The sequence below is a fragment of the Methanobrevibacter sp. genome (assembly GCF_017539065.1).
GTDB lineage: Archaea > Methanobacteriota > Methanobacteria > Methanobacteriales > Methanobacteriaceae > Methanocatella.
Genome location: NZ_JAFYHP010000016.1, coordinates 57,672 through 115,342, shown reverse-complemented (window position 1 = coordinate 115,342; position 57,671 = coordinate 57,672). Strand labels below are relative to the sequence as shown.

The 57,671-nt window shown below is 31.5% G+C and carries 52 protein-coding genes and 1 tRNA gene (2 of these 53 cut by a window edge); 31 read left to right on the top strand and 22 right to left on the bottom strand.

The window, feature by feature from the left end:
• On the top strand, window positions 1-945 hold the 3' portion of the coding sequence (gene glp / locus IKS50_RS04645; protein WP_292846090.1) for a gephyrin-like molybdotransferase Glp. It extends 273 nt beyond the left edge of the window; 945 of the gene's 1,218 nt are visible here — the last part of the coding sequence; its start codon lies off the left edge, out of view; it ends in the stop codon at window positions 943-945.
• A gap of 16 nt (window positions 946-961) precedes the next feature.
• Window positions 962-2,092 (top strand): site-2 protease family protein, encoded by a 1,131-nt coding sequence (locus tag IKS50_RS04640; RefSeq protein WP_292846087.1) that lies wholly within the window; start codon window positions 962-964, stop codon window positions 2,090-2,092.
• A gap of 47 nt (window positions 2,093-2,139) precedes the next feature.
• On the opposite strand, the gene IKS50_RS04635 is transcribed toward IKS50_RS04640, so the two are convergent.
• Together IKS50_RS04635 and IKS50_RS04630 are read right to left on the bottom strand one after the other, a co-directional pair.
• Window positions 2,140-2,553: a ferritin family protein gene (locus IKS50_RS04635; protein WP_292846084.1), complete on the bottom strand. Its 414-nt coding sequence runs from the start codon at window positions 2,551-2,553 to the stop codon at window positions 2,140-2,142.
• Between the two features lie 10 nt (window positions 2,554-2,563).
• Window positions 2,564-3,790: an FprA family A-type flavoprotein gene (locus tag IKS50_RS04630; RefSeq protein WP_292846081.1), complete on the bottom strand. Its 1,227-nt coding sequence runs from the start codon at window positions 3,788-3,790 to the stop codon at window positions 2,564-2,566.
• A gap of 290 nt (window positions 3,791-4,080) precedes the next feature.
• Here IKS50_RS04630 and IKS50_RS04625 point away from each other — a divergent pair, with 290 nt between their 5' ends.
• The 5 genes from IKS50_RS04625 (at window position 4,081) to IKS50_RS04605 (ending at window position 10,482) form a co-directional block, all read left to right on the top strand.
• Window positions 4,081-5,112 carry a tyrosine-type recombinase/integrase gene (locus IKS50_RS04625; protein ID WP_394357523.1) on the top strand — a complete coding sequence of 344 codons (1,032 nt, stop codon included), beginning with the start codon at window positions 4,081-4,083 and terminating at the stop codon, window positions 5,110-5,112.
• Window positions 5,113-5,495: 383 nt separating this feature from the next.
• A complete protein-coding gene (locus tag IKS50_RS04620) occupies window positions 5,496-5,999 on the top strand; it encodes a hypothetical protein (RefSeq protein ID WP_292846075.1) in 504 nt (167 codons plus the stop codon).
• A 54-nt stretch (window positions 6,000-6,053) separates the two neighbouring features.
• Complete coding sequence (locus IKS50_RS04615; protein WP_292846072.1) at window positions 6,054-6,293, top strand: hypothetical protein; 240 nt, start codon at window positions 6,054-6,056, stop codon at window positions 6,291-6,293.
• 293 nt (window positions 6,294-6,586) lie between these two features.
• Window positions 6,587-8,041, top strand: a complete 1,455-nt coding sequence (locus IKS50_RS04610) for an ATP-binding protein (protein WP_292846069.1) — start codon at window positions 6,587-6,589, stop codon at window positions 8,039-8,041.
• A 218-nt stretch (window positions 8,042-8,259) separates the two neighbouring features.
• Window positions 8,260-10,482 (top strand): P-loop NTPase fold protein, encoded by a 2,223-nt coding sequence (locus IKS50_RS04605; RefSeq protein ID WP_292846066.1) that lies wholly within the window; start codon window positions 8,260-8,262, stop codon window positions 10,480-10,482.
• 31 nt (window positions 10,483-10,513) lie between these two features.
• On the opposite strand, the gene IKS50_RS04600 is transcribed toward IKS50_RS04605, so the two are convergent.
• From IKS50_RS04600 to IKS50_RS04590, 3 genes are all read right to left on the bottom strand, one after another.
• Window positions 10,514-14,725 carry a DUF4062 domain-containing protein gene (locus IKS50_RS04600; RefSeq protein WP_292846063.1) on the bottom strand — a complete coding sequence of 1,404 codons (4,212 nt, stop codon included), beginning with the start codon at window positions 14,723-14,725 and terminating at the stop codon, window positions 10,514-10,516.
• Between the two features lie 136 nt (window positions 14,726-14,861).
• Window positions 14,862-15,299, bottom strand: a complete 438-nt coding sequence (locus tag IKS50_RS04595; RefSeq protein ID WP_292846060.1) for a type II toxin-antitoxin system VapC family toxin — start codon at window positions 15,297-15,299, stop codon at window positions 14,862-14,864.
• Window positions 15,296-15,529: an AbrB/MazE/SpoVT family DNA-binding domain-containing protein gene (locus tag IKS50_RS04590; protein WP_292846057.1), complete on the bottom strand. Its 234-nt coding sequence runs from the start codon at window positions 15,527-15,529 to the stop codon at window positions 15,296-15,298. Before IKS50_RS04590 ends, IKS50_RS04595 begins: the two co-directional genes overlap by 4 nt.
• Window positions 15,530-15,955: 426 nt before the next feature.
• On the opposite strand from IKS50_RS04590, the gene IKS50_RS04585 reads away from it, so the two are divergent.
• The 4 genes from IKS50_RS04585 to rhuM all read left to right on the top strand — a co-directional run bounded on the left by IKS50_RS04585 (window position 15,956) and on the right by rhuM (window position 18,265).
• Window positions 15,956-16,534: a hypothetical protein gene (locus IKS50_RS04585; RefSeq protein ID WP_292846054.1), complete on the top strand. Its 579-nt coding sequence runs from the start codon at window positions 15,956-15,958 to the stop codon at window positions 16,532-16,534.
• A gap of 113 nt (window positions 16,535-16,647) precedes the next feature.
• Window positions 16,648-16,977 (top strand): hypothetical protein, encoded by a 330-nt coding sequence (locus tag IKS50_RS04580; RefSeq protein ID WP_292846051.1) that lies wholly within the window; start codon window positions 16,648-16,650, stop codon window positions 16,975-16,977.
• Between the two features lie 66 nt (window positions 16,978-17,043).
• A complete protein-coding gene (locus tag IKS50_RS04575; protein WP_292846048.1) occupies window positions 17,044-17,202 on the top strand; it encodes a hypothetical protein in 159 nt (52 codons plus the stop codon).
• Between the two features lie 16 nt (window positions 17,203-17,218).
• Entirely contained in the window at window positions 17,219-18,265 is a 1,047-nt protein-coding gene (gene rhuM / locus IKS50_RS04570) for a RhuM family protein (protein ID WP_292846045.1), read from the top strand.
• 43 nt (window positions 18,266-18,308) lie between these two features.
• Here rhuM and IKS50_RS04565 read toward each other — a convergent pair whose 3' ends face one another.
• Both IKS50_RS04565 and IKS50_RS04560 read right to left on the bottom strand, forming a co-directional pair.
• Window positions 18,309-18,434: a hypothetical protein gene (locus tag IKS50_RS04565; protein WP_292846042.1), complete on the bottom strand. Its 126-nt coding sequence runs from the start codon at window positions 18,432-18,434 to the stop codon at window positions 18,309-18,311.
• Between the two features lie 251 nt (window positions 18,435-18,685).
• Complete coding sequence (locus IKS50_RS04560) at window positions 18,686-20,704, bottom strand: right-handed parallel beta-helix repeat-containing protein (RefSeq protein WP_292846039.1); 2,019 nt, start codon at window positions 20,702-20,704, stop codon at window positions 18,686-18,688.
• A gap of 684 nt (window positions 20,705-21,388) precedes the next feature.
• Between IKS50_RS04560 and IKS50_RS04555 the strand changes: the two genes are divergently transcribed.
• The 9 genes from IKS50_RS04555 (at window position 21,389) to IKS50_RS04515 (ending at window position 35,909) form a co-directional block, all read left to right on the top strand.
• Window positions 21,389-22,495: a hypothetical protein gene (locus IKS50_RS04555; RefSeq protein ID WP_292846036.1), complete on the top strand. Its 1,107-nt coding sequence runs from the start codon at window positions 21,389-21,391 to the stop codon at window positions 22,493-22,495.
• A gap of 26 nt (window positions 22,496-22,521) precedes the next feature.
• The gene (locus tag IKS50_RS04550; protein ID WP_292846033.1) at window positions 22,522-25,479 is read left to right on the top strand and encodes a PKD domain-containing protein; all 2,958 of its coding nucleotides are present in this window, start codon (window positions 22,522-22,524) and stop codon (window positions 25,477-25,479) included.
• Between the two features lie 171 nt (window positions 25,480-25,650).
• Complete coding sequence (locus IKS50_RS04545; RefSeq protein ID WP_292846030.1) at window positions 25,651-31,710, top strand: PQQ-binding-like beta-propeller repeat protein; 6,060 nt, start codon at window positions 25,651-25,653, stop codon at window positions 31,708-31,710.
• A 179-nt stretch (window positions 31,711-31,889) separates the two neighbouring features.
• Complete coding sequence (locus tag IKS50_RS04540; protein ID WP_394357521.1) at window positions 31,890-32,528, top strand: MotA/TolQ/ExbB proton channel family protein; 639 nt, start codon at window positions 31,890-31,892, stop codon at window positions 32,526-32,528.
• Between the two features lie 6 nt (window positions 32,529-32,534).
• Window positions 32,535-32,849: a DUF2149 domain-containing protein gene (locus IKS50_RS04535; protein ID WP_292846027.1), complete on the top strand. Its 315-nt coding sequence runs from the start codon at window positions 32,535-32,537 to the stop codon at window positions 32,847-32,849.
• Window positions 32,850-33,268: 419 nt separating this feature from the next.
• The gene (locus IKS50_RS04530) at window positions 33,269-33,595 is read left to right on the top strand and encodes a helix-turn-helix domain-containing protein (protein WP_292846024.1); all 327 of its coding nucleotides are present in this window, start codon (window positions 33,269-33,271) and stop codon (window positions 33,593-33,595) included.
• Between the two features lie 2 nt (window positions 33,596-33,597).
• Window positions 33,598-34,323: an ImmA/IrrE family metallo-endopeptidase gene (locus tag IKS50_RS04525; protein ID WP_292846021.1), complete on the top strand. Its 726-nt coding sequence runs from the start codon at window positions 33,598-33,600 to the stop codon at window positions 34,321-34,323.
• On the top strand, window positions 34,316-34,882 hold the full coding sequence (locus tag IKS50_RS04520) for a hypothetical protein (protein ID WP_366664922.1): 567 nt from the start codon (window positions 34,316-34,318) through the stop codon (window positions 34,880-34,882). Before IKS50_RS04525 ends, IKS50_RS04520 begins: the two co-directional genes overlap by 8 nt.
• 76 nt (window positions 34,883-34,958) lie before the next feature.
• Entirely contained in the window at window positions 34,959-35,909 is a 951-nt protein-coding gene (locus tag IKS50_RS04515) for a hypothetical protein (protein WP_292846015.1), read from the top strand.
• Between the two features lie 590 nt (window positions 35,910-36,499).
• Here IKS50_RS04515 and IKS50_RS04510 read toward each other — a convergent pair.
• The 3 genes from IKS50_RS04510 to IKS50_RS04500 all read right to left on the bottom strand — a co-directional run bounded on the left by IKS50_RS04510 (window position 36,500) and on the right by IKS50_RS04500 (window position 40,581).
• Complete coding sequence (locus tag IKS50_RS04510) at window positions 36,500-36,814, bottom strand: hypothetical protein (protein ID WP_292846012.1); 315 nt, start codon at window positions 36,812-36,814, stop codon at window positions 36,500-36,502.
• Window positions 36,815-37,117: 303 nt separating this feature from the next.
• Window positions 37,118-38,800, bottom strand: coding sequence for a hypothetical protein (locus IKS50_RS04505; protein ID WP_292846009.1), 1,683 nt, complete (start codon window positions 38,798-38,800; stop codon window positions 37,118-37,120).
• A gap of 1,061 nt (window positions 38,801-39,861) precedes the next feature.
• Complete coding sequence (locus tag IKS50_RS04500; RefSeq protein ID WP_292846006.1) at window positions 39,862-40,581, bottom strand: tRNA threonylcarbamoyladenosine dehydratase; 720 nt, start codon at window positions 40,579-40,581, stop codon at window positions 39,862-39,864.
• Window positions 40,582-40,655: 74 nt separating this feature from the next.
• On the opposite strand from IKS50_RS04500, the gene IKS50_RS04495 reads away from it, so the two are divergent.
• Both IKS50_RS04495 and IKS50_RS04490 read left to right on the top strand, forming a co-directional pair.
• Window positions 40,656-41,405, top strand: a complete 750-nt coding sequence (locus tag IKS50_RS04495) for a TatD family hydrolase (RefSeq protein WP_292846003.1) — start codon at window positions 40,656-40,658, stop codon at window positions 41,403-41,405.
• Window positions 41,406-41,619: 214 nt separating this feature from the next.
• Window positions 41,620-42,390 (top strand): V4R domain-containing protein, encoded by a 771-nt coding sequence (locus IKS50_RS04490; RefSeq protein ID WP_292846000.1) that lies wholly within the window; start codon window positions 41,620-41,622, stop codon window positions 42,388-42,390.
• Here the strand turns inward: IKS50_RS04490 and cobI are convergent.
• The gene (gene cobI / locus IKS50_RS04485) at window positions 42,387-43,091 is read right to left on the bottom strand and encodes a precorrin-2 C(20)-methyltransferase (protein ID WP_292845997.1); all 705 of its coding nucleotides are present in this window, start codon (window positions 43,089-43,091) and stop codon (window positions 42,387-42,389) included. The genes IKS50_RS04490 and cobI overlap by 4 nt on opposite strands.
• A gap of 84 nt (window positions 43,092-43,175) precedes the next feature.
• Here cobI and IKS50_RS04480 point away from each other — a divergent pair, with 84 nt between their 5' ends.
• Window positions 43,176-45,005 carry a helicase C-terminal domain-containing protein gene (locus IKS50_RS04480; RefSeq protein WP_292845994.1) on the top strand — a complete coding sequence of 610 codons (1,830 nt, stop codon included), beginning with the start codon at window positions 43,176-43,178 and terminating at the stop codon, window positions 45,003-45,005.
• A 1-nt stretch (window position 45,006) separates the two neighbouring features.
• Here IKS50_RS04480 and IKS50_RS04475 read toward each other — a convergent pair.
• The 8 genes from IKS50_RS04475 to hpt all read right to left on the bottom strand — a co-directional run bounded on the left by IKS50_RS04475 (window position 45,007) and on the right by hpt (window position 49,428).
• Window positions 45,007-45,080 (bottom strand) — tRNA-Arg (locus IKS50_RS04475).
• A gap of 21 nt (window positions 45,081-45,101) precedes the next feature.
• Window positions 45,102-46,103, bottom strand: coding sequence for a topoisomerase IV (locus tag IKS50_RS04470; protein WP_292845992.1), 1,002 nt, complete (start codon window positions 46,101-46,103; stop codon window positions 45,102-45,104).
• 11 nt (window positions 46,104-46,114) lie between these two features.
• On the bottom strand, window positions 46,115-46,426 hold the full coding sequence (locus tag IKS50_RS04465; protein ID WP_292845989.1) for a transcription factor S: 312 nt from the start codon (window positions 46,424-46,426) through the stop codon (window positions 46,115-46,117).
• 51 nt (window positions 46,427-46,477) lie between these two features.
• Window positions 46,478-46,894, bottom strand: a complete 417-nt coding sequence (locus IKS50_RS04460; protein WP_292845986.1) for an NUDIX hydrolase — start codon at window positions 46,892-46,894, stop codon at window positions 46,478-46,480.
• A 29-nt stretch (window positions 46,895-46,923) separates the two neighbouring features.
• Complete coding sequence (locus IKS50_RS04455) at window positions 46,924-47,202, bottom strand: DNA-directed RNA polymerase subunit L (protein ID WP_292845983.1); 279 nt, start codon at window positions 47,200-47,202, stop codon at window positions 46,924-46,926.
• A gap of 14 nt (window positions 47,203-47,216) precedes the next feature.
• Complete coding sequence (locus IKS50_RS04450; RefSeq protein WP_292845980.1) at window positions 47,217-47,786, bottom strand: exosome complex RNA-binding protein Csl4; 570 nt, start codon at window positions 47,784-47,786, stop codon at window positions 47,217-47,219.
• Window positions 47,787-47,852: 66 nt separating this feature from the next.
• Window positions 47,853-48,857 (bottom strand): diphthamide biosynthesis enzyme Dph2, encoded by a 1,005-nt coding sequence (dph2, locus tag IKS50_RS04445; RefSeq protein ID WP_292845977.1) that lies wholly within the window; start codon window positions 48,855-48,857, stop codon window positions 47,853-47,855.
• Window position 48,858: 1 nt separating this feature from the next.
• Window positions 48,859-49,428 (bottom strand): hypoxanthine/guanine phosphoribosyltransferase, encoded by a 570-nt coding sequence (gene hpt / locus IKS50_RS04440; RefSeq protein WP_292845974.1) that lies wholly within the window; start codon window positions 49,426-49,428, stop codon window positions 48,859-48,861.
• A 78-nt stretch (window positions 49,429-49,506) separates the two neighbouring features.
• On the opposite strand from hpt, the gene IKS50_RS04435 reads away from it, so the two are divergent.
• The 7 genes from IKS50_RS04435 to IKS50_RS04405 all read left to right on the top strand — a co-directional run bounded on the left by IKS50_RS04435 (window position 49,507) and on the right by IKS50_RS04405 (window position 55,941).
• Window positions 49,507-50,856, top strand: a complete 1,350-nt coding sequence (locus IKS50_RS04435) for a signal recognition particle protein Srp54 (protein ID WP_292846303.1) — start codon at window positions 49,507-49,509, stop codon at window positions 50,854-50,856.
• A gap of 1 nt (window position 50,857) precedes the next feature.
• Window positions 50,858-52,063 carry a tRNA pseudouridine(54/55) synthase Pus10 gene (locus IKS50_RS04430; protein ID WP_292845971.1) on the top strand — a complete coding sequence of 402 codons (1,206 nt, stop codon included), beginning with the start codon at window positions 50,858-50,860 and terminating at the stop codon, window positions 52,061-52,063.
• A 4-nt stretch (window positions 52,064-52,067) separates the two neighbouring features.
• Window positions 52,068-52,535 (top strand): cyclic pyranopterin monophosphate synthase MoaC, encoded by a 468-nt coding sequence (gene moaC, locus IKS50_RS04425; RefSeq protein WP_292845968.1) that lies wholly within the window; start codon window positions 52,068-52,070, stop codon window positions 52,533-52,535.
• 68 nt (window positions 52,536-52,603) lie between these two features.
• The gene (locus tag IKS50_RS04420; protein WP_116592850.1) at window positions 52,604-52,765 is read left to right on the top strand and encodes a preprotein translocase subunit Sec61beta; all 162 of its coding nucleotides are present in this window, start codon (window positions 52,604-52,606) and stop codon (window positions 52,763-52,765) included.
• 48 nt (window positions 52,766-52,813) lie between these two features.
• Entirely contained in the window at window positions 52,814-53,638 is an 825-nt protein-coding gene (gene hisF, locus IKS50_RS04415; protein ID WP_292845963.1) for an imidazole glycerol phosphate synthase subunit HisF, read from the top strand.
• Complete coding sequence (locus IKS50_RS04410; RefSeq protein WP_292845960.1) at window positions 53,635-54,552, top strand: DNA glycosylase; 918 nt, start codon at window positions 53,635-53,637, stop codon at window positions 54,550-54,552. Before hisF ends, IKS50_RS04410 begins: the two co-directional genes overlap by 4 nt.
• 30 nt (window positions 54,553-54,582) lie before the next feature.
• Window positions 54,583-55,941: an MFS transporter gene (locus IKS50_RS04405; RefSeq protein WP_292845957.1), complete on the top strand. Its 1,359-nt coding sequence runs from the start codon at window positions 54,583-54,585 to the stop codon at window positions 55,939-55,941.
• An 18-nt stretch (window positions 55,942-55,959) separates the two neighbouring features.
• On the opposite strand, the gene IKS50_RS04400 is transcribed toward IKS50_RS04405, so the two are convergent.
• The 3 genes from IKS50_RS04400 to IKS50_RS04390 all read right to left on the bottom strand — a co-directional run bounded on the left by IKS50_RS04400 (window position 55,960) and on the right by IKS50_RS04390 (window position 57,423).
• On the bottom strand, window positions 55,960-56,355 hold the full coding sequence (locus IKS50_RS04400) for a hypothetical protein (RefSeq protein WP_292845954.1): 396 nt from the start codon (window positions 56,353-56,355) through the stop codon (window positions 55,960-55,962).
• Window positions 56,348-56,764, bottom strand: coding sequence for a hypothetical protein (locus IKS50_RS04395; protein WP_292845952.1), 417 nt, complete (start codon window positions 56,762-56,764; stop codon window positions 56,348-56,350). Before IKS50_RS04395 ends, IKS50_RS04400 begins: the two co-directional genes overlap by 8 nt.
• Before the next feature lie 227 nt (window positions 56,765-56,991).
• Window positions 56,992-57,423 (bottom strand): peptidylprolyl isomerase, encoded by a 432-nt coding sequence (locus IKS50_RS04390; protein WP_292845950.1) that lies wholly within the window; start codon window positions 57,421-57,423, stop codon window positions 56,992-56,994.
• A gap of 71 nt (window positions 57,424-57,494) precedes the next feature.
• On the opposite strand from IKS50_RS04390, the gene IKS50_RS04385 reads away from it, so the two are divergent.
• Window positions 57,495-57,671, top strand: the 5' end (the start) of a protein-coding gene (locus IKS50_RS04385; RefSeq protein WP_292845947.1) for an acetylornithine transaminase. The gene runs 984 nt beyond the window's last position; only the first 177 of its 1,161 coding nucleotides appear in the window; its start codon is at window positions 57,495-57,497; its stop codon lies beyond the right edge, outside the window.

The following is a 57,671-nucleotide window of genomic DNA, read 5'->3' as shown; positions in this document are numbered from 1 at the left end:
AAAGTTAATCATAATGAAGCTATTGTAATAGCTACTGGAGCACCTATTCCCGATGGGGCTAATGCAGTTTTAATGAAAGAATATACTACAACTGATGGTGATGATTTAACAATTTACTCTCAGGTAACTCCTGGCGAAAATATTTCACCTAAATCTGAGGATATCGAAAAAGGCCAAAAAATCTTAGATAAGAATACCTTCATCAGATATCAGGAATTGGGGTTAATTGCTTCAGCGGGCTATGACACTGTTAAGGTGTTCAAAAAACCTAGAGTCAAAATAATTATTACAGGCAACGAGTTAGTTGAGCCTACTAAAGATGAAATCGATAAAGCAAAAATTATTAATTCTAATCAGTTTACTATAAAAGCAATGGTTGAAGATTCCGGAGCTATTGCGGATATTGGCCGTGCTGGGGATACTTTTGATGAGGTAAAGCAAGCCATATTGGATGCTAGCAAAGATTATGATGTTATCATGACCACCGGCGGAACAGCTATTAGTAAAGGTGATGTCGTACTTGATGTAGTTGATGATATCGGTGAGATATTGTTCCATGGGGTTGCAATTAGGCCGGGCAAACCTGCAGGTGCGGGAGTTATAAATGGTAAAATGATTTTTACATTTTCAGGCCAACCTGTTGCGGCAATGTCTCAGTTTGACATGTTTGCTAGAAAATACTTATTTGAAATGCAAGGAAGGTCTTTTGATTTTCATATTCATAAGAGAACATCACAGCTTAAAATACCTTCACAATTAGGTAGGACTGATTTTATACGTGCGGTTGCAGATGATGAACATGTGAAGCATGTGTTGAATAGAGGTTCCGGCATAATTAGGTCGATGGTTGAGGCTAACAGCTATATCATCATTAATGAAAATGATGAAGGATACCAGAAGAATGATATAGTTGACGTTATCTTATTCGATTCACTACTTTGGTAGCTGAAGAGGTATTTTAATGAATGGGATTTATTATTATTTGATAGCTTTTGTTATCATCTGGATATTGGTTGCAATATTCCATGAAAAATTATCAAATCATGGTGTTGAGCTTAACTTTCCAGTAATAATGTGGAAGACACAAAGGTTAAGAGGACTAATATCCAAAATTTCCAACATTTCACCAAAATTTTGGCGATGGTACATGAATATCGGAATCATTGTAGCTTTTGGAGCCATGATATTCATTACATGGATGATAATTTCCACATTGCCATCTATTTTTGAAACGCCTTCTGTTTCTATTGTTATTCCGGGGGTGGATATTCCAGGATCTCCAATTTATATTCCATTTGTTTACGGTTTAATTGCTCTTGCAACAGTTTTGGTTGTACATGAATTTTCACATGGTGTACAGGCAGTTGGGGAAAACATATCAATTAAATCAATAGGTCTGTTATTATTTGCAATTATTCCTGGTGCCTTTGTCGAACCTGATGAAGAAGAATTAAAACGGGCAAAAAGAACTTCAAGACTAAGAGTTTATGCGGCGGGGTCAATAGCGAATATAACACTAGCATTAATAGCATTACTACTTTTATCATTAGTATCTGCTGGAATACCACATTATTTTGAAGAGGACGGAATTGTAATCGATAGAATTGTTTCAGATTCACCTTCCGAGGGGATATTGAAAGAAGGTATGATTTTAGAAGCCATTGATAATCATAAAGTTAATGATTCCCAGGCTTATAGCAATATAATATCTTCATTTTCTCCAGGAGATAATGTAACGGTCCAGACAGATCAGGGTACATATCATGTAACTCTTGGAAAGAATCCAAATAACGAGTCCAGAGGATTTTTTGGAATCCAGGCAAATAAACATTTCGAGTTAATTGATGATAGTTTAGGTCCAATACCTTGGATTTTATTTGAGCTCGCCGAGCTGTTTGAATGGATTTCAATGTTAAACTTGGGAATTGGTTTATTCAATTTACTTCCGCTCAAACCACTGGACGGCGGGTACATGCTTGAAATATTGCTTAGCTATAGATTATCCGAAGAACAGTATAAGCCACTTGTAAATGCTATTTCCGGAGTTATGGCAATGATAATCGTTGTCAGTATACTGGCAGGGTTCATGTAATTTTTTAAAAAAAGAAAAAATTGAAAGAATAATTAAATTCTTTCGATTTAGAAGTATCTTTCTAAAATTCCTTCTAATATTTTGTAGTGGCGGCCTTCGTCTTTGGAACTTTCACGGAAAAAGTCGGCTGCAGTTTCAATGCCTGCTTCTTCAGCTTTGTCAGCAGCTTCCCTTTTTTCAGCGTTAGCCATTTTTTCTCCGCCCATCATCCATTCGATGTTTTCTTTGAGGGTAGGTTTAATGATTCCGTTCATTTCACAGAATCTTGCTGCATGTTCAGCTTCTTCCCATGCTAATCTTTTAAATACTTCAGCTAATTCTCCATAACCTTCTCTGGAAGCTTGTCTGGACATAGCTAAGTAAATTCCAACTTCGTTTGTTTCTCCTTCGAAATTTCCTGCCACATAGTTTTCTACAGGAGTGTCTTTTGTGATTCCGATTTCATGTTCGTATTTTACCATAGCATCACCATTATAATTCTTTACATGCTTGTGCTAATTTTTTACCTAATTCATAGCTTGCTTCTTCTTCTTCAGCATTTGGTACAAAAACAATTTCTTGGGTGTCAATTACATCAAATCCGCAGTTTCCTAATTCTTCAGCGAGTTTTGCAGGGGATCCGCCTCTTCCACCCATTGAACCAAAGGTAACTGCTTTTCTTTCAATACCTGTTCTGTTGAACAATAATCCTTTCAAGTAGTACATGATGTCACCAATACTAGGATATGGCACATCATTAATTGTTGGGTCACCAACAGCTATTCCTTTACTTGTCAAGATACTTTTAACGATTTCTGATCTTTCATCTTCGTGTAAGAAGAAGATTTCCACATCATATCCTTCTGACATTGCACCTTCTGCAATTTCATGAGCCATTTGTTGGGTTGAGTAATGCATTGTGTCGTAGATAATTGTGATTTTGTCTTCACATACACCTGTTGCCCAGTTTTGGTAAGCTCCAATGATTTGCATTGGGTCGGTCCAGATTTGACCGTGTGATGGTGCAATCATTTTAATTGAATCAAGCAATCCTAATTCAACTACTTCATTTAATTTTTTAAGAACTAATTTTGAAAGTGGGGTGATTAAGTTTGCATAGAATTTTTGTGCCGCATCCATTAGGATGTTTTCAGGGATTTCATCTGAGAATCTTTTGGTGAAACATAAGTGTTGGCCAAACGCATCATTAGGGAATAAAATTCCTGTTTCATCGGCAAGTAATGTGAACATGCTGTCAGGCCAGTGTAGCAAGAATGCATCAAGGAATGCTAATGTTCTTCCGCCAACATCCAGGCTGTCACCGGTTCCTACAGTGATAAATTCTGCTCCTTCAAGTGCAGGGTAGTGTTTTAACAAACCGTTTACTGCAATTTTAGAACAGTAAATAGGTGCTTCCGGGAATCTTTTGTGCAAGTCCACTAAGACACCGGAGTGGTCTTTTTCCACGTGGTTTTGGATAATGTAGTCGACTTTGACTTCTCTTCCTTCTTGAGCAAATGCATCATCGATACGTGCCATCATTTCTTTGGTTTTACCAGGATATGCATTATCAATGACTGCTACTTCGTCTTCACCGAATACAATGTACGCATTGTAGGTGGTTCCGTCTAATGTGTAACCGTGGTAGGTTCTTAAATCCCAATCGAGTACACCAACCCAGTATACTCCATCAGCTATTTTTTGTGCATTAGCTTTCATTTTTAAATCTCCATTTTGCTTTAATTCATATATAAAATCAACTATGAATTTAATAATTATTTTGAAATTGTTATTATATATAATTTTGTTTTATACGAACAGTTTCAAAAGTTCAGATACTTATTACTTTTCAACCGCTCTCTCTCAAGATTTTTTATAAATAAGCAATAAAAGTGATTAGTATGATAAATGACGAGTTATTAAGAAATTTTTCAATAAGCTGTAACCATTCACAGGGCACATTCTTAAGCTATGAACTTTCGCTTAGAAAGTACTGTGAGTATTTCGGTATGAGCTTAAAAGAGCTTCTTGATGAAGCTGAAGAAGATGAGATGAATGGTGTGAAATGGAAACACAGTCGCTTGAAAGCAAAATTGGTTGAATACAGGCATTACATGTATCAGCATTATGCTCCGGGAACTGTGAGAAAAGAGATGAACTGCATCAAATATTTCTATAAATTCTATGACATAGAGATATTGTCACTGCCTAAGATTAATGAAAAAAGCATTCAAAAGCCGGCTCCGATATATTTCAAGGACTTGCCGGATAAGGAAGTAATTAGAGAAGCTTTTCTAATTGCTTCTCCTCTAATGAAAGCTATAATATTGTTTTCCTGTTCCAGCGGATGTGCCAGAACGGAAACACTGAGCCTGACAATCGGAGATTATATTGAGGCATTGTCTGAATATCTTCCCTACAGGAATATGGACATCTTTAATGTAATCGATTATCTAAATAATGTCGATGATGTGGTTCCGACATTTAGCATTTTAAGGAAAAAAACAAACAAGTATTACATCACATACTGCAGTCCTGAAGCTGTAAAGGCCATTAATGCATATCTGTTGCTTCGTGATAAACCTTTAACTGATGAAAGTCCACTGTTTAGGATTAGCAGGACATATATGGTGCAGTCATTTGAAATGATCAATGACACTTTAGGCCTAGGTAGGGTTGGAAAGTATCGAAGGCTTAGAAGCCATATGCTCAGGAAGTTTCATGCATCCGCATTGTATAATAGTGGTATGAGTTTGGACAAGGTCAATGATTTGCAGGGCAAGGCCAAAAACAAAACGGACGCAGCATATTTCATGACAAATCCTGACGATTTGAAATTTGAATATATCAAGCATCTTCCTGCAGTAACAATCAATACCGATGTTGAAAAGCTATCTATTAAATCACCTCAGTTCATTCAAATGGAAAAGGAAAATGAATCCTTAAGGTCAGAAGTAGGCAGCATGAGAAATGAAATTGAGGAGATGAGAGGTTTGAAGAAAGAACTTTTGGGCATCATAAACATGATTGGTGAAGGGTAATGTTATAGATATGATAAAGTAGGGTGATAGCATTTGGCATGTTTTTGCTGAATGCTGCCATGATAATATTAAAAAAATAATGATGTTAAAACGATTGACATGACTTAACTTAAGAAAAGATTTATTTAAATATTATAGATTTATAATATCTGTCTTCTTTTTTTATATGAATCAATCGTTAATATCTCTTATTTTTCTCATTACGCTTTGATTCTAAGATATTTTAAATTCAAATATTTTTGTTAAAATCAAAGTTTTATTTGGTAAGAGTGTGTAGTGAGTAGTATAATCTTACATAAATTCATGAATAATGTAATTGGCGGTAAATTTTATGCTAAAAAATCTTCAAAGAAAGATTTTCAAAAAAATTAGAAGTGAATAATATGGTTCAAGTAAATAATAAACATCGTTGTTCTGTTTGTAATTCAGAAATAAATGCATATGAATTTTATATGAGTGAAGATAAAAAGCAATATTTTTGCTCTGTCGATTGTGCTGAACAAAGACTAGAGGAATCTAATTTTATGGAAACTATTACAGGTTACGGATTTTGTCCTGCTTATAGATATTGTAAACAATTAGATAATATTCGGGGAAAATGCACATTTAAACATGAACTCACTAAAAGCCAGTTTAGTGCATCTCATATTCCAAGATCCTATGAATCTCCAAATTACTGTTCTCCTGCAGAGACTTCACAAATAATAAGCAATGTTAAATTATTTAATTATGTTAAAAGATCTGAAGAGGAATCTGCAGAGTTGAATAAGTCTAGTTTTGAGTTAAATAAATCAACATATTCATTGACTAGGGTAATGTTGTTTGTAAGTATTGCAAATCTTATTTTAATAGTTGTGCAAATTTATTTGCAAGTATCTTCAGCATAACTTTTTGAATAAATGGTTTTATAAATACAAAAAGACAGTATTTATTGTGATAATATGGTAGAAATAACAATTATTAATAGAATCCAAGAATTAAATTCTGTATACAGTACATTTGAAAGTCTTAAATTACATCCAGTACATATCAAAGAAATAAGAATTTTATTTAAAAATTTTAGAAGCATCACGATTAGTAAAAATGCTAAAATTCTAATTGATGGGTATGAATGTTGTATTGCTGGAGAATATTTTGATTTAAGAAATGATGTTCTTGCAGAAATACATTATATTGGATAATATTTAGAAGTAGTTACTTTAATTACTTTCCAATTTTATTCAATTTTTGGATAATTTCATCATTAAATTTATCATCTTAAAATTTCAATAGATGTGGTGATATTATTATATTGGATGTTATGGATTAAACTTATTTAAGCTATTTTTTTATTTTAATATTCGATTTAAACTTCAATATTGTTATTAATATAAAAAATTATTTTTAAATTTCTTTTTTTCAACTGTTAAGTTTATATTTGATGAAAACGATAGTTATATTTGAGATAATATTTTAAAACTCATGGAGAAGTATTATGTTTAAGGTTTTCATCAGTAGTAATCAAACAGAATTTGCTAATGAGAGACAATTTATCAAAAAACAATTTGAGGAAGATTTTTTCTTAAAATCTTTTTTTGAAGTGTTTATATTTGAAAATTCTCCATCATATGGTTCATCGCCTGAAGCCACTTATTTTGAAGAGATACGGCAATCTGATATTTACATTGGGCTCATTGGTTCTCATTATGGTAATATTAAAGAATCAGGATTATCTGCAACTGAAGAAGAATATGATGCATTCCATTCTTCAAATGAACACTCATTTTTTTATATTAAAGAAGTCGAAGAAATGGATGCTGAAAATAAGAAATTTTTATCAAAAATAGAACCTAATAATAAACATTCTTCTTTTAAGGATGAAAATGAGTTAATTAGTGAAATTAGAAAAAGTTTGGTCAAATTTTTATCAGATAGTCAAAAAGATAATGAAAACTATGATAAAAAAATTATTTATGAATCCACAATTGATGATGTTGATGATGAGGCATATAATTTATTTTTTGATTTGTTAAAAGATGATGATTCTTATAAAAAATTAAGAAATGTAGATAATAAATCTTATTCATTGCAACGTATTGGTGCTGGTGAAGAGATTAATGGTATTTTTCATTTAAATGTTGCAGGAGCATTATTTTTTGCTAGGGATGTTACTAAATTTTTAGCACATGAAATTAAAATGGTCAGATTTAAAGGTATAAGTAAATTTGATGCTATTGATCGTGTTGATTCAAGTAGTACTCTTTTAATTTTATTGAATGAATTTGAAAGATTTTATAAAAGAAATACTCGTTCTGGTTTTTTCATTGATGAGGTTAGTCGTGTGAATGTTGATGAGTATCCAATTAGAGCGATTCGTGAAGCTATCATTAATGCACTTGCTCATAGAAATTATGAAATTTCATCTAGTTTCATTGAATTTTATATATATGATAATCGTATCGAAGTTATTAGCCCTGGGAAGCTTATAAATAATTTGTCAATTGAAGATATTAAAAATGATGAAGGCATAGGTCATAGAAATGAAAGAATTTGTGAAATGTTTTACATGACTAATTATATGGAACATATTGGTAGAGGCATTCCACAAATGATTGATGAAATGAAAAGTTTTGGTCTTGAAGAACCTCAGTTTAGCGAGGGGAAAGATTCATTTAAAGTAGTATTTAAAGGAACTGATGATGATTTGTCCCGAGCTGTTGGTGGAACAAATATAATTAATCTTAAAGATTTGGGATTAAACTCACGTCAAATTGAAATTTTAACCATAATTACTAATGATAATGTTTCAATGTCTTATGAAGACCATATTAAAATGTTTGGTAAATCTAAACCTACTGCTGAGAGAGATTTTTCAAAATTATTAAAACTTAATTTAGTTAAAAGAAATAAAAAGGGTAAAAATGTTTATTTCTCATCTCCAGATTATTAAAATGATGGACATCATGAATTTTTGATGGGTATTTTGATGGGTATTTTAATTGATTTTTCTTTTTATAATTTAGCATAATATTTATCAAACTATTATTTTAATTAGTCATTTTTTTAATATTTTTGATTATTAAATGTGTTTGATGGATATGATTTTAATTAAATTTATATAATTATAATTTTATAATTATTTATTAATATGGTTTAATTTGGTGTTTCATGTTCATTGAGGAAAATCCTATTTCTTTGTTAGATGATGATAAATTAAATAGAAGGGAATTTGCAGAATCATTAGCTCAAGCTATTTCAAATTATAAAAAGGAAAGTTGTTTAACAATTTCTTTAATGGGAAAATGGGGTTCTGGAAAAACTTCAATTATTAAGATGGTTGAGGATTACTGGAGGAATAATAATAGTAAAAATATTGTTATTCATTTTAATCCATGGTATTTTTCAAATAATAATAACTTATTATTCCAATTTTTTGATATTTTAGTTAATAGTTCTGGAAAAGATTTTACAGATTATGTAAACACAGATAATCTTAAAAAATTAGGCAAATCTTTAATTAACATGACTTCATTTAGCCTTAATTTTGGTTTAGGTTCAATAAGTATTAATCCAGAAGTTAATAATTCGTTAAGTGATGAAGAAACATTATTAAGTCTTAAAAATAAAATTTCTGATGATTTTAAAAAGCTTAAAAAGAAAGTTATAATTATTATTGATGATATTGATAGGTTATCTGATGATGAAGTTAAACAAATTATGATGCTTGTTAAATCATTAGCTGATTTTCCTCATGTAGTTTATATTTTATCATTTGATAAAGATGCTGTTGTAGGATCACTTAAAAATTTAAAAGTTTATAATCCTGATATGTTTTTAGAAAAGATTATTCAGATTCCTATTGTTGTACCTGAAATCAGGGCGTCTCAATTAGATAAATTAGTTACATTTTATTTGGATGATTTTTATAGAAAGTATCGTGATGTTGATGAAACTTATCAAAAGGACTTTTTTGATATCTATTCGTATTTAAGACTATTTTTTGATAATCTAAGGGATTTATATAGATATATCAATATCATAACATTTTATTTTTCAGTTTTTAAGGATGATGTTAATATTAATGATTTCATGTTGATTTTGGCCGTGCAATTGTTTGAACATAAGATTTATAATAAGATTAAGGACAATCCAGATTTATTTTTAGTTTCTACTGAAAATCAAAAAGATGATATTAAAGAGGATAATAAAAACAAAATTCAAGAGATTATTGGGTTACATTCTAAATTGTCTGAAGATGAAATTTACCATATTTTATTAAAGTTATTCCCTAGAATTAGAATGTATTATCGAAATATTGATTTAGAAGATTCTTATCGCGATTGGAAATACAATTTTAGAATTTGCACTACTGAATTCTTTTATAATTATTTCACATTAAACTTAGAAGCTGAGGATTTAAGTGCTACTTCAATTGATGATTTATTTAAGTTAGATGATGTAGAAAAGATTTCTGAAATGTTTTTAGAACATGATAGAAATAATCAAACAAAAGACCTTTTTGACATAATTATAAATCGTATGAGAGATATTCCAAAAGAAAATGCACATTATTTTATAAATTCATTAATCGATATAGGAGATCAGTTACATATTCCACTTAATACATTTTTTGATAAAAGAATTTATTTAGGTAGAATTTTGGATGATTTACTTAAAAAGTATGATAATAACTCTGAGAGATTTGACGTATTACAAAATGCTATTGATAATTCTGAAAACAGTTTGTATGTAGCTATTGAAATTTTATCAGGCCAAGATTTTATTTATAATAGATTTACTTATGAGAATGATAGGAAAGATGTTTCTGAAGCTTTAATTGATGAAATTGATTTAGAAAAACTTGAAGATATGATGGTTTTGAAAATCAGAAAATGGGATGAAACTGATAAATTATGGGATAGTTTAGATTTGGAATTTATTCTTGATAGTTGGGAATTGTGGGACAGTGAAATTGATGTAGTTAGAAGAGTTAAGGAATTTATTTCTGAAGGTAAAAATGCTTTGCGTTTTGCAAGAGGATTTAGAAACATTAACTCTACAACAATACATGCAGATTCACCATCTGAAATTGTTCAAAAATTTAACTTAAAATCAATGGTGAAATATTTTGAAAGCATAGATGATTTAAGAAGTAAATACGTTGAAGTTTGTAATAATGAATCATTAGATGATAATGAAAAGGAAATATGTGCTTCTTTAATTAAACAGATTGATGAAGAGTATTTCACTTTTCAATCTGGTCAAAAACCAGGTGTAGGAACATATATTTGTATTAATTGTAATCAGGAAATAATGCTTGATGATTCAAATGATGCACTTCCCCCTTGTCCTAATTGCAATGGTGTCGAATTTTTTAAAAAACTTAAATAATGCTGATTAAAGATTATTAGTTTGTTGATATTTAATTAGGGTTAAATTTATTAAAATGGGATAAACATTTAGAACACGGTTTAAAACCTTCATTTATTGCATCATCAACTTTCACGAATTCTTCATTTATGTTCTCTTTTTTAATAGATTTAACATATTTGCAGGAATTTAAATGGATTATTTTTGTTTTTTTATTTGCAATATAATGATTTTCATAGTGATTATATGTTAAAGTTCCAACTAACTTATAATTTGCATTCAAATAATATATTCCTTCAATGTATAATTGTTTATCATAATTATGTGACCAATTTTCATATGTAATTTTAAAGCCATGTATTAACCAAATAATGTCTAAGTTATTTTCATTTAAAAAAGATAATAATTCTTTTTTATTTATAATTAGGTTATATTCAAAATTGTCTCCATTGGATAAATCAATCATGATTTCAGTATCATTTGAATATAATACATTATCATTATCTCCATATTCTAGATTCATTTTATCGAAAAGTAATTTTGAGGGTTTAAGTAGATTTTTATTGAAATCTTTTTCTAAATAGTGGCTGAATTCCCATAAATTTTCATCAAAGGGTATGTGGATTGAATTTTTTATTGGATGATTAAAGTAAATTATTTTTTCAAATTCATTGTTCTCTTTTAAATTGCTATAAGAATTTGCCCATGAGAATTCTTTATCGAATACTTGATAAAAATTATCATGGTCAGGGGTTATCCGTGATATTTCTTCATATTTGAGTTTTTCAACAATTTCTTGCTTTTCATCTTTTTTAATAATTAATCCCCATAATTCTAGAAATAGTCCTTTTGTAGGTTCATGACATTTGAAGTTAAGTTCATTTGAATCATTTAAATTAATTTGACCAAATAATAATAGCCAATCATCATTTTTATTAAATATTTTTTGTTGATTTAGTAAAGTTTCTATTTGAGGTATTCCGTTAAGACTTTCGGACCATTTTTCTTTTGAAATGTTGAAATTTATTAAATTTGAAAAAGAATTTGTGGTTTTTATTTTATTTTTGAAGTTAAATGTTGGATCAAAATTTCTAATTCCTATTTCCCATGCACCTTTCAGATAATGTTTATCTTCAGTAGTCCAGGGGTGAGTGATTTTATAATTAGTAGATAACATATCTAATAGTTCATAAAAAGCTATCCTTTGATATTTTTCACCAATTCTGTAAGTATATGGGTGAATTAGGTTATATTTATTTTTTTCTATGGAAATATCATAGGAACCATGTAGTTTTTCATCATAAAATTCAAAAGTTCTTTTAATGACAAGTTTTCTTAAATCATTGTAAGTAAATTCATTATTCCAATATTTAATTTTGTTTTTAAATTCGTTTCTTCCAAAATTTCCAACATGTTCTTGCATCGAACTAAAAATGTAACATCCGCCTTTCAAAGTAGGTTTACTAAAATATTCTTTTTCTATTTTATTAATTTCATTTTCAAAAGGTATTTTTGGAAAATCATATTTAAACTTAGATGTATTCAATTTTAAATTAAATTTTAAATTAGAATAATCGATAATATTTTGACCATAATCTTTTAATAATATATTTGGTTTAAAATTGTTTTTTACAAAGATTGTAGTATAAGTATATTCTGCCAATTTTTTTATATCATCTGGATTTTCATAATTTAATACGCAAGCATAAGCGATAGCATATAATCTTTCTATAATGTACATATCGTCCAAATTTTCAAATAATTCCAATATTTCAAGAAGAATTTTTGGTTTGTATTTTAGAATATTAATAAGGGCATAAGTGCTTTTATCTCTAAGTTCTTTATTATTTGATGCTAAAAACCAACTTAACATGATGGTTAATAATTTTAATGAGTCATCGTTAATTTGATTAATATTTTTTAGGAATAACGTCCACTCAACAACATTATAAACAGAATATTCTAATCGATATTGTTTATCAATCCAAGGCAGCCAATAGGAGTCTCGTTCAGGCATAGGATAATTTAAAAGAAGTTCATGTAATTTTTTTGAATTTAATATATATTCTGGATTAGAAGATAATTGTATCATTGATTCGAAAAATAATGTGAAATTATGTTCTGATTTTTTAATTTCATTTAGAATATAATCAAAAATATTTTCATTAATAGTTTTTGGTTTTCTCCAATATAGGCTGTTTATAAACCAATCAAATAATTTATCGTTAATAATATTTTTTAAATTGAAGGCACTGAAATCAATTTCAAAAAGTTCAATTCCAAATTTTTCAGGAATCAATACTGCAAATGCTTCAAAAACACCATAAAAATTGATTTCATCTCCTTCACTAATTATTCTATAAATTCCCCCATCTTCTTTAAATTCATTATGTAAGTTCTCTTTTTTAATATTTTCCAGTAAATAATCCGCAACTAAATAGTCTTCAATTTTTTCATATGAAAATTTTAGAATGGGACGGTCATCGAATCGGTCTTTATAAAATAAACCTTCTTTAATCAAAATATCAATAATTTGAAAATTTTGCATGTTAAGTTTATTCGATATTTTTGTTCCTATTTTGAATAAATCTTCATAAAACAATTCAGAACTAGGATTACTAATTTTCAACTCGATTACTTTGTCAACAAACATTTTTGTAATATTAAATCCAAGGGGTACTGAAGGATTTCTATGAATTATTTCTTCAATATTTTTAAAATAATCTCTAATGATTGAAGAAAAATCTAAGGAATCTTGAGGTATGATATTTATGTTTGATTTTTCCATATTTTCAAATAATAACTTTAAAAATAGGGGATTTGAGAATATGGGGTTTATAGGTGGAAATGAAGGATAATTTACATTATAATGATTACAAAAGATTTTTATTCCTTCGAAAGTTTTATTTCCTAAGTTTCTATGATTGTAATGATTATTTTTGTTAATAATATCTTCAGGAAGCAAATCAATGTAAGTGTTTCTAATGGATACAATTAAACCTAACCATCTATAATTTTTTATTTCACTAATAAATCGATTTAACCGATTTTTCCATAGTTGACTGTTTTTACATTCATTTAAACCATCAATTATTATTAAAATCCTAGATTTTTGATATTTTGCTTTGTTATTTAATTTTTCTAAAAATTCTGTAGAAGGCATATCTAATTCTAACTCATTAACAATTTGTTTCCCGATATTTTCATCAGAATTAAAATGAGTTCCTAATAATAAAACACTAACCTCTTCATTATTCATTCTTTTACATGCTAAATCTGCTAATAAATGTGATTTACCACATCCCGCATCACCTGTTAAAATTAAAATTGGATTTTTAAGTAATTTATATGAATAACCTAAAATTGCGTCCATATATTCTCTAGATTGATGAATTAAAACATCAATTTCGTATTTGGTGTCGTTTTGTTCTTCAAATTCATTTGAAATTTCTACTAAAATTTCTTCAATAGGGTCTATTAAATTATATAATATGTTGAAATCATAATCAATGTCTTTAAAAATATTATTGTATTCATTTTTTAAATTTTCAAGAGCATTGTCAAAATCTTTTTTATATTTTTGAGGAAATTTTAACTTTCTTAATTCACAATAATAATCTATAAATTTGTTCTTAAACTTTTCTTTAAAAACTTTATTTTTTGCCATTACATTAAAAAAATCTAATTCTAAATCAATATTAATTTCAGGATTGTATCTAGGACCTAATTCATTAATTGAACCTTTTAATTTGTCTTTAAAAAATTTGTCAGTGAAATCTTTATTTTTTTGTATTTTATCATTATTTTTACTTAATGTGTTCAAAACCTGTTCTTTTAACTCTTCAACATTTGTGAAATACTCAACAGTAGGCCCATCTTCAATGTTTTCTTTAAATTTTTCTAGTTTATTTGAAATTACATCATTTTCTTCATCAGGATTCCACTTTCCATTTTTATCTTTCTTAATAAATGCGAAGATATCTATTTCATTTTCTTTTGCATAATTAAATTCAAATTCAGTATAGGATATTTCTTCATCTTTTATTAATGATCCATATTTAAAACCCAGTATCAAGACAACAGCAGATGCATGTTGTATTTCTTCCACTATTTTTTCTTTTGGAGGATTGGGTGAACCTCCCCAAGTTTCCATGTTTATACAAAAATAATTTTTTTGAATTGCATCCTTTGTGGAGTTTCTTTCTTCAACTAAATCTCGACTTGTTGAACTTAAAAAAATTCTTGGTGCAGTATTTTCTATCATATTTAAACTCCTTTTCTAGGGATTTATTATTAACATTAAATTAAATTGTTTTCCCAATAAAACAAACTATTGTAAAAATGATATGGGTATTGAATGTTGTATAAATAATATGTCTTTTAATTGTTCAAGTCCTGTTCTATAAATAATCCAAACCAATCAAATTAATTTCATCGAAATTTTCAAACTGCTGATCAAAGCTAATCAAATCAGCAATGCCGGATTCCTGCATGGTTAATATAATACTTGAATCGGTAAAGCTTAATTTTGTCTTTTTACTGTTTGGCCCAACAATCCTTTTGAAGATATCAAAGGTTTTGGCGGTGTAGTTGAAGATATTGTATTCGTTCAATATTTCAAAGCTGTCAATCAGACCGTAGTAGATTTCTTCAGCAGCATCAATATTGATTTTCCTACCTGTTAATGTTAAGACTTCATTTAATACATTGTTGTTAATGTAGCAGTCTCGTGATAATATATTTTCAGTTTCTTCTAGTCTTAAAGCGTTTTCATGTAACTCATCGTTTGAATTAACATAGGCCAAGATGAATGAGGTGTCCAGGAATACTTTACTCATTCGTACAAACTCCTTTTTAATTCTACGGCATTGGTTCTTTCATCGGATTTAAAAGCACCGCCTAAATTTTTAAAGCTTCTTTTTTTCCTGAAATTTATTTCAGGGTTCCCATTATCATTGATAGCCCATTCTACAACAGTGTTATTGTCGATGTCATAATTTTTTCTTATTTCTTTTGGAATTGTGGTCTGGTAATTGCTTTGAATTTTACTTGTAGCTAATATAAGCATGTTTCTCACCTCTTGGAAAATATTGGTTTTAGATAATATATTATATTATCTATCTATAATAGGATATAAACATATCTGATATTTTTCATTTTATCCGAAAATTTTATATTATAGTAATTTCATAATACATAGTATATAGAATGTTATTCCAATCATGAGTATAAACCACGCCAGATTAATTGGATAAACATGTACGAACTCATGAAACATTCTTTACGTAATTTAGGAATTAATTAAATGTCTATTTTAGCGTATTATTTTTGGAAGTATGAATGCCTACTTTTCTATTGGGTAAAAGATAAAAGTAGAGCACGACTGTACATTTTTGTCAAGATGTCATGTAATGTTAATGGTGACACATGACTGATAATCTTGTACTGTGAAATCTTTAAAGTGGGATTTCTAAATTAAATAAGAGGTTATTATATGAAGAGTAATGAAGAAAAAATCTGTATTGAAATTGATAATATGGAAATGTATGGTAATATATACAATAGAATTATTAAGCATTGTGAATTGTGGGAAGGTGGTCCAAAAGACTTTTCAATTCCAGGAGATGGGGATAATGATTGGAGATATGAATGTGGAGTTTATAAATTTCTTGAAAATCATGCTCTAAAAGATTTAGTCAAAGAATTGGGAGAATTATGCGCCTATGTTATTCTTAAGGATTGTGATACTAAAGAAGTTATTCACAGTGTTGGAAAAATAATCATCAGTTTTGATAAAATAGATTTAATTAAAATTGGGACTTTTGAAAAATTAGATAAGCTAAAACAATTAAAAACAGAGTTTGGCTACTGTAAAAGTTATGATGTTGATTCGTTAGGCATTAAAGGGCCCCGACCGATTGAAGGCATGTCTGCAAGAAACATGGGATTCAGAGATGTTATAATATTAGTTAGTAATTCTCTTGATAATTTAGTAAAATTGGATTTACTAATTGAAAATCAAGTATTAGATATTGATTCTAATTTTGAAGTGGATTTTGACATGTTAAACTAAGTATATAGGAATTGAAAGTGTTTTTCCAATTCTTATTATTTTTTTGAATGAAGCTTTATATATGTTAGAATAGATATTGATTTTTATAAAATTATATTATGGAGGTAGTTATAATGAAAGAATATGACTACAAAAAAGAATATAAAAAATTGTTAGATGATTATCATAAATTAAAATCCAAAAGTAATGTTAAATCAGACGAAAAAACAAGAAAATCTGCATATGAATTATTGGTTGCACAAAATAAAGCGAAATATGATCTTGTTTGTAAATGGGAAAAAGAAAATGGAAAACTTTTTGATGGTTCTGTTGAAGATATTTTAAATGAAGTCGAGTTTAATTTCGAGGGGTTATCTGAAGATGATTTTGTTATAATTCCTATAGATAATACCGAATTGTTTTTAGGTAATTGTTTATATCTAAATAAGTCATTAATAAGGTGATTTGTATGGAAGAAGAAAAATTATCTAGTTTAAAAGATAGAATAGTTGAAGATCTTGAACGTTTTAATGTTACTTTTAAAGTACGGTTCTGGAGAACAAATTATGTTGCCTTCCCGTAGCAAACCTTTGCTAAGTGATGAGGGGTGGCTGATTGTTGATTTTCTTGAAAAAGATAAAGTTCATTATATAGATTTAGAAAGTGTCTATGAAGTAATCATAGGTTAGTAATGGAGGTTAATTTATGGCCGAATTTAGATTGATGGAAACTTTACAATATAAAAGTGAAAATAGTGATGTTGAAGGAGAATTCTTAATTGGACATGAAACATTATGGGCATCACAAAAAATAGTTGCAGAAATATTCGGAACCAGTTCTCAAAATATATCCAAGCATTTCCATAGAATAGTCGAAGAAGGCGAGCTAGTAGAAAATGAAGTAAGTATAAGTTCTAAAATCTTATTTCAGGAAGAATCTGATTTTATCAACTCAGAGTTGATAAAATCTAATAATCGAGGTAGGCCTCAAATATGGTATAATCTTGATGCAATCATATCAATAGGATACAGAATAAACAGTAAAGAAGCAACACAGTTCAGAAAATGGTCAAATAAAATATTAAAAGAATATATGGTAAAAGGATTTGTACTTGATGTGGAGCTACTAAAAAAAGGTGGAAGATTCACCGATGATTATTTCGATGACTTGCTAGAAACCATAAGGGAGATAAGAGCATCCGAAAGAAGATTCAACCAAAAAATAACTGATATTTATTCAACAAGTTATAATTATGATCCAGAAGCTCAAATCACAAAAGACTTCTTTGCAAGTGCTCAAAACACATTAATATACGCTGTAAGTAATCACACTGCTGCGGAAATAATTGATATGAGAAGTGATGAAAATAAAATCAACATGGGATTAACCAACTGGAAAAATTCACCAAATGGTAAAATTTTAGCATCCGATGTTGTTATTTCTAAAAATTATCTAAATCAGTCTGAATTAACAAAATTAAATAATCTTGTAGATGGGTTCTTAACTCTAGCAGAAAATAGGGCAATGGATCATGAACCAATGGCAATGAAAGACTGGAAAGAATTATTGGATGATTACATTACCTTAAATAGGTTGCCTGTTTTGCTTGGAAAAGGTAAAATTTCATCTGAAGAAGCAAAAAGGCACGCAAAAGAAAAATATAAAAAATTTAGGGAAATACAAGATGAGAATTTCATCTCTGATTTCGACCAAATGATTATAGATATTAAAAGATTAGAAGGTAAAGAATAATTCGTGGAGGGGGTGAAAGTTGTATTTTATGAGTTTAGCTAGTTTATAGTTTATGCTCTTTCACTTCATATTCTTCATTCAATTCTTTAATTTCCTTTTTGATTTCATCCAATATTTCTTTGCTTTTTTCAGCAGTTAAATTATCACTTTTGTTGTTAGCATCTCCCAACTTAAAAACATATGAAATTGGATTATCCCAAGTTTCTTCTACACCAATAAATTGAGGTATACCGAAAATAATCCTCTAGGTTTTATTATAATATTTTTAATTTCATTTGCATCTTCTTTTTCAAAATTTTCAATTTTAAAATATTTTATTTTCATGATATAAGATTGAATATAGCAAAATATAAAGAATTAGTGAGAGCATTTGAAAAGGAATAGGGTTTTTAAAAAAGAAAATGTAAAATAGCAATTAAGCTATTTTATTACAATTTTTGAACTTGCTGTTTTTGCACTGTAGTAAGAATCGCCTGCAAACTTGGTTGTTGCCTTGAAGGTTCCTTTTTTGGTCAGTTTAACCTTAAAGGTTGCAACACCTTTGCTGTTTGTTTTAGCAGTATAGGTCTTGCCGTTAACTTTTAAAGTCATTTTCTTACCGCTTAAAACTTTACCAGTATTGTCCTTTAAAACAGCAGTAACCTTTTTAGTAGCAGACTTTTTAAAGGTCTTTTTAGCAACGGTCAGTTTAGTTGCCTGCTTGTTGATGCTTATGGTTGAAGTTGCGACACTGCCCTTGTAGGTCGTATCTCCACTGAATGCCATTGTCACTGCATATTTTCCGGCAGCGGCAGCAGGTAAAGCAAAGCTTACAATACCGTTAGTGTTACTTGTTGCAGTGTATATTTTACCGTCAAAGGTTATGCTTACCTGTTTATCTGCTATGGCTTTGCCTGTTGCATCCTTAAGTGTGAACTTATATGAAGTTCCTTTGGCACTGATTACATTAACAGTTAAACTGCCTGCAGCGATACTGGTTGCGGTTTGTACCGGTGAGACCTGGATGGTTGTTGTTAAATCACATTCACTGTATTTGTCACTTCCCTTAAACTTGGCTTTAAGTTTAACCTCACCGCTCAAGCCGTTGATGTAGATATGACCATACATGTCGGTTTCATCTGTAATGTCTGATCCTCCATTAATGGAGTAGGTTATTTTTTCACTGACAATTCCGCTTCCGGCAAGGTCATCCAGCTCAACCACGATGCGGCCGTCCTTAACATATGTAACGGTTAAAAAGGTATTGGTCTGGGTCTTTGGAATGTGAACGGTATTGTTTGAGTCTTTTATCTCATTGAAGTTTAATTTAAAGTTTACAATTCCAGGTATGTCTGTGAAGTTGTTTTCATAAACGTCAATTTCACCGACCGGACTTATTCCAAGGTTTTCCAAAACATTGATGTAGTAGAATGTGACGCTTGAATCATCAACACTTGCGTCATATTTTTTAACGGTGTTTCCGGTAATGTTTATTGCACCAATTACTGACGGGAAACCATGTGCACGGTTTTCAGCTTCTGATAGAATTAGAATATTGTCATTTTTAACAATAAATTCATTGTCAATGATTTGAATGTAGCTTGATGCTTTTTGAAGGCTAATAACCGGAAGGTTCTGGTAGTTTACTTCCACTTTACCCAGTTGGTCTGTGTAGCTTGTGTTGATCATGCCGCAGGTTATGAAACGGTTGTTTTTCAAGATGTTTCCTTCAGTTGAAGCGCCGCCGTAAAAGATTGCATAGGTATTGTTAATGAAAGTGTTGTTTTCTGCGTAAACGTTGTATGATGATGAGGCAATGCTTAAGCCGTCAAGGATATTTCCCTCGAAAGTGTTGTTTATGGCTTTGATGCTGTGTGAGCCCATAATCTGCAATGCCTTGGTTCCAGCATCTGCACGCTCAGGAACAACACCAGTAGTTGTACCGGTGAAATAGGAATTTCTCACAACAGAATCGCTTGATGTGTACATGTCGACTCCATAAGCATAATTTATGAAATTGCAGTTGTCGATTATGATATTGGTTAATCCCTGAATATAAATTCCTGTTCCTTTCACAGATCCTGCATATCCTTCTAAAGGATTTGGGTTTATGAATTTAATTCCGTTGATTTCAACATTGCTTGTCTGTCTGATGCTTAAGGCATTTTCTGAAGTTATGCTTACATTAGTACCTTTCAGGGTCACTGGTCTTGTTATTTCAACTGTAGTGTTTAGATTATACGCCTTGTTTTCACCTAGGTTTATTGTCTCTCCGTCACTTGCCTTGTCTATTGTTTTTTGAAGGTCATCTGATGTTGTACCATTGAAACTGATTTCAGCTAATGGATTAGTGTCAGTGCTTTCAATAATGTCTGTCTGGTTAGCTGCCTGAATGCTGCTAATCGAGACTAATGTTATAATGATTAGCAGTATTGTGAAGCCGATGTGTTTTCTATTCATTTTTTTTAATCTCCAAAAATATTGTATAAAATAGAGATTATAATATCGATAAGCAAAATATAAGACAATTGACTTTTAATACTCGTTGTAAAGTAAAACTACTAAATCGAGGTGATATAGTAAATTGTCTATGTTAATATTTAATGGAAAATGTTCAATATAAAAGTTGTTATGGTAATTTATAAAAAAGATTTTGTTTTTATAGATGAATTTTAAATTGTAATGATGATTTTTATTATTTAAGTGTTCAATTTTTAGGATAGTTTTGAAATGATATTCATTTATTTTTAGATTAAAGCAATCATTTAACCAATTTACTAACGCCCCCCCCCCGATGTGTTCATTTTGAGTATGGCGAATTTTTAGCCTTCAAATTAAAATTTAAAGCGAATATTTTAAATATAGATTTCAAGTTATATAATAAATGATGTGTAACAATTTTCGCATCACTGATAAAAAAAGATTAAATGTCGATAAGCAATAAGTGAGGTAAAATATAAAAAATTATTAATTTACTGTAAATGTTTTGAAGACGACATTTATATTTTTTCTCCTTAATAAAAATAACGATATGAATTATAATTCACAATTAAGACAGAAAAAACACAAATTAACACATTTATATTAAACCTCTACTTATTTTATTTGATATTTCTTCTTTATAAAAGTTTAGAGGAAATAATTATGAAATCTAAATATTACATGATAATTGCAATGATAGTACTTGCTGTCTTTGCAATAGGAGCAGTATCTGCTAGTGAAAATATTGCCGCAGATATAGACGAACCTACTGATGACGTTGCAGTGGATGATGTCGCAGTAGAAGAGATTGATGAACAGGCTGATGATGTTGCAGTGGATGATGTCGCAGTCAAAGAAGCAGATGAAGGTGGAAACAGAGCTATAACTTATCAACGATTTAATGTAACTGCTAGTTCTAACTTCACTGATATTAATAATAAAATAGCTAATGGAAATTATACTGGTTATGAATTTTATTTTGATAATAGTACTAATTATACAAATTTTGCAATGGTAACTGGTAACAACAATAAATTCACTGGTAATGGTGCAAATATCACTGGTTCAGGTGATTTATTCACAGTTGATGGATCAAATAATATTGTAATCACTGGTTTCAACATGAAAGTTACAACTGGAAATGCAGCAATATATGGTGCAAATGTAATTAACGCAACAATAGAAAATAATAATATTGTTGGTGGAAAAGATGGAATAAACATCAAGGAAACATACGATAATGTAATTATAAATAATAATAAAATTTCAGGATTTACAAGAGATGGAATTTCTTTAGTAGATCATCAAACTTTAAGTGATAGTGATTGGACTAATAGAGGCAGTTCTGTTATTTCTAATAATGTAATCACAGGTATTTCAATCGCAAGTACTGAAGTAGGAATGTTCTTTGGAGGAAACTTTAAAGGTACAATATGTGGTAATGTTATTACTCATGTAAAAGAAGGTGTTGAATTTACAGGTAAAAAAGCAAAAACTAATGGTAAATTATCAGTTGATTTCTGCAATAATAATATTTCTGATATTGAGTATGGATTATATCTAAATAATCATAATGTAACTTTTTTAAATATCACTTATTGTAACATTGGATTAAATTCACCAAATCTTCTTTTTGATATTTATGCTACTTCAAATTATGTGGCAACCGGATTTGTTGGTGTTTATAACTCAAATTTCAATGGAACTTTCTCTCCAAGATTTGTAACATCTGTAGGATCAAATTACAATAATAATACTAACTTCCCATAGTTTAAATCCTTAAAATTGGTGAAATCATGCTAAATAGAAAAAAGATGATGGGAGTATTACTTTTATTATCTATTTTTATATTTTTAATGGGAACTGCCTTTGCATCAGAAACAGTTGATAATTCAAGTTGTATGTCTAATTCTGATTCTAATATTGTAAATGAGCAATCAGTTAATGATATGTTATCTAATGATATTTCAAATGATGTTAAATTGTCTAATGAGGTAAATGATGAGTTATCAGATGATTCTAATGTTTTTGAGAATCCTGATTTTGAAGAAGGAACTCTTGATGATTATGGTAATGTTTATGGGTGGAATGTTACAAAAACTCCTGGTGGAACAGGTAAATATGACAAATCTAGAGCAGAACCTATTGGACAAATTGTAGCTGAAGATCCTGAAGAACAAGCAGACATGCTTGATGGAAATGCATTATTTATTGAATATGAAGATGGAGGATTATATTATATTTCTCAATATATAGATTTTACTTCAGTTAAATCAATAAGTTTTTATTATAATTATCTTTTTTCCGCTGGTGATTTTACAATATCTGTTGGTAGTGAGACAGTTTCTACAATCAATTATCAGAGAGGTTATAATTGGCAAGAAGTTAATATTGATCTTTCTGATAAAAATTATTTAGGGAATAATTTGTTTGAAATATCATTCGATGGAAATCAATTTAGAGGATACATGCTTTTTGATAAGTTTAGTGTAATATTTGATGATAAATTATCTTCTAATTTTGAATATGTTCCAACTGTAAATAATGATAATATTTCTGTTCAATTTACAAATAAAGCAAAAGGTACATTCAATAGTGTTTTTTGGGACTTTGGAGATCGTACAAACAGTACTGATATTAATCCAACTAAAATATTTACCCCTGGTGAATACAATGTTACTTTAACTGTATTTAACAATGATGCTAATGATACTTATTCTCAAATTTTATCATTAATTTATCCTACTATTGATGGTAAAATGTATGCTAGTGTTCAGGATGCTATTAATAATGCAGTTGATGGTGCAACCATTGAAATTCCAAATGAGTTAACAGAAGATTTAACAATTAATCAAACTTTAACTTTAAACTTTAATGGAAATAAGTTAAATGGCAATATTAATATTAACAATGGTGCAATTGTCACTGTAACTAATATTAGTGATGTTTCTAGTGTATCTACTGATGAAGTATCTAAATTAATAATTGCTGATTCAAACATTAATTCCAATCTTAAGTTAAAAGCAGGAAATATTGATATTAATGCTGTTAACTTTAATGATAGTATTGTAACTATTACTTCTGCTAATGCTACTTTAGTTAATGTTAATGTTGCAAATGGTGGAATTATTGTTAATGGTGGTAAATCAAAAATCACCAACAGTAATTTAACAGGTTCTAATGTTGCTATCAGTCAAACCGCTGGTGAATTAATAATAACCAACAACATTATCAAAGATAATGTTAAAGGTATTGAAATTACTGGTGGTAATGCAACAATTACTTTCAATGCAATCTACAACAACACCAATGCATTCAACGCAACCGGTGCAACAGTTACCAGTACCAACAACTGGTACGGAACAAACACAGTAACTGGAATTGATCAATACCTAAGATTAGTATTAAAAGTAGATACTGCTAAAATGTATTCCGGTGACGAATATGATATCAGTGTTGATTTAACAACCGACAACAACGAAGCTTCAACAATTGATACTGGTGCATTAAATGACCTTACTTTACAATTCACAACCACTAATGGCGAAGTAACACCAGTAACCATTCACAATGGTAAAGGTGAATTAAAATTCAAAGCAGGATCATTAACTGATGAAGTCAAATTAACATTATTCGGCGAAGAATACGAACTAGAAGATGCTAGCATTGTTGAAAAACCATTACAAACAAACATTACTATTACTTCAACCGAAAAAGGAGTAATCATAATTGTTTTAAAAGATTTCAATGGTAAAAATATTTCAAATGCAATCATAACCTACAAAATCAACACAGAAAACGAAGTAAACAAAACAACCGATGCTAACGGTATTGTATCCATTATTAACTTAAAAGGTGCAATCAGCATCACAGTTAATTATGCAGGAAATGACACATACTTCCCATCCAACAAAGAAAATAACTTCGTATTCGCACACGATACAAGTATCTCAACTACAGTTGCTGGAAACTCAATCATCATCACACTAAAAGATGATGAAAACAAAGCAATTCCAAATGCTAATGTAACATACAAAATCAACAATGCAGAAACAACCACTGCAACAGATATTAACGGTACTGTTACCATTCCTAATCTAAAAGGAACAATAGCATTAACAGTTAGTTATAAAGGAAGCGAAATATATTCCGCATCAAATAAAACAGACAACTTTGTATTCCCATACACTACAACAATAACAGCCCCAAGCGTTTCAGCCACATACAATGTAGCTAAAAACTTAATCATCACATTAAAAGATGAAAACGGCAAAGCTGTTGTAGGTAAAACAGTAAGTGTAAAAGTAGGAAGCATTTCTAAAAACCTAGTTACCAATACCAATGGTCAAGTATCATTGAATATTGCAGGCTTAGTACCAAAAACCTACACCGCAACCATTAGCTTTGAAGGAGACAGTCTATACACTAAATCAATCCTCAACACTGTTAAAGTAGTTGTAGCTAAAGCCACTCCAAAAATAACAGCTAAAAAAGCAACATTTAAAGCAAAAACTAAAACAAAAAAATACTCCATTACTTTGAAAAACAACAAAGGAAAAGCAATGAGTAAAGTTAAAGTTACTTTAAAAGTAGGTAAAAAAACATACAAAGCAACAACTAATAGTAAAGGTAAAGCAACCTTTAAAATCACTAAACTGACTAAAAAAGGTAAATACACTGGAACTATTAAATTCGCTGGAAACAAATACTTCAAATCTATTAGCAAAAAAGTAAAATTGACAGTTAAAAAATAATAGAAGAATAAAAAAATTAATTTTTTTCTCTTCTTTTATTTTTTCATTTTTTTTTAACTAGTCACATAGGGTACTTTTAAGGTTTGAATCCTTAAGGTACAATTCTAAAGAGAAGAGAAAAAGAACATGTTGTTGAATAAGTCTAAAAAGTGTTATATTATTTTATTGTTAATGCTTTTTTTAATATCTGTAGGTGGTGTATCAGCAAATGAAGAAAATAACACTACAGTTATTTCAGATTGTGCAGATGATACATTTCAGGATGATGCAATGCTTGCAGATACATTGTATTTTGAATCACCTGATAATACTTCAAATATTTTAGAATCTAATTCTAATAATGATGTTTTAGAGGAGGATGTTTCTGGTGGTTATGTTGTTAATGATGTTGTTGTTAATCCTAGTTTTGAGTCAAATACTGATGGTTGGGATTCCTCACAAGTAGATATTGTCTCTGGTGGAAAAGCATATGCTAAAAATGGAACTTATTTTATAAATCTAAAAGACAATATCAGCTATATTTCACAAACAATTAACTTTGATACAATCGATACAGTATCATTCTATTACATGTCCAAGATTCAAGGTTCATCAATTGATTTGTTTTTGGATGATAATCTGGTAATGGATTATACTATTAAAAAGGCAGGTTATTCTAAAAATCGCTGGGAAGAAGTCAATCTTGATGTATCAGGTTTTACTGGTTGGCATGAATTTAAAATAAGTCAAAACAATGGCAGTGGATTTCTAGATAATTTCAATGTAATCTATAATAGAAATTTAGTTGCTAATTTTACTATGGGTTCTTTTAGTGTTGATGGTAATGAAATCACAATTAACTTCACTGATCATTCATTAGGTCTGATTAGTAATTATCTATGGGATTTCGGTGATGGAAACACCAGTACTCAACAAAACCCAACACACACTTTTAAATTAGGTCATCATAGAATTACTTTAATGGTTTCTAATAGTTATTCAAGTTGTGTTTATTTTTATGATTTGCCGGTTTCTGCTCCGACTGTTGAGCGTACGGGTGTTGAATATTCGACTATTCAAAAAGCCATAGACAATGCTGCAGATGGTGATGTTATAACAGTAACACCAAATGTTTTTGTTAGCAGTTATTATGAAAATTTGGTTATTGATAAGTCATTAACATTGAACTTCAATAATTGCACATTAATAGCAAAAAACAATAACGCTCCTATTATTAGTGTTAAAAACAATGCTAAAGTTATTATAAATAATATTTCTTTTGGAAATAGTAATTTGATATCTGCTGATAGTTCATCACAGTTAATGATTGAAAATTCATTAATTAAGGATTCAAATATCACATTAGTTGAAGGAGATATTTTAATTAGAAATACTCAATTCAATAATTGTTATTTGACTATTTTAAATGACAATTATGGTATGGATTATTGTAATGTTAGTGTTGGTGGAGTTATTGTAACTGGTGGTAAATCTATGGTTACTAATTCTAGTTTTTCTGGTTGTGATGTTGCAATTAACCAAACTGGTGGTGAATTAAGTTTAATAAGCAATTCAATTACACATAATGGGGTTGGTGTTAGTGTTAGTGGTGGAATTGCAAATGTTAATTTTAATGAGATTCATTCTAATTCAAGGTTTGGTTTAATATACTCAATGGATAATATTGATTATTCTAATAATTGGTGGGGATCTAATAATCCTAGTTATAATTGTAGTTTAATCATTCCAGATTATTATTTGGATGTTTGTCAAGTTAATGAGTCTAGCTTAGGTATAAACTCTTGGATAGTTTTAAACATCACTAAACATGATTTGGATTATCATTACTGGATTAGAGGTGTTACTTATTATAATTTAACAATTGATTTGGTTCATAATAATCTTGGTGAGGATATAAGTCAATTTAGTGTTTTACCTTCTAAATTTTATGAATTTAAATTTAATAATGTTGAATTTGACATATTTATTGAAAATGGATTTAAAGAATACTTGTTTAGTTGGGGTTATTTGACCAGTGATGTTGGTGAGATGAATGTTCAGTTTGGAAAAGAAACAGTAATATTGTCATTAGATGTTCATCAAACATTAAGAGTTGGTGAATTTTCAGAACCGGGGTTTGAAAATTTTCCTTATGAAAAATGGATTGTTGAAGATGTTCCGAAAGTCACTTATATTACTCCATCTACTTCTTTTAAAGATACTTTAGAAGTTAGAATGGAGTGTAATGATTCTAATGCGGTTATATTTTATACATTAGATGGCAGTGACCCAGGTTATAGTCCAACTCGTTTAGTTTACACAGGACCATTTACAGTTAATGAAACTACTGTTGTTCATTATGCTGCAATTGATTCTTTAGGTAATTTTTACATGTTGGAAGACTGCACACTTCAAGGAAATACTCCAACTTTTACTAGAAGTAAAACTTTTGTAATTTTCTCTTGGTGGTATAAATCTTTAACAGATTATAATTATTTACCTAATTATTATACGTTAGATGGTACTAATCCAATGGATAGTGATTCTACTATGATTTATACTCATCCTTTTTTCATTGATGAGATTAGTGTTTTACGTATTGTTATTCCAGATTATAGTGGAAGATATAATTGGCCTTTAAGAGTAAGTTTTTATAATTATGATTTTTCTGTTACTTATTTAAAAGAAGCTAATTCTTCAGATTCTGGTGCTGTATGGAGTCAATATCAGGGCGATATCAATAATACTGGTTCTACAAATTATTCTGGTCCGTTAAATAATATTTCTAAATGGACAAATGAGAATATCATTAGTTCTGGATCTGCTGTTGTTGATAATGATAATCATATTTATATTGGTGGAGATGATGGTTATTTATACTGTTTAAACAGTCAAGGATTGGTTATCTGGAGATTTGGAACAACTAGTAAGATTATTTGCACTCCAACAATTGGAAATGATGGTAATATTTACTTTACAAACTGGCTGAACAGTACATTGTATTGTTTATCTCCATCAGGTAAATTGGTTTGGAAATATTATTTGGGTGATTATAATACTGGTTCAAGTCCTGTTTTTGGTTATAATGATATTTTGTATGTAATAAGTGGAAATGATACATATTCTACTTTATTTGCATTTAAAAATCAAAAACTATTGTGGACGTATAAATTACCTGCATTAATTGCCCACACTCCGATTATAGGTAGTGACGGAGCTATTTATCTGTTATCTAATGATAACTTTTTATTGGCAGTTAATGTTGATGGAACTTTTAAATTCAATGTTTTAATTGGAGTTTTAAGCGATGATGAAGCAATGAATGCACATGTAAGTAATCCAGCATATTTCAGTTATGGTTCGGGTAAGTATGCATCATTAAGTCTTTATGATGATTTGATTTATATTTTAAATCATGATACTGTATCTGCATTTTATTTGAATGGTACTAAAGCTTGGCATAATCGTATTTTTGGAGTTTCTGGAACTCCTTCTTGTTATGATGGTGTTTTATATATTGCTGGAACTTCCGGTTTGTATGCGCTTAATGCAAGCAATGGTGAGCAATTATGGTTTAAATCCCTAAAAACTACTAGTTTGTCACTGAGCTCTCCACTAATCAGTAATGGTAGTGTAGTTTATGTTTCTGGTAATAGTACTGTTTATGCTATTTCTTTAGAGGGTAATATGTTGTGGAGTTATAATATTCCATTTAAGTATGATGGTGCTTTTAGTTTATCAAGTCCTACTTTAACTGATGATGGCACTTTGATTGTTACAACTATTCAAGGTATTTATGCTTTTGCTGATATTGCAGCAGAATTCATATATTGCCATGTTAATGGAACTGAACGTACAATCCAGTTCACTGATTTGTCAACTAAAGGTAATAACAGTTATTTCTGGTCTTTTGGTGATGGTTATTATTCACAAGAGCAAAATCCTAAACATGTCTATGCAGAACCTGGCAAATATCGAGTGGAATTAGTAGTGGAACACAATGGCATTAATCTTGCCCGTAACACTACAATTGAAGTTATATCATATGATATTACTCCTCCGATTCCAGTAACTGCTTACATTAATAATACCAAAACCAAAGGAGGAATCTTCAACCAGACACAGATTGTGACATTAGTTTCATCTGATGAGTCCGGCAAATATACAATTTACTATACTGTTGATGGTTCTAATCCTATTAACAGTTCTACTAGAAGAACATATCTGGAACCTATTAGTGTTGAAATTTATACTGTTTTAAATGCTGTTGCTGTTGATGAATCCAATAACTATGCGAAAGTCTCAACATTTACTTTTAACATCACTGATGCTATCAATGTCAATGATAAAATCAACACTACTTTGATTCAAAAGATTCAGGAATTGTTGGATAATGCTGAACCTAACTCCAAGTTCGTATTTGACTACGATGAACTTTACGGAGCCAATTTCACAATCAACAAACCTTTAAACATTATTAGTAATGTTAATACTAGATTGGTTGGAAACAATAATCAGCCGGTTTTCACATTAACTGAAAACGCTAAAAACAGTACAATAAACGGTTTTATTATTGAAAACGAGGGTGCTGATGGAATATTGATTTCCAATACTGATTCGGTGAAAGTTTTAAACTCAATTGTATCTGCAAGTGACGCTTGCGGAATCAACATCGTCAATTCCAAAAACACATTAGTTAAAGTTACTGTTGTTGATAATTCCACTAATGGTGTAAAAGTAACCAATTCATTAAATACTAATCTTGAAAGAATCACAGTTAAAAATAGTGATGATAATGGTGTTTGGATTTTAAACAGCAAAAACACTATTTTAACTGATTCATTACTTGAAAGCAATGGTGAGGATCCATACACCAGCAGTGCTAACCAGATATTGTTGGATGGTTCAACCAACACAAGAATAACCAATAACATTATAAACTATGGTGTTTTCGGCATTCACCTAAAAAATACCAATGACTGCACATTAATAGATAACAATACTGTCTATGAGGGTATTGGTGATGCAATTTATCTTACTGGAAGATACCTTAGCCTAAACATTACTCACAATACGTTGGATGGTTGTTTTAACGGCATTAACTTCAATGGTTATAGTGAGAATGTTGAGGTTGTAAATAATTTAATCCAGAAGATGCATCAGCATGATGGTGAGCCTGAAAGCGGTCGTGAATATGATGCATTTTATGGTTTCCGCCATAGGACTGATTTATATGGTCAGTATCATAATGCTGTTCAGGTTTTTGAGCTTGCAAGTAATTTCCATGGTGAAGTTCATCTGGAAAACAATATTTGTATTTTATTGGAGCATCGTGCATGGGAATCACGTAAAACATCAACTTACACTGAAAGCAGTTGTGATGGTTACGGTTATAACCTATGGGACGGTTCTGATTCATATCACTGGAGAATCACTGCAGGTACTCATTACCGTGAAGGATTCGTTGATTTGGTTCTTGACCGTATTGGTGATTCATCCTACCGTTTAAGACTAATCAACCAAAGAACTGGCGAGTATTTATCTGATATTCCTGCTTTTGATGTTATATTCACTGCAGGAAGATACACTCAGACGGTTAAGTTCATCAATGATTCTGCGATTGCGACTTTTGATGTTGCCTCTTCAATTACTACAATCACTGCTAAGATTTCAGCAGAGATTAAGAAGTCTATTTCCTGGAATATCCCTATTAGTGAAGGCTATTCTTCTTCCAATAGAGATAAGGATCCGGGTTATGAGGCTGGTGAGGCAATCAACAATCCTAATCCTAAAGCTCCAAGTATCAATGACATGATTAATCGGTTCAATGGAAACAACGGTAACGGTAATGGTCAAGGCAGTGGAAACGGAAATGGTGATGGTGATGGCAACGGTAACGGTAACGGTCAGGGTTCAGGCAATGGCCATGGCTCTCACGGTCATGGCGGTTCTAATGTAAACGGCCGTGAAGGTGAAATTGAAGGCAACGCAAACAATCTCATCCAAACCGATAGCGGTAATTCTCCATCTGTAGGTGTTGAAGCTGCGGCTGAAGGAGATTCTGATTCTGTTGAAGGGGGTTCTGAGTCTGGTGAAGGCTTTGAGGAACCTGTAAATGCATATGAAGTTTCAAAAGTAATTAATATTGAAAAAAGCAATGTGAATTTTGTGGCAGCTGTCATTTTATTCGCTGTAATTGTGATTTTAGGTTACGGTTACAGAAGGATTAAAAAGGATGGTGATGAATTTTAGGTAAAGAGAAAGGCTTGAAGTCTTTCCCAGATTCCCACTGTGTGGGAATCTGACTGTTGAATTTTCATGGTTTTTTCTCCTTTAAAAGGAATTTTAAGTAAAGCTGGTATTTTTAATGTACTGGTTTTACTTTTAAAACACGTTTATTTAAAAATTGAATTTTTGTGAGGTGTATATTTTTGGTTTCATTTCCGGGTGATACATTAATATCTGCTGCAATGGATACTATTTCACAAAGCCTGACAATACCGGTTCTAATAATTCTTTTGATAATAGTTGTTGCTTCACTGTTTCTTTTAGGTGAAATAATAGCTGAACATTTCAAAACTAAAAAGGTTAAGGTTTCAGAGATTTATGATTTGATTTTTAAAATCAGCAATGCAACTTCAATTGAGCATTTACAAGTCATTGTCAATCAGTCAAATATTCCTGATTTGCAAAAAAGGATTTTAACTAAAATTTCAGACACTCATTCAATGAAAAAGTCTTCACGTGAAGCGGCTGCAAGACGATTAGTTGAAATGGAAGAAGAACGCATTGACAAGAACCTGAACAAGACTGATATCATTACAAGAATCGGCCCGACACTGGGTTTGATGGGAACATTGATTCCAATGGGTCCGGGTCTTGCTGCTTTAGGTGCAGGTGATATCAACACTCTTGCAACTTCTCTGACATTGGCGTTTAACACTACAATTGTAGGTATCGGTTCAGGAGCACTGTGCTACGTTTTAGGTAAGATCAGAAAGTCCTGGTATGACAGATACCTTGCTGATTTGGATGCACTTTCTGATGCTGTACTTGATTATATGGATTGATGTGTTATGGTTCGAAGAAAAAGTGCAAGACATCAAAGAGTGGAAGAAGACCCTATGGCCGGTACTTCTAATTTAGTTGATGCGATGCTTGTAATTGCAGTAGGGTTTCTAGTCTTTGTTATTATTTCTTGGAATATGCAGGCGTTAGTGACTGATGATAATCCAATCCAGCAGGCTCAGCAGACTACTGAAATTGATCAGGGCACTCAGTTGGATGAGGTACCTGATACCAGTAACTCATCTGGTCAGGGTTACACTGAAATGGGTAAGGTGTATAAGGATCCGGTAACGGGAAAATTAATTATGGTTGAGGGAGGTTAGATGTTAACCTCTCGAATATTTATTTTTATGATTAATTATTTGCATGGTTAATCATATAACTTGTTTTTAATCAACTGTTTTTGTAATTATTTTAACATTATTTTTAAGCTGTAACTTTTTTTCATGGCTGATGTAGATAAAAGAATAATTTTCCCATAAATTTTATTTTTCAATTTAATTATTGTTAATATTCTTTAAAAAATTATTTTAAAACTATTTTACTAATATTTATTAAAATATAGTATTTAAATTCGTAATATATATTAATTATAGATTATTATTTTGTTTTATGTAATTTTGATTATTGATTGTATTTATTAAAATTAAAATTATATGTTGATTACAATTTTGTCATATTTTTGATAGAAATATTTATATATTTTTTAGTACAAAATAGTAAATACTAAAGGTGGATTATCATGAATGAAAAGGTAGGAAAAACTCTAAACGAATTAAGGAGGGAAAGCGGATATACGCAAGAACAAGTTTCTAGCTATTTGGGAATTACCCAAAGTAACCTTTCAAAAATAGAAAATGGTGAAAGAAACTTTAACATGACTTTACTTGATAAATTATGTTTATTATACAATTGTTCTCCCGAATATCTTTTAGGGGAAACAGATTCACATGAAAAATCAAGTATTGCATTTCGAAGTGAGGAAAAGGTTGACTTAAACGTAGTTGCAAAAATGAATGAAATTACAGGATATTTAAAATTACTAAGAAAACTGGATGGTGATGATTAAATATGAATAGCGTTGCATTAGCGGAAATGTTGAGACATGACTGGGGCGTTGAAAGCTTTGCTTCAATAAATATACGCTCTTTAGTCTATAACAACATAAGAAATTTAACAGTACTTTGGTTTCCAATGAAAACCAACATTAGCGGATGTTGCTCAAAAACAAAAGACGACAAAGTAATATTCATCAATACCAATCATAGCATTGGAAGGCAAAACTTCACACTGGCTCATGAATTATACCACTTGCTTTATGAGGATATTGAAGACTTTATCGTTTGTGGAATCAACAACAACAGCCAAAGCGAAATAAATGCAAATAACTTTGCATCAACTTTCTTGATGCCGGATAGTGCCCTATACTGGTTTAAAAATAAAAACCAAATTGAAGACTGGACACTCGAAGATGTAATAAAATGCGAACAGCATTATCAGGTCAGCCGTTCTACCATGCTTGTAAGACTTAAAAAAATGAATTGGATTAATCAAAACCAATTTGATGAATATGGGGCAGATGTAATACGTGAAGCTGATAGATTAGGTTACGATACTAGCCTTTACAAACCATCTCCAGAAAATCAGAAATACTCATCAATAGGTGAGCTAATACGCCTAACCGAAAAGGCATATGCGGATGAAAAGATAACCGGTGGAAAACGAAGGGAGATACTATTAAGGAGTTTTAGAAATGACATCATTCATAACTCAAATGAGGTGAATGACCTTGAATAAACCGGTTTTTTATGATACTGACTGTTTAGAATGTTTTTTATTTGTAGACGCAGGACATATTCTAGAAAAGTTATTCACTAAAATTGTCATTCCCGAACAAGTCTATGCAGAACTAATGGATAATAACACTCCACCAATCGTAAAAACAAATTTTAAAAAATTAAAAGATGGATTTGTAGAAACACGACAAATACAATTCATGTCCCCGGAATACACTACTTATAACTTAATTAAAAAAGGCTTTTGGAGTCAAACAGGTAAATGCTGCGGTGATGGTGAATCAGCAGCAATGGCATTGGCTCACCTGAATAATGGAATAGTAGCAAGCAACAATCTAAGTGATGTGGAAGAATATATTGATAGCTTGGATATTGAACTCATTACAAGTTCAATGATCCTATCCAAAGCAGTTGAAAAGGATATTGTCAGTGAAAATACTGCAAATGGATTATGGAAAGGAATGGTTAACGAAGGTATTGATTTACCTAAAAATTCTTTCATGGAATACCATGATGAGCTTTACGAAAGTGATTGTGAAAGATTTTTAAAAAGTGAATGATGAATCAATGTAATGTTGAAAGAGATGATGATAAGTTTGATATTAAATATGTTGATTATTGTAGGGGAGTAGAATAATGTTAATAAATAAAACTAGAATTAATAAATTAGAATCTCAATTCAAAAATCTAGATATAAAAGAAGGAGATAATCTAGTAGTTAGTGTATTAGATATAGGTAGATTTGATAATTTAAATAAAATAGGTTTTACAGAGAAATTAGAGTTAAATGAACAAGTTTTACCTGCTATTAATTCAGGATTAGGTAAAAGTTCATCTGTCAGCAGGCATAATTCAGAAGGATCTTATATTAAAAGACCCGACTGGGGTAAAGAAACAAAATATTATGAAAGAGAATTTACAAGACATGAATTGAGGGGTAGGTATAGAACCGAAGAAGTAACTGATATTTGTACATTTTCACGTGAAACAATATGTAGGGAATATATTGAACCTCCAAGTATTGAATTAAGAATAGTCGAAAAAGATGGTAATAAAATCATAATAGCGACTCAAGAATTCAGATACAAAAAAGATGATGAAATATTAAAACATACAATAAATTTATTTTTAGAGCTTTTTAAAGAATGTGAAGTATTAAAAGGAGATTTAAGCGAATTAACTGTACTATCAGACTTAAAAAACATTAAAAGATTAAACTGGGAAATCCTGCCTGAAGGAGAAATGCCATGGGAAAAATTAAAAGAACACATGGAGCCAGTTTTAAATCAAACAAAAAAGACTAAAAAACCAGCAGATGAACGTAGGTTAAAATATATTACTTCATTTAAGCCGATTTCTGGTTTTATAGGAAAATCAGGTTTTAATGGGTATGTCGGATTTGAGTTTAAAGACTTCACTATATTGGAGTCTTTACTTTATGGTAATGCAATATATGTCTTTAATAAAAATTGTATAGAATTAACTAAACTAACTAAAAAAGAAATATTGGATGATAATTTACATATTAAAAGAATAATTCATAAAGATGGTTGGGAAAAAGAAGTAAGGGATTTATTTGAAAATTAGGTTTCATCAAATTATTTTTTTTGATTATCCTACAATTTAATATGATATTGAATAGTAGCTATGGGAAAATGTTAAGTGTCAACTATTTGATAATTCCGATTTTAACTTGATTTCTAATAGCTACTTTTTGAAAATTCCAATTATTTGCATCATAAGGTGATGAAATCTTGAATCAAATGATGTATTTGAGGGTAAATTCATGAAAAAACATGACTCATGTTTCACGATAAGAGTATTGCTAACTAAATAATTAAAGGGTAATATCTACATTTGAGATTCATCTGACTTTGAATAGGGATATAAAAATTAAATTAGTTATAGTATAAATATTTAAACGTGTATTAAGTTCAATATATGATATTAATAATTTTACATTAGTAATTATAAAAACATGATGTAATTGGGTATTGGTAGGTTAAACAAAACATAATTCAGTATTGGTACTTCAAATCAGTGCGAAAACAATGTTTATGGATATATACAAGCTTTTATATTCATTTGTTGGGTGGAATTTTTTGGATATGGAACAAATCGGACTGGGTTCGAGAAAATATGGGCATTGAAATTGGAAAAGATGATGGAATTAATAATTAGTCTTTCAGTAATTTTCTTCTGCCGTGCCATATTAATTGCCGTTGTCTTTTTCTTAATAGTTTATATTCCTCATACATTTGCGCTGTAACGTATCCATATTGTCTTCGAAATTCATCTATTCTAACAATTGCAGATTGTACAATAGCTGGTTCGCCTTCATGCCAGCAGTAATATGGGTGGTGGCAGGCCACATCATTTTTAAATGCCAGTCCTGTTTTGCAGTTGTTGCAGTAATCCACAAACCACAATTCCTCTTCCCTTTCTCGCTTTTCCTTTTTGGCTTCGATTATTTGCTGTCTTATAGATTTCATAACACTAACTTCAAAGAATTTATAAAGACCATGAAAACTTTTCGCATGGTCTTTTCAATATGTATTTTTAAGGATTTAAACAGTTAAAGAAGGCTTCTTATAAACTTTCATATTTGAAAAGACTGTTTTTTTCAGGATGATGGGGACTTTTAAATGTCCTCCCTATTATTCTGAAATCATGGTCTTTTCAGTTTTTCAGCTAATTGTCAACCACCATCAAACCATGATGGATGCTTTAATTAACCAAAAAACGATTGTAAACCATTTTTGTGAAAAGACTTTTAAGAAAGTCTTTTCAAGTCTTCACAGCCATGGCGGTTTTTTCACTTCCGAATCAAAGTTCATAATGCTTAAATCCTCTACGAACTTATCTTCCATCATAATGTTTACAACCCATTCTCCAACCTCACGGCAGATGATTTGATGTATTGAATCATCAATTTGCTTTAAATCATCATTGATGTATGCAACTTCACTTTTGGTCAGGTTATATACGTTGGATTTTCCTGAATGATCTGTTATCTGAAGAAATCCATTATTTGCCAATTCATATATGTATTTCTTCACTGAGTCCTTGCTCAATCCAAGATTCTGGAGTGTGAAGTATTGGTTGGTTGTAATTCCCAGGCTCAATTCTTCCGGGTCAATTTCCATTATCCAGTCATCGATATTGTTTCTGATATCATTCAAGACCTCAACAGCCTTGGGCGAGATGTTTGCAGATATGCTTTCCTTATAGGGCTGCAGTATGCTCATGAATTGCTGCACATCTGAAAGATTGGTAAGGATCACCGTTTCACCGTCAATGTCATGGACTTCATGGTTATAGTAGTTCAGGGCAGTTATTGTTTTCAGTATGCCGTTGAACTTGTCAAAATCCCTTTTGTAGAAAGATGAATCCTTCAGGAAGTTGATGACAAAGTTAATATAAGGATTTATTATTACAATGTCTTTAAAGACTTCCTTAAGGTGCAGCAGCATATATGGCACTAACTCAACTTCCTTTTCATATTTCTTTAGGATTTTGTAGCTTTTTCCATGTGTGAATTCAAGTGCAGATTTTCTGAGATTGAATATTTTTTTGTTGTCCATTCTTGGTGTTATGAAGATGCTTCGGCTCATTTCCTGCTCATCGAAATTGTGGTTGGGCACAGTTGTGTAGGTCAGGCATGGCCTTCCCTTTAACTTCAATTCTCTGACTTCCCATCCGCCTTCACCGTCCGGAATGCTTAACGGTTTGTTTAGAAATCCGTCTGACTGCAGTTCCTTCATGAGATTTTTGGACTCCTCCATGAATTCATGGTCATTGCTTCCACCCATATCACCGTAATTGACAATCTTGCCGTCATAAAAATATTCATCTGTTTTGGCACGGTTAAAGAGTGCTGCTTCAGTGATTTTCTTTTCATTGACAATGTATTGTTTTGGAATCAGCATCAGTGCGGTTTCCTGTATGTGGGACTTGCCGCTGCTTGCCTCACCAAGACATATTACAGATACCGGATTTCCAAGAACAACTTGTCCTGCATATACGGTAAACGCATACATTATATTGTTCCTCTCACCTGCCGTAAACCATTCAACAAGACTTCCGATATAAATCAAAGGATAGACCAATGACTGCAATTTGGTGATAGCTTCCTTTAATTTAACACTATCCTTTTCTTGCTCGGCCTGTTTCTTTTCAGCTATTTCCTGTTCAATGACTGATACTTCATTTTCATAGTGAAGTTGCAGGAGCTGTTTCAATTCTGTGAACTTATTGTTGAATATGGCGGGTTCAATATCACCTTTTGGATTTATGAGCTGTTTGAATTGTCTTGCGACATTACTTCTGGAAGACAATGTAGCCGGAGATCTGTTTTCATATTCTCCAATCTTATTGCCATACTTGTTTTTGAATACGTAGGTAACCTTATCAATGTTTTTCCTATTGATAATGAGTGCTATTGTATCTTTTGTGGGTAATTCAGCTGCTTTACTCATTTTAAATTCTCACAAATTTCTTCAATTCTATCTAAAATTTCCCACATTCTATCCCACAGTTTCTTTGGGATTGCAACATACATTTTTCCATTTATTTCCTTTTTTCTCATGGTTTTTCTTCTCCTGTTTTTCCCTTCATGGGAGGATTATAAATTCGACAGTCTAAGCTCATGGGGGCAGGAAATTTTTAAAAAATAAATAGCATTGGCAAAATCAATTCTCCATCTTTTAGCCAATATTTAGAATAAGATAAGTTTCGCTTTTTTGGATTTGACAATCTTTATATATCCCTTAAAATAAACTAGTTATTGGGTTAAGTTTTGGAAAATATTAATTTTTAACATAGTTTCGCGACATGTCTAATTATTTTTATTTTTCTCACTGCCCATGGGATTATTCTAAAAATATCTTAATAACTCGTCATTCAATTAAGAATTTTTTTTATAATCCTTTTTTCATGATCTGATTTTTACTATTTCTTTTCTAGTATTTTACCTCTCTAAATTGATTTTCAGGCCTCACCAAAAAAAGTTGTTTTACCGTGAAAAGTTGATTTCACTTCGTAAAATTTACTTCAATGGTGGAGGCTAGTTGATAGTTTGTTAATTTGGATATATAAACATTTCTATTAGTATTTATTGTTAAACTGTTCATTTTTTTGAGAAAAAATTGTGTCCATAAGCCTTGTATTTTTCGAAATTTTGCTAAACATTAAAACATAAATTGTCTATAAAAAAAGTCAAATGTATAAATCGTAAATGCCTAGGTAAGCATTAAATTAATGTTTCAGACCTAATAGAGCTTTATTATCCGTTTTATTATATTGTTTATATAAATGAAATAATAATGTCAGCAAAGGCATTCCAAAAATTTTATCACTTGTAAAAAATAAATTGTTTAGTAGAGTTTTAGTGGTTCGAATCGATAAGTATCGGAACTTTTTTATAAGTTTTATACGAATTATTCGTATTCTTTTAGGGGTTCTTATTTAAATTAAGAGTTTTTAGTGATGGGGGCTTTTAATCATAGATGTTGATTAATTTATAGCCTCATTCGATTTTTTAGACATTATTGTCAGTAATGTCTTTAATTACTTCACCGGCAATTATCAATCCTGCAACGGATGGTACAAATGAAATGCTGCCTTTCACCTTATATTTTGAATCTTTTTGATTTATAGCACAATCGTTTGTGTTTATGGGTTGTTCCTTGGAATATACCACTTTTAGTTTTTCTATATTTCTCTTTCTGAAATCCTTTTTCATTATTCTGGCAAGCGGGCACACGGAGGTTTCATAAATATCCGCCACCTCAAACATTGTAGGGTCTAATTTGTTCCCGGTCCCCATTGATGAAATGACCGGAACGCCAATGGAATCGCATTTGCACACTATTGCAATCTTTGCCATTATCGTGTCCACACAATCGACAGCATATGACAGGTCTTCTGTAATGATATCAGTTTTTGAATCTTCCATGTAAAATTCCTTATAGATTTCAACGTTGGCATCCGGATTGATTTCTAGAATTCTTTCCTTCATTAAATCAACCTTATATTTGCCGATTGTTTTTGTTGTTGCAATTAATTGTCTGTTGATGTTGCTTTCATCTATCTTGTCAAAGTCCACTAGAATAAAGTTGCCTATTCCACTTCTGGCGAGTCCTTCACAAACAAAAGATCCTACACCTCCAAGGCCAAAAACGGCAACTTTGGCATCATTCAATTTTTTCATTCCATCATTTCCAATTAACATTTCTGTTCTTGAAAACTTCTCATTCATACCCCTCACCAAAAGATTTAATTTAATTTAATTTATTATATTATAACAATAAAAACTTAATGCAAAGGATTTCCATGATAATCGATACTCATTGTCATATTTATAATAGTGAAATGGAAAATGCAGAAGAAATAATAAACGAGGCTGCAAATAACGATATACATATAATATTGAACGGCACGGACCCCATAAGCAATAGGGAAGTGTTGGAATTGTCAAGCAAGTATGAAAATGTCCATGCCGCTTTGGGTTATTTTCATTCCTTTGCAGATGAGATAACCGATGAAGATATTATTTTATTGGATAATCAACTCAGTAATGATAAGGTGGTCGCAGTAGGCGAGATTGGCCTTGATTATTACCATACTAAAGACAACATGGATAAACAAAAGGAATTGTTTGAGAAAATGTTGAATCTTGCAGAAAAGCATGGCTTGCCTGTAATAGTGCATTCCAGAAAATCAATGCAGGACACATTTGACATATTGAAAAAGCATGACGTTGTCGGATCAATGCATTGCTATCAAGGGTCATCCGAAATGGCTAAAGAATTTGTTAAATTGGGTTTTTATATGGGAATAGGCGGACCAATTACTCACACCAACAATAAGAAAATAAGAAAAGTGGTAAAGGAAATAGACATTAATCACATGCTTGTGGAGACGGATTCGCCTTATTTAACTCCAGAGGAAAAGAGGGGAGAAAAAAACACACCACTTAACCTGAAATATATCATAAGAAAAATAGCTGACGAATTGGGTATGGGAGAAGATGAAGTTATTGAAATCACCACGGAAAATGCAAAAAAATTATTCAGAATATGATGTTTTAAATAGTCGTGTCAGTTTTGACAATAGTTAATATACGAACTATTTAATATGTCTTAAAACGAACAGTTCGTATTCTTTCCATCATCGGATATTGTATTTGTTTAATTTTTACTAATTTTTTTATAATTTTGAACAATTTTTAATTTATAGGTAACTTTATTAATCAACAATATTAAAGATTATTATATATAACATCATGGGGGATAGTATGAGTGAACAAAAACCAATACAGATATTTTCAAACTTAAATAAAAATGCCGGCGTAAATGTCGTAAAAAGTCCAGTAAAACTAACAATCCTTGAAATGTTAAGAGATACTGAAATGGAGTTTGATGAAATAGTTTCAAACACCGGCAAATCTAAATCTACAGTTTCTGTTCATTTAAAAAGTTTAAGAGAAAGTGGGATTATATCATATAGGCTTCATCCTGTAGATAATAGGAAAAAAATATTTTTTATTAATTCAAAATATTTGGGTTCAGTCAATATTTCAGAACCAAAACAAATTGAAGAAACACAGTCTGATTATCTCATTAAAAATTTAGTTGATAATGATGAGGAGTTCTCTACATTATTATTCCATACTTTAAAATCAATGCTTATTCAAGAAGGAGTAAATATTGATCCTATTTTACAATCAACTGGAAACAGCATTGGCAAATCTATTTTTGAAAAATTATATGATGATGATTTAGACATTTTCATGGAAAATATTGCTAATTTTTGGCAAAGAAAAGGATTAGGAAGACTAACCTTCAAAATAGGCCAAACAATTAAAGTAACTACCTACGATTGTTTCGAATGTAAATTTTTACCTAAAACAGGTAAACCGGCATGCTTTTTAGACACCGGAATATTTGAAGGCTTATTTACAGAATTCTTTAATCTTCCTGTTAGTGTTATTGAAACCCAATGTTACACAATGGGTGATGAAAAATGTGTTTTTGAGATTGAACCTAAACAGGTTAAATCATACTAATCATCACTAAATTTTATTATGGTTGTTGTAAGATAAGGTTTTTCATTAGAAAAGCCTTCAATTATCTTTTCATTTTCACGTGTGCAGTTTTGAACAGAATAAATTTCTTTAGGCCTATTTTTTTCTTCAATTGTTGCCTCTAAATCAGATGTATTTCTAGATGCTTTCATAAGTACAATGGAATCGCTGTATTCTAAAACTTCTCCTAATCTATCATCAATTTTAGGCACAACACTTAGAATATCGTTTTGCTCTACAAGCGCCTTATTTCTAGCGGCTGCACATGCGGTAAAGGATGTGATTCCAGGTATTGTTTCGATTTCATAGCGGTCAATCAATCTTTTTTGCACATAAGAGTAAGTACTAAAGATGGAAGGATCTCCAAGGGTGATGAATGCAACATCCCTTCCGGTATCAAGATACTGCGCAATCATTTCGGATGCTTCGGTCCATATTTTTTCAAGCTCCTCTTTATTTTCAATCATCGGAAAAATAGGTGCTACGAGCATCAATTTTTTATAATCTTCTCTTTCTTCAAGAATTGGTTTAACAATAGATAATGCAATACTTTCTTTTTCTTTGGAGGATTTTGGTGAAAATATTACAGGGACGCTTTTTAATGCTTTCACCGCTTTCAATGTTAATAGTTCTGTATCGCCAGGTCCCACACCAATTCCAAATAATTTTCCTTTTTCAGCCATATAATCACTTTAATGTTTTAAATATAATTTTGAAATATACTTGTCTACTAATTATTTATAGTATACATAACTAATATATTTTTAATGTCAAATTCGTTGTTTTGTCCAAATTGTGGAATGCTTAAAAGCAATTGTACCTGTGGAAGGTATAGTAAAAAGGAATCTAGCGGTCCTACTAATCTGTTTAGTTTTAATAAGCCTAGAACTTCATCAATTTTAGATGATGAGATTCCAGAAGTTTATTCCGTTGATGATTATCAGCAGGATGAGGGAACCGCAGCCTATCTGAAGGAAATTTATCCTCACATAGATGATGATATCATTGTCAATTTTCCTTTTAAAGAGCCTAGGCTAGGCCAATTGGACATTATTCAGGACATCAATGATGCAATCAAAAAAGGATATAAATATATTGTTTTGGAAGCCGGAACCGGGACCGGTAAATCAGCAATAGCAACAACTCTTGCAAAAATGTATGAATCTGCGTATATCTTAACCATGACCAAGCAATTGCAATCACAATATTCAAATGAGTTTAGTTTTCCATTAGTTAAAGGAAGAGGAAACTTTGCTTGCTTAAATGATAATCTTGAAACAACATGTGACATGGGTACATGTAAGACCACACCAACATCAAGTAAGTTTTTCTGCCCATATGGAGTTGCTAAAAATCCAACATTAGATGCGGAACTTGCTTTTGAAGATTCATTTGGTGGCGCTGTTTTTTATCAATCAGAAAATCATTGCCATTATTGGAATCAAAAATCCAATGCAATCAACTCCCCAATTACATTGATGAACTATGATTATGCAATCGTTGAGCTGAATTATGTAAAGCATTTCGGCACCCGTTCCCTATTGATTTTAGACGAGGCCCACAACATTGAAAATAAGCTAATGTCAACAATGGAAGTTACTTTATATAATAGGACACTTGAGAAAGACATTAATAAGATCATGTCAGATTCCATCCTGAAGGATGGTGAACTTGAAGATTGGATAATGGAAGTTGATGCGATTAGAGAAGCATATGAAGACATTGACCTAAAAGATGCCAGCAAAAATAAAGCTGACAGAATCAGATCAACAATCGGCAGGCTCAAGACCCTTAAAAACAATCTTGAAAAAGAACCTAAAAATTGGGTTATTGACACCGATGACACCAGCGTAGTGTTCAAGCCGTTGAGGGTTCATCATTATGCTAAGAATAATTTACTGAAATATGGGGATGTTGTGTTATTCATGAGTGCGACAATCCTTTCCCATAAGATGTTTTCCCAATGGTTAGGTCTCAACCCGAATGAAGTTTATCACATTAAGGTCGACAGTCCATTTACAAAAGAGAAAAGGCCGATAATCCTTAATCTTGCAGGCAAAATGTCAGCAAACAGAATTAAAAAAACAGCTCCAAAAACAATTCCAATCCTGCAGGAAATCCTAAAAAAACATGAAGGGGATAAAGGATTAATTCATACTCACAGTTATAAATGCCAACAATTCATTACTAATAACTTGAACAATTCAAGATTAGTATCCCATAACTCTAAAAATAGGGAACAAGTTCTTAATTTCTTTGAAAAAGATGAAAATCCATTAGTGCTTGTGTCTCCATCAATGAGCGAAGGTGTTGATTTACCTTATGATAAATGTAGGTTTCAAATCATCTATAAAATACCATTCCCATATCTTGGAGATAAACAAGTCAACATGAGAATGAAAAGGGATAAAAAATGGTATGCTTATAAGACCGTCATGACTTTAATGCAGGCATATGGCCGTGGAATGAGAGCAGAAGATGATTCATGTTATACTTACATTATTGACAGTGATATTAACATGTTATTTAAAAGTCCTATGTATAGGTCATTAATACCTGAATTTTTCAAAGAGGCAGTTGTCAGAGTTAAAAAATAAGCGGACCTGGAGGGATTTGAACCCCCGACCTCAGGATCCGAAGTCCTGCGTCATTCCTAACTAGACCACAGGCCCATAAATAAAATTAAATTATATCTATTCTTCTTCTTTATCTTCTGAATCAATAGAGATAATAGGTAACTCCTCTAAATCTTCCACTTCAGCAAAAATATCATCAATAGATTCACTATCAAGAATTACTTGGTCATGTTCCATTTCTTCAATTTCTTCAGTAGTCAAACCTTTTTTTTCAGGTGGCTTTTCTTTTGCAGGCGGAATGTCATCAAGATTTTCTTCAATTTTTGCTTTCTTTTTAGAATCAGTAGGTTTTTTAAGGGCTTTCCTTATTTCTTCCATATCAAATTCACCTATCTTGTAGGCGTCTTTATCTAATGGAATTTCGCTTTTCGGTATAACTTTCGGGGATGGTTTTTCAGTTTTCTTTTTTGGTGTTTTAGGTTGGTCGTCATCTTCGTCTTCAATTGAATCTGCCTTATTTATCAGATTATCAATTGGATTTTTAATATTTAGCAACTTATATAATCCGAAGAATATGAGCAATGCACCAATTGCAAGAAATATAATAAATACAAAACTAGTCTCTCCTGCAACAACATTATCAATAACTCTATCGGCACGACGGAAAGTAAAGATAAATAGTGAAATTGCTATTAAAATAATACCTAGAACAGTACTTACAATAGCTAAAATAGGTTTTCCACCAATTTGCGCATTAATAAAACTATCAAAGTTTTCACTTATATCTCCAACAATATCTTCCTCAAATTCTTCTGTTTCGTCTTCTTCTTCGTTTTCAGTTTCTTTAACCTTTGGAGTTTTTATGATGAATCCTTCATCAATTTGTTTATCTTCTTCTTCTAAATCAACGGCACCACTATCTTCTTCGCCAGGGCGATAAATGAATTCTTCATCAATTTCTAATTCTGTAAATTCACCAGAATCTTCATTAAGGTAATTGATTAACTCATCATCTTCAGGAATTTCATCATCTAATCTGATTTCTTCACTTTCTTTGATATTGTTAATCATTTCTTTTAAATTAGAAATTCTGTGCTCTTTTTCTTTAGAATTTTTCATAAGTAAACCTCTTAGTCATATGCTCTCCAAGTATGTTTACATTTTGTGCATGTAAATATTCTTGTAGGAGCTTCATCTGCACTTCGAGTTTGTAATAATTTATAAACTGCTTTATCATGTCCGCATTCAGGACAAGTTTCGGTTGTTGTTGGAAGCACATCCACATCTTCACCAACCATTTTAACAGTTTCTTTAGCTTTAATTTCTTCAGAAACTTCATATGAATTATTATCTTCTAATTCATCAGAATATCCGCAGGTATTGCATTTTAAAATGCCTCCGCTCGGAAACATCATTGCTCCACATTTAGGACAAAATTCCATATTTATCTCCTTTTTATTCTTAATATATAGAATAACTTATTTAAATATAATCTATTTTTTTGCTTTTTCTAAACAGTCTTTTATTATTATTGCATGGTCAAAAGCAATTTCATCTTTATTTAGTTCATTGATTTGAAAAATACCAATTTCTTTTGCATCACTATCTGCTTTTTTTGTTGCTAAATCTCCTTTAGCAGTATATGCAACGGTTACAGTGTGGCCTCTTGGGTCTCTATCTGGGGCCGAATAAACATTAACTAACTCTTTGAGTTCAACATCAATGCTTGTTTCTTCTTTTGCTTCTCTTATTGCTGCAGTTTCTACACTTTCACCATATTCAACAAATCCTCCAGGTAATGCCCAGCAATCTTTAAATGGTTCATTCTTTCTTTTTATCAAAATAAAATTGAAATCATCATCATAAATAAAAATATCGCAGGTAAGTGAAGGATTTTTATATTTTACCATCAAATCACATAAAAATAAAATTTTTGAAGCTATAAAGCTTCGTCAATAAGTTTTTTAAGTTCAGAACTTTCTTTTTGGAGTTCTGCAGCTGCTTTTTTTAATGCATTTCTTGGTCTTTTTCCTCTTTTTGTTTTGATAGTCATTTCTGGTTTTCCTGTAAGAGGGTGATCGATATTGTAAACAGCATATTCAACATCCGGATCTTGCATCAAGATATGTCTTAAAGCATTACAAACTCCATGGCTTTCATCTTTTACAACAAAAGTGAGTTCTAAAGTTTTATCCTCAATAATTTCAAAATTTTCCATTTTATCAACCTTAATTAATCATTAACATAGTTTTTAGAGACTTTACGTCTTTCTTTTTTATTACAAGTATTGCACTGAAGTTCATTTTCTTTTTGTGTAGTATGCATGTAATCTCTACAACGGGTACACATTGCTTTTAGGACTCCACAATCATCATCCACAGTTCCTAAATCAACATTATCTCCAGTTATTTTAACTACTTTGGCTTGAATAATGTCTCCAATTCTAAAAGCATCTGATAATTTTTCTAAATAATCTTTATTTGCTTGTGAAATGTGAATAGCCCCCATATAAGGTAAAGCTAATGGTCTGCCATTATCTTTCATACAATCAATTTTAACATTAGCTCTTTGAGGTTTAATATCGGTTATTTGACCATAAACAATATCTCCCACTTTTAAAAGAGCAGGTTTAGCATCTGACACAACAGAAATAACCTTCTTTTTTTGATTAATTTTAACATTTCCAAGTACTGCTGATTTAATGTCGCCATTGTCATCATAAGTACCGTCTCCTGGTAAATATTGCTCTATAATTCCTAATTTATCTCCAGGCATTACAATTTTTTCATTTTCTATACTCATATTAAAATCACCAAAAATATCAAAATTTCTTTAATATTATAATTATATTGATGTTTATATTTAAAACTATTTGTAACGCTCATGGAACAAAATTTCATCTAATTGATAGTTTTCCCATTCACGTTTGTTCAATACAATTTCTAATTCCTGTGGTGTTAATAAAGGTTTTTTATACATTTGAGAATCATCAATAGCTATTCTAGGACATGCGCTAACGACAAAAGCATCTAATTCCAGGTAAGGAAGCAATGCATCAGGTGAGACATTATCCACCAAAATAATGTAGCTTTCCATTTTTGCATCTTCAAGGGTTTTTTTAATCTCTTTTGCAAGCATCATGCGGTATTGCCCTTCTTTGGACGATACTAAAATCCCCCATTTTTTTGCACTTCTTGCTTTTGTAATTCTTGCAAAGCGTATTCTTAAAATTCTATCTGCGAACTCATCCATGTTTCTAATTTCTGAGTTATACGGGTCGAGAGCCAGTACGGGGGTATTTGAAAATAGTTTGATTCCTAATGGATGGAAGTTTCCGCTGCCGATAAACAGTATGACATCAACTTCCAGGTCTTTAATGGATGAGAAGTTACAGCCCAAAACCTGTCCCTTACGGGTTGATGGGGAGGAACCTAGGATAACTTCTTTACCGTTGTCTTCCAGGAAATCTTTTGTTTCATTTAAAAGATGGAGGTGTTGTGTTGTAGTAACCAGTCCGATCCTTGATGAGTCCTTTAATTCTTCCAGGCATTTTTCAAGATCTTTTTTAATGTCAATGTTTGAGTATGCTTCAATGAATAATGTGGGTACTTCATATTTTAGTGGGAGTGGGGTGTGGCCATAATGAACAATCAAATCCACTGAGCCTTTCATTTTCCAATCGCTAACGTCACAGGCTCCAAAACAAGGGTCTCCTGAGATAATGACGATTGCATCAGTTTCTTGTTCAATGGCTTTAGCTATTTTTGTCGCTTGTGTTTTTAAACCTTCTGGAAATTGCAGTCCTACGGTTTTTGCATCTATTGAGTTTATTTTACGGATTACTTTGTCCAAATCCATATTATACATTGACATTTTAATCTTCAATTGTGCTTTCAATAACTACTTTACCATCAATCACATCTAATTTAACAATAGATAAGACATCTATACCAGTTTCTTTTTTAACAATTTCTTTACCGTCGCCTTTATCAATGATGGCCACTACGGATTTTAAATCTAAACCCATGTCCTCTAAGGTTTTAATTAATGCTACTAATGTTCCGCCTGTACTTACAACGTCATCGATGAGCAAAATTTTTTCACCTTCATGCAAATCATTGACATAAAGGTTTGATGACCCGTAACCGGTTTTTTGATAAACTTCTGTTTCGCCAGGCAGGCCGTATTGTCTTTTACGAATCACTACAAAAGGAATATCTGTTGCAAGGGAGAGTGCAGTTGCCAGATGTATTCCCATTGCTTCAACAGCTACAATTTTATCAATATTTAAATTTGCATACTTATGAACAGCAAGCGCTAATTCTCTAAGTAGCAACGGGTCCATTGCCGGAACACCATCACTGATAGGATTTACAAAGTAATTATAATCTCCTTTTTTAACAACTGGGGACGCTTCCAATGATTTTATTACTTCTTCTAACATAGTACTCACACGAAAATTATTAAAACTTGTTAAATATAAATATATCTTAATATAATAATTAAGTTTTCTAATGAAGTGATTTATATGCTTGGAAATTTAGGTGAAAATCTTACTAATACTATGAAAAAATTAGTAGGAATGTCTGTAATTGATAAAAAGACAATCAAGGAAGTTGTAAAAGACATACAACGTGCTTTAATTCAATCTGACGTTAATATTAAATTAGTTTTAGATTTATCAAAAAAAATAGAGTCCCGTGCTCTTGAGGAAGAGCCTCCTAAGGGTATCACTCCTAGGGAGCATGTAATAACAATCATCTATGAAGAGATGGTTAATCTTTTAGGCAGTGAAACCGTTCCCCTTGAAATCAACGAAAGGCCTTTTAAAATCTTATTCTTGGGTCTTCAGGGTTCAGGTAAAACTACCACAATTGGTAAATTATGCAGATATTTACAGAAAAAAGGGTTCAATCCGGCTGTAGTATGTACAGACACATGGAGGCCAGCTGCTTATGAACAATTAAGACAATTGACTGAAGAAATGGATGTGCCATTGTATGGTGACCCTAACAATAAAGACGCACTTGATTTAGCTGAAAAAGGTTTGAAAGAATTTAAAAATAGGAAAGTCATTATTTTCGATACTGCAGGAAGGCACAAGGATGAAACCGACCTGATTGCTGAGATGGACCAATTGGATGACATCATCAATCCGAATGAAGCTATTCTAGTAATTGACGGAACTATCGGTCAGCAAGCAGGTGAACAAGCAAAAGCATTTTCACAGGCAACCGACATCGGTTCAATCATTATTACAAAGTTGGACGGTTCAGCAAAAGGAGGAGGAGCTATGTCAGCGGTAGCTGAAACAGGAGCTCCAATCAAATTCATCGGTACCGGTGAGCGAGTAGATGACTTTGAAGTCTTTGACCCAGAAAGGTTCATTTCAAGATTGCTTGGAATGGGAGACATCAAATCCCTCATTGAAAAGGCAGAGGAAAACATTGATGAAGACATTGCAGAAAAAACCATGAACAACATGTTGAGCGGTAAGTTCACATTGATGGACATGAAAAACCAGTTTGAAATGATGAACAGTATGGGTCCAATGCAGCAGGTCTTAAACATGATTCCGGGTATGGGAAATAAGATTACAAAAGAAGCATCTAAAATGACAGAAGATAAATTGACATCTTATAAAGTCATGATGTCCTCAATGACCGAAGAGGAAATGCTGAACCCGAAAATCATAAAGCAATCCCGCATTAGAAGAATTGCACGCGGATCAGGTGTCGATGAAAGTGAAGTTAGGGAATTGTTGAAATATTATAACAATACCAAAAAGACAATGAAAGGAATTGGAAAACGTGGTGGCCGTCTTAGAGGCGGGTCCATGAATCGTATGATGGGCCAATTTATGCAAAGATAATATGAAATTAGCTGAAGACATTTTAAAGGAAACCAACGGTAAAATCTGCAAGCATTGTCTTGGACGCAAATTATCTAAAACGATTGAAGGCACCAATAACATTGAGCGCGCCGATAAGGTATGCGATGAACTGGACATCGATTTGGATAATGTCGATTGTGTAATCTGCGATAATCTATTCAATAAATTGGATGAAGAGTTATACAAAAAAATCGATGATAAAATCAACCAATTGGGAATAGAATTTGAAACATTTCTTGTAGGAAGTCAAATAGATAAAGATATTCAAAAAAGAGATGAGGAATTATCTGAAAAATTTGACTTAAGTGTTGAGACTATAAAAAAAGAAGTTAATAGACTGATAGGCCTTGGAATTTGGCAGAGATATGATAAAGAAGCCGAATTTGAAAGACAAGATATAGTTTTCAACGTAGATTTAATAGATGAACCTAAAGTTAGAATTCAAATTAATCCGTTGTATATTGAAGGAAAATATAATAAATATAAACGAGGAATTCCTCAAACCAAATGGCCATGCACTAAATGCAAAGGAAGAGGTTGTGAAGAATGCAATTTTACAGGAAAACAATATCCTGAATCAGTAGAAGAGTTAATCTCCGAGCATTTTTTAAAATTAACCAAAGGGCGTGAAGCCAAATTCCACGGTGCTGGAAGAGAAGACATTGACGTATTGATGCTTGGTTCCGGAAGACCGTTTGTGCTTGAAATTAAAGAGCCAAAAATTAGAAATCTTGACTTGGCAAAACTTGAAAAAGAAATCAATGAAATCAATGAGGGCAAAACCGCTTATCATAATCTGCGTCTTTGTGAAAGACCTAGAAAAGCTGAAATAAAACAATCCTCTCCAGATACTTATAAAGTCTATAATGCAGTTGTAAAGTGTGACGAAGCTTTTAATGAGGAAAAATTGGAGGAGTTGACCAAATTAAATGAAATCAATCAGCAAACTCCATTAAGAGTTTTAAGACGCCGTACTGATATGATTCGTGTTAAGCATGTACTTGACCTGTCCTATGAAATTATAGACGATAAAACATTTAGTATGAAAATTAAAACCGAAGGTGGCCTTTACATTAAGGAATTGATTTCCGGTGATGAGGGAAGAAGCAATCCTAATGTAAGTGAAATTTTGGGCGTTAATGCAATTTGTGAGCAATTAGATGTAATTGAAGTAAGTGAGAAGTGATAATATGGCAGATGAGTTTACACATTTGACAGATAGTGGAGTGCACATGGTTGAAGTAGGTGGAAAACCAGATCAAAAAAGAAGAGCAATAGCTAGTGGAAGTATATTTTTAGATAAAAATACAATTAATTTAATTCAAAATGAAGAAATTAAAAAAGGAAATGTACTAACAACAGCTCAGATTGCAGGAATTCAGGCTGTTAAAAATACTTCTTCAATAATACCGCTTTGCCATCCATTAGCTTTAACCGGAATCGAACTTGATTTCGATGTTAAGGAGGATGAGATTATTGCAAAATGTGCAGTTAATACATTAGGTAAAACTGGTGTTGAAATGGAAGCAATCACTGGCGTAAGCGTTGCATTGCTTACTGTATGGGATATGGTGAAGGCTGTTGAAAAAGATGAAGACGGTCAGTACCCAGATACTCGAATAAGCGATATTAAAGTTATTAAAAAGGAAAAAATTTAAACTTTATATATGATGAAAATAATAAGTATATTCATTATTTTTATAAATTAATATTATAGGAGATTATCATGGCGAAAAAAGATAATAAAATTTCTATGCCTCAAACTGGTGCAGGTTTAGTAAGATACTTTGATGAAGAAAGTTTAGGTCCAAAACTTTCACCTGAGCACGTTATCGTTGCTACTATTATTTTAGCGATACTTTGTTTTGTTTTAAGATATTCTGCTTAAGAATATTCTTAAACAAATATACTACTTTTTTTATAAATTTTGATTAACATGTTAACTAAAAGAATAATTCCTTGTCTAGATTGTGATTTACAGGTTCCTGAAGGGCGTGTTGTTAAAGGAGTCGAATTTAAAGAAATCAAATATGCTGGAAACCCAGTGGATTTAGCAACTCGTTACTACGAAGAGGGTGCAGACGAAATCGTCGTGCTTGACATCACCGCTTCACATGAAAGAAGAGCCACAATGGCAGATGTAATCGATAGATTGACGGAAAACGTATTCATGCCGATTTGTGTAGGTGGAGGAATTAGAAAGGTTGAGGATTACATTAACATGCTTAAAGCCGGAGCGGATAAATGCTCAACCAATACTGCAGCAATTAAAAATCCGGAATTGCTAACAGAAGCTTCAAAGGTTGTCGGATCACAGGCGGTTGTCATTGGAATTGATGCAAAAAGAAGATATGTTGCCCATCCTGATGATGCACCCGACAAGACGGTCATTGAAACCGAAAAAGGATATTGCTGGTTTGATACAAGCATATATGGAGGACGTGAGTTCACAGGCATCGATGCAATTCAATGGGCAATCAAATGCCAGGAACTTGGTGCAGGAGAGATTCTTTTAACCAGTATGGATGGGGACGGAACCCAAAATGGATATGACATCGAGTTAAACAAAACAATCAACGATGCAGTCGACATCCCGGTCATTGCAAGTGGCGGTGTTGGTGAGCCAAAACATATTTTAGAAGTATTTGAAAAGACAGACGTTTCAGCAGCCCTTGCAGCAAGCATATTCCACTTCAATCAATACTCAATCGGCACTGTAAAAGAGTATTTACAAAAAAATAATGTAGCTGTTAGATTATGATTATTAGGAAACCCATTGATTTGGAATTAACTCAAATTTCAGGTCAAACTTCACAACCTCCCTGGAAGCAAGTGGAAGATTCATTTAAACAGGTTGTTTTGGTTGACGGCAAACCGGCAATTTTTGATGTTAAACAATCCGGCGAATTTATAGATTTTAATTTTACAGGCGATGTCTCCAAAAAAGAGGCGGTTTCAAAGTTAAAATATATTTATGATTTGGATTTTGATTTGGATAAGTTTTATAAGTTTTTGAGAAATCATGCAGAGCTTGCTGAAATGAGTGAATTTTGCAATGGTTTAAGACTTTTTTTAGCCCCAAATCCTTTTGAATGTGTCATATCTTCAATTTGCTCTGCAAATAATTCTATTAAAAGGTGGACAAAATCTGCAAATGACATAAAGGAAAAATGGGGAGATGAATATGAGGGTTTTTACACATTTCCAAGTGCAAATACTCTTAAAAATGTTTTCCTTGATGATGAAGAGGAATTTAAGATGACAAATATAGATGACACCTTCAAGTGTAAAAACAACTTAAAAGAGTGCGGTGTGGGCTATAGGGCTCAATATATGAGGAATGCGAGTGAACTTTTTACACTTGAAATGGACCTCTCGGAAATTTCAAAAATGAGTTATGATGAAGCGTTTGAAAGCATCCTAAAAGTTCCGGGTGTTGGTCCAAAAGTGGCAGATTGCATATTGCTTTATGGATTTAACTTCAAAGAGGCTTTTCCATCTGATGTATGGATAAAACGTATTGTTTCATATTTATATTTCGACGGAAAAGATATTAGTGTTCCAAAGGTTAGGGAATTTGGAATGGAAGAGTTTGGTGATAATGCAGGTTATGTTCAATTGTACATGTTTCATTATGCTAGAAGGTCTGGGCTAATGAACAAATTGAAAAAATAATATATTCTATGATTTCAAAATATACTTTTGATGGAAAAGAAAAATATAATCCTTATAATTTGTACAATATTAAACTTTATTGCAGTTTTTGCATCAAACGCAGTGAATATTATCATTCCAACAGTTGCAACAGAGTTTCACATGAGCAATATTGTTCAAAACTGGATTACCATCATCTTTTTTTTAGTCATGGCAATGCTGTCAATTCCAGCGGGCCAAATTTCAGGAAAATATGGCCTTAAAAAAGTAACAATAATTTCTAGTGCCTTATTCATTGTAATTTCTGTTGTCAATGTATTTGTCACATCATCAGAACAGTTCTTATTCTGCCGCCTTGTATTGGGACTTATTTTAGCATTTATTAACGTAACTTCAATGGCGATGGTAGTATCAGCATTTGCCCCGACAGAGAGAGGAAAGGCATTGGGATTGAACATTACAGGAGTTTATGTTGGATTATCTTTGTCTCCTTTTCTTGGAGGAGTCCTGAATTACCAATTGGGCTGGAGATCCGTAATCCTATTTGCAATTCCATTTTTAATCGTTATCATAGCATTACTTTTAAGAATCGATGACGAGTGGGTTACATTTGAAGGAATTCCAATAGATTTGAAAGGTTCTGTTACTTATGCAATAGGAATCGCACTTTTTATTTATGGTTTTACAATACTGAACGAAACTTTAGGTGTTGCACTAACAGTTTTGGGAGCAATAATTTTAGTGGCGTTTGCACTTATAGAGTTAAGGCAACAACACCCGGTATTTGATATCAAATTCCTCAAAAACCGTGAGTTCTTATCTGCTAACCTGGCTTCATTATGCGCATATCTGTCCACTTTTGCAGTTACAACAATTCTGAATTATCATTTGCAATATATCAAAGGCTTTGATTCGCAAACTGCTGGAATAATCTTGCTTGTAGCACCTGTTTGCCAAGTGATTTTGGCTCCGATTGCAGGCAGATTGGCAGACAAATACATTCCGCAAATTTTAGCCGCCATCGGAATGGCGCTTGGTACAATTTCCCTAATATTGTTCTCAACATTGAGCTATGAGACATCACTTCTATTTGTTTTGGGTTCAATGGTCATATATGGTGTAGGTTTTGGTTTGTTTTCACCACCGAATACAAGCGTCATAATGGGTTCGGTTCCACCAAAAGACACTTCAGTCGCTTCAGCATCGGTTTCAACAGTGCGTACGGTTGGTCAGGCAATGAGTATGGGAATATTGACTCTCATATTTGCATTTGTGATGGGTAATGTAGCTATTGTTCCTGATGTTTATCCGTTATTGATAAGCAGCTGTCAAATAACCTGTATAATATGTGTTGGTTTGTGTTTAGCATCTGTTTTCGCTTCACTTGTTGGGTTTAAGGCCAAAAATTAGTTTAATTCATCAAGCAATTCAAATATTTTTTTTTGCTTTAGATTTGCAGCGATTATATGCACGTTTCAAGTTTTTAGGATTATGCGAATCATAATCAACCATATTTCTATATTTTCTTAAGACATTTAACCTTTGGGCTATTTTTTTCCCATTATTTTCTTGATTTAATAGGGGGTGGCTGTCAAAGGTAAGTCTTGTCTCTTGATGAACTCTGCCGGATTTTGATTGCATAATGTGTCTGTTAATTTCATTTAAGAATGTTTCATTCTCTAAAATATAATCTCTTGATTCCAGAAATGACGAATAGTATAATCTATTAATGCCAGTTCTTAATTTTGCAAAGTCACTTTCATTACCATAAGACTCGGCAAGGGCATAATATCCATACCAATCGAATGTTCCGTCATCAGACATAATCTTCCACCAAAATTATGTATTCATTTATTGTTCTTGGATAACTATCGATGATTTCATCGCTTATGAGGTCTTCTTTTTTAATGAGAATTTTTTCATCTGCATCCGAGTAAATTATTATCTCTAGTATTTTTTCATTAGGGTCGGTTTCTTTCATGAAATCAAAGGAGATTCTTCTATAATTGATTTCTTTTGAGATAAGATTTGGCAAATCATAGACTATTTTTTCCAATTCTTGATCTTCACTAATGAAATCGACGATGTCATTTAAATTATCGGATGGAAATTCATAATGATTTTTCAGGAATTCTTTTAGTTTTTCTTTTTCATTAACTTGAATGTCAAATCCGATAGAAGCATCATTTTGCGGAATTTGCATTTCAAGTTTTTGAGAGTGATTTTGCCACATAATTTTATCCTCTAAAATTTTTTTAAATTCAGTTTACTCTATATTTTACTTAGTATTTAAGTTTTTATATATTAATATGGTTCAATTTTGCTAAAATATCATAATATTTATATTTAAGTAGAATTCAAGTATTATGCATTGGAATCAATATTGATGTGAGGTTGTAAAAAAGTGGTAGTCAGAAGTTAAGGGAATTATAAAAAAAAGAAAGTATTGAAAGATAATGATTATCTTTCTTCAATGGTCACTTTGTTCATTACATCGCCTGGGCGAATTGCATCAACAACGTCTTGACCTTTAATAACTTGACCGAATACGGTGTGTACTCCATCTAAATGTGGTTGCGGACAGTGGGTAATAAAGAATTGGCTTCCACCAGTGTCTTTTCCTGCGTGTGCCATGGATAATGCACCGGTACCGTGTTTGTGTGGGTTTCCTTCAGTTTCACATTTAATAGTGTAACCAGGTCCGCCAGTACCATTTCCAATAGGGCATCCGCCTTGAATTACAAAGTTTGGAATTACTCTGTGGAAGGTTAATCCGTCGTAGAATCCTTCTTTGATTAGTTTTTCAAAGTTAGCTACAGTACCTGGAGCTTCATTTGGGAATAATTCTAATTCAATATTTCCTTTATCAGTTTCTATTATAGCGACTTTCATTTTATCACCTAATGTTTTAAATAATACTATTACTATAAATATTGATGATTAAATACTTTATGGAGGATTTTATGAATACTCAAGAATTAATTAAAATTGAAGATGATTATTTTATTAACACTTTCACAAGACAACCAATCGTTTTAGACCACGGGGAAGGTGTTAAGGTAACAGACATTGATGGAAAAGAATATTTGGACATGTTTGCAGGGATAGCCGTTAATGCTTTAGGTCACAATCACCCTAAG

Coding starts and splice junctions, on each gene's coding strand:
- IKS50_RS04500 (WP_292846006.1), bottom strand. CDS start 40,581: ATGAATGAGAAGTTTTCAAGAACAGAAATGTTAATTGGAAATGATGGA.
- IKS50_RS04590 (WP_292846057.1), bottom strand. CDS start 15,529: ATGCTTATATTAGCTACAAGTAAAATTCAAAGCAATTACCAGACCACA.
- hpt (WP_292845974.1), bottom strand. CDS start 49,428: ATGTTAGAAGAAGTAATAAAATCATTGGAAGCGTCCCCAGTTGTTAAA.
- rhuM (WP_292846045.1), top strand. CDS start 17,219: ATGGCCGAATTTAGATTGATGGAAACTTTACAATATAAAAGTGAAAAT.
- IKS50_RS04630 (WP_292846081.1), bottom strand. CDS start 3,790: ATGAAAGCTAATGCACAAAAAATAGCTGATGGAGTATACTGGGTTGGT.
- IKS50_RS04575 (WP_292846048.1), top strand. CDS start 17,044: ATGTTACTTTTAAAGTACGGTTCTGGAGAACAAATTATGTTGCCTTCC.
- IKS50_RS04505 (WP_292846009.1), bottom strand. CDS start 38,800: ATGAGTAAAGCAGCTGAATTACCCACAAAAGATACAATAGCACTCATT.
- IKS50_RS04625 (WP_394357523.1), top strand. CDS start 4,081: ATGAGCTTAAAAGAGCTTCTTGATGAAGCTGAAGAAGATGAGATGAAT.
- IKS50_RS04405 (WP_292845957.1), top strand. CDS start 54,583: ATGGAAAAGAAAAATATAATCCTTATAATTTGTACAATATTAAACTTT.
- IKS50_RS04555 (WP_292846036.1), top strand. CDS start 21,389: ATGAAATCTAAATATTACATGATAATTGCAATGATAGTACTTGCTGTC.
- IKS50_RS04465 (WP_292845989.1), bottom strand. CDS start 46,426: ATGGAATTTTGTCCTAAATGTGGAGCAATGATGTTTCCGAGCGGAGGC.
- IKS50_RS04635 (WP_292846084.1), bottom strand. CDS start 2,553: ATGGTAAAATACGAACATGAAATCGGAATCACAAAAGACACTCCTGTA.
- IKS50_RS04545 (WP_292846030.1), top strand. CDS start 25,651: ATGCTTTTTTTAATATCTGTAGGTGGTGTATCAGCAAATGAAGAAAAT.
- cobI (WP_292845997.1), bottom strand. CDS start 43,091: ATGGCTGAAAAAGGAAAATTATTTGGAATTGGTGTGGGACCTGGCGAT.
- moaC (WP_292845968.1), top strand. CDS start 52,068: ATGGCAGATGAGTTTACACATTTGACAGATAGTGGAGTGCACATGGTT.
- IKS50_RS04600 (WP_292846063.1), bottom strand. CDS start 14,725: ATGATAGAAAATACTGCACCAAGAATTTTTTTAAGTTCAACAAGTCGA.
- IKS50_RS04615 (WP_292846072.1), top strand. CDS start 6,054: ATGGTAGAAATAACAATTATTAATAGAATCCAAGAATTAAATTCTGTA.
- IKS50_RS04470 (WP_292845992.1), bottom strand. CDS start 46,103: ATGAAAAATTCTAAAGAAAAAGAGCACAGAATTTCTAATTTAAAAGAA.
- IKS50_RS04510 (WP_292846012.1), bottom strand. CDS start 36,814: ATGAAATCTATAAGACAGCAAATAATCGAAGCCAAAAAGGAAAAGCGA.
- IKS50_RS04525 (WP_292846021.1), top strand. CDS start 33,598: ATGAATAGCGTTGCATTAGCGGAAATGTTGAGACATGACTGGGGCGTT.
- IKS50_RS04610 (WP_292846069.1), top strand. CDS start 6,587: ATGTTTAAGGTTTTCATCAGTAGTAATCAAACAGAATTTGCTAATGAG.
- IKS50_RS04605 (WP_292846066.1), top strand. CDS start 8,260: ATGTTCATTGAGGAAAATCCTATTTCTTTGTTAGATGATGATAAATTA.
- IKS50_RS04410 (WP_292845960.1), top strand. CDS start 53,635: ATGATTATTAGGAAACCCATTGATTTGGAATTAACTCAAATTTCAGGT.
- IKS50_RS04515 (WP_292846015.1), top strand. CDS start 34,959: ATGTTAATAAATAAAACTAGAATTAATAAATTAGAATCTCAATTCAAA.
- dph2 (WP_292845977.1), bottom strand. CDS start 48,857: ATGTCAATGTATAATATGGATTTGGACAAAGTAATCCGTAAAATAAAC.
- IKS50_RS04455 (WP_292845983.1), bottom strand. CDS start 47,202: ATGGAAAATTTTGAAATTATTGAGGATAAAACTTTAGAACTCACTTTT.
- IKS50_RS04390 (WP_292845950.1), bottom strand. CDS start 57,423: ATGAAAGTCGCTATAATAGAAACTGATAAAGGAAATATTGAATTAGAA.
- IKS50_RS04595 (WP_292846060.1), bottom strand. CDS start 15,299: ATGAGTAAAGTATTCCTGGACACCTCATTCATCTTGGCCTATGTTAAT.
- IKS50_RS04430 (WP_292845971.1), top strand. CDS start 50,858: ATGAAATTAGCTGAAGACATTTTAAAGGAAACCAACGGTAAAATCTGC.
- IKS50_RS04640 (WP_292846087.1), top strand. CDS start 962: ATGAATGGGATTTATTATTATTTGATAGCTTTTGTTATCATCTGGATA.
- IKS50_RS04400 (WP_292845954.1), bottom strand. CDS start 56,355: ATGTCTGATGACGGAACATTCGATTGGTATGGATATTATGCCCTTGCC.
- IKS50_RS04450 (WP_292845980.1), bottom strand. CDS start 47,786: ATGAGTATAGAAAATGAAAAAATTGTAATGCCTGGAGATAAATTAGGA.
- IKS50_RS04480 (WP_292845994.1), top strand. CDS start 43,176: ATGTCAAATTCGTTGTTTTGTCCAAATTGTGGAATGCTTAAAAGCAAT.
- IKS50_RS04550 (WP_292846033.1), top strand. CDS start 22,522: ATGCTAAATAGAAAAAAGATGATGGGAGTATTACTTTTATTATCTATT.
- IKS50_RS04530 (WP_292846024.1), top strand. CDS start 33,269: ATGAATGAAAAGGTAGGAAAAACTCTAAACGAATTAAGGAGGGAAAGC.
- IKS50_RS04560 (WP_292846039.1), bottom strand. CDS start 20,704: ATGAATAGAAAACACATCGGCTTCACAATACTGCTAATCATTATAACA.
- hisF (WP_292845963.1), top strand. CDS start 52,814: ATGTTAACTAAAAGAATAATTCCTTGTCTAGATTGTGATTTACAGGTT.
- IKS50_RS04535 (WP_292846027.1), top strand. CDS start 32,535: ATGGTTCGAAGAAAAAGTGCAAGACATCAAAGAGTGGAAGAAGACCCT.
- IKS50_RS04460 (WP_292845986.1), bottom strand. CDS start 46,894: ATGGTAAAATATAAAAATCCTTCACTTACCTGCGATATTTTTATTTAT.
- IKS50_RS04580 (WP_292846051.1), top strand. CDS start 16,648: ATGAAAGAATATGACTACAAAAAAGAATATAAAAAATTGTTAGATGAT.
- IKS50_RS04395 (WP_292845952.1), bottom strand. CDS start 56,764: ATGTGGCAAAATCACTCTCAAAAACTTGAAATGCAAATTCCGCAAAAT.
- IKS50_RS04490 (WP_292846000.1), top strand. CDS start 41,620: ATGAGTGAACAAAAACCAATACAGATATTTTCAAACTTAAATAAAAAT.
- IKS50_RS04420 (WP_116592850.1), top strand. CDS start 52,604: ATGGCGAAAAAAGATAATAAAATTTCTATGCCTCAAACTGGTGCAGGT.
- IKS50_RS04585 (WP_292846054.1), top strand. CDS start 15,956: ATGAAGAGTAATGAAGAAAAAATCTGTATTGAAATTGATAATATGGAA.
- IKS50_RS04620 (WP_292846075.1), top strand. CDS start 5,496: ATGGTTCAAGTAAATAATAAACATCGTTGTTCTGTTTGTAATTCAGAA.
- IKS50_RS04495 (WP_292846003.1), top strand. CDS start 40,656: ATGATAATCGATACTCATTGTCATATTTATAATAGTGAAATGGAAAAT.